The organism is Devosia sp., assembly GCF_039927955.1.
Lineage (GTDB): Bacteria > Pseudomonadota > Alphaproteobacteria > Rhizobiales > Devosiaceae > Devosia.
The window spans coordinates 1-55,897 of the sequence record NZ_JBDSUA010000075.1; the positions used below are offsets into that span (position 1 = coordinate 1).

The following is a 55,897-nucleotide window of genomic DNA, read 5'->3' on the forward strand; positions in this document are numbered from 1 at the left end:
TCGAGGCCAAGCGTCTGTTGCAGTTCACCATTCGCCCAGTTGAAGACATCGCCTTCGAAATTGGCTTCAAGGACCCGTCCTATTTTTCCCGCTTCTTCCGCCGCCGCTGCGGCACCGCACCCAAACATTGGCGCAGCCTCCACGGCGGCTAGGCCCCAATTGGGTCAGCGCGGACTGACGCAGCCAGGTCCGCGTGACTTCTGCGAAGTCCGACCCCATCACCGGCAGGATCGAGCCGCATAACTTCGCCTGGGCGCTCGGTGAGGTTGGCGGCATCTGGCCGGCGTCTGTGCTCGACGATCCTGAGCGTGGTGCTGAGCAAGATGCCGGATTCGCATTTCCAACCATCACATCGCTATAGGCGAAAATAGGGCACTTTCGCCTGATAGGAATACACCATGCCCAAGTGTTCACTGGTGATCACGAACCCCGTCGCAAGGGCGCTGGCGAGTATACAACCGCTGCTCAGCGGCAATGAAGACCAGCGGCAATTTGTGTTGCTACATGGAACCGCGTTCGTGCCAGCCGATCTGCCGCACGGTGTTAGAAAACGCAAGATTGGAACGTGCTTTGAAAGGGCGGCGAATCTGGCGTTGGATGACGAAAAACTCGGGTTGGATTTACGCTACGCCGAAGGCTTTGCCTTCGGTCCTGGAAGCCAGTTTCCAGTGCGACATGCTTGGTTGTCACTCGACGGCAGGGCGATAGACCCGACCTGGTGGCCTCACTCACCTCGATCAACATATTTCGGGGTCGAGTTTCCAACCGTCACCGTTGCACGGGCAATGGTCGAGCGAGGTTACTACGGCCTTCTAGACCCGATTGACGATCTAGTCAGATCGGGTTTGAAAGAGCGAACTGCCGCTTAGCAGGGGGGCAAGCATCAGCGCCGCCCGGCCTCTCTGGTTTCGCGGCGCTTCTAATTTTTCTGCCATTATGCCACGGGCAATTGGTGAGTGCCGCAGTTATTCGACGCCGGGAAGATTGGGCTCGTCCATGTCCAAAGGCGGCTGGAAAAATCCCAGCAAAAGTTCGCTATCAATAGCTTCAGGGTCATCTAGAAATCGGGGATGCTCCACCATCACATCCACGATGAACCTAAGCATATCGGTTGCTAACTTCCTCTGTTCTGCAAATTGGGAACTCTCGACGCCGTCCAGTTTTTTTCCTTTGCGCTTCTGTGAAGTATCGCCGTGAACCACCTTTGATCGGAAGTCGTAGATTGCCTTAACCTGCCGCAATACTGCGTTGGGATCACTGTTAGGTCGTAGCGAAGCAAGGGCAGCCGCGCGCATCCGTATCTTATGGGAGATTGCCTCCGCGCCCTTGCCCAGTAGAACCTCCAGTCCAATGCAAGCATCGAGGATGGCATCCACGGCATCTTCGCGGGTCATGCACGCGTTGAGACGTTTCAGGGCGATTGAGATTCGGTCGTTCTCCATTGGAACGATCAAGTTATAAATGCGCTTAACTTCCAACATATCAGCCAAACTGACCGTAGACAGGCCGATTTTATAGTAGTCTGCATCAAAAGCGCTAGGGTATTTTCTTATACTTGCGCCGAAGACCTGCGGTAAATCGGCGTAAAAGGCGGTGGCCCAGCGATAGGGCAACATTACTATTTGCGCATAGCCAGTGTCGGCTCCGGTCGCTGCTCTCAAGCTTGCGAAAAAAAGATCGATTGTGCTTAGAACGGCCGGTCCTGGATATAGAAGACCGTAGTGTAGCTCGCTGATGCCACCCGGTTCAATTGACCAATTGCATGAGACTAGAGCGTGCGTCGCGGCTTCCAGCACACCATCGGTAGCCCCCGAATGAACTCCCCTATTCATAGACCTGGCGAGCTGTATTCCTTGAGGAATGCGCGCGATATAAGTCGAGTCATTTACTCGAAAATGATCGAATTCAAAGGCCGTCAGCGCAATCGGGACCATCAGCCTCAATACGTAGGTTTCATACGTGATGGCATTGAAGATCGGCAAAAGAACCGTAGCTCTCTTAGACTTCACGCGCTCACTGAGCCCGTGCAACTGGATATAGCGCTCAACCGCCCCATCGATCATTCTAGCCAGTCGGTAGCCGTTGAAGTCGCCGCTCACTTTGAACTGATGAGCGAAAGGGCTTTCGCGGACGTATGACTCAAGAGCATCATTCTGGGGCAAGTCCAACTCGTCATCGCGCTTGAAAAGAAGTGCAGCGACTATACTACTCGGGCGGAGAGTGCCGACGTAATTTAGCCGTGCAGCCTGGAAGCTTCCTTGCTTAGTGAAGTAGGGGAAACCGTTGTCTCGAAAAGCCATGGTCGGGTAATCGCTCAACGGGGATATGTAGGTGCTCTCCGCGACCTTCCTCAGAACGGTGGAATGGAGTTCATCAAAAGCCTGGATCAGGTGGGCGATGAGCGTCGCGTAATGGTCCTGAGTCACCGTGTCAGACATTTGCTCGTCCCCTTCGTCAAATGTGACTGTGAGCCAGCTCTGCACAGGGAACAAAATAGAGCAAGTGATAACGAAAGGTGCTAACGAACCCTGCTAATGAGTTTCTCTAAGTTATTGATTTTGTTGAGAAAAAGGCTTGGCTGGGGAACCTGGATTCCCATGCCTATTTCAAGAACGCCGGAATTGCTGGGCTTTTCGCCCGCTCCCATCGGCCTCATAGCCAGACTGTGGACCACATTTGTGGACCAATGCAATGGCGCTGGCGGCACATTCCACAGGGTCAAGGCGGGCCTGCTCCGCAACCCTGACCAGCTCCGCTGGCCCGCCTTGACTTGGCGCTCCAATGTCGATTTGTCCGTACGCGCCTATTGCGGTATTATAATACCACATCCATTATAGGTCTATCGATGGAGGGAGAGCCAGCCATGCCGCCGGTCCGGCGGCAACTGGCAGGGGGCAAGCCCCCGTGCACCCCCAGAAAGACGAGGTGGACAATGCCTTCATGCGACAAGCGGTTCGAGATGCGCCTTCCCCATGGGGAAAAACATACTGCCGAGGCCATGGCCCAGCGCCAGGGCATCACGGTATCGGAACTCCTGCGCCGTGCCCTGCGAGCATATGCAGGCTTGCCCGAGCCATTGGGCGAGAACGATCGAATTTCCGTTGCGGCTCTTCGGCGGCGCATCAACGCGATCGAGGGCCGCTTGGGTTTCGCTGTTGACGCAGGTACTGCCGCCGATCTCGGTCAGGCCCGCGCCGACGCCCAGGCATTGTTGGGGCGATAGGGCATGCTCATCAAGGCTACCCGCATTCGGACGGCGACGGGAGCCACGGCGCTGGCCCGGCATCTCACGCAAGGCGAAGAGAACGAGGCAATCGTCGTGGTTCGTGGCACCGTAGCGGACCTTCATGACGCCGTTGCCGACGCAAGACAGTTCAACAGGGTCTACGCCCTGCGCCATTTCGTCATCGCGCCCGAAATCGCCATGGACCGCCAGCAGTTCGAGCGGGCGGCACGGGTGCTGGGCGACGAATTCGGCTTCGATCCGGACATGGCACTGGTAGTCGAACACCAGAAGCCCCGTGCTGTCGCCGGTGTGGCAGACCGCCACTGGCATCTCGTCGTCGCGGAAACCGACGCGGCCACCGGCAAGGTCCTGTCCAGCCGCTTCAGTCATCCGCGCCATGAGAAGGTCGCGAGGCTGCTCGAACTCGAATTCGGCCATCCCATCGTCGCGGGCGCTCACGATATCGCGGTCCTGGCGGCACTGCGTGGTGAAGGCCAAGGCGATCTAGCCGACCGCCTGGTCGGCGCGCTGGGCCATGGGCCGAAGCCGGTTTCGGCCTATACCACCGAGGCCCATCAGGCAGGAAAACGCCATGGCGTCGATCTGGCGCAGGCTCGCCAGCATATCCGGGCGGCGTGGTCGGCCAGCGCCACTGGCGACGACTTCCGTGACCGCCTTGCCGGTCATGGGCTCGCACTGGCGGCAGGCGACAAGGCGGGTGTTGTCGTTATTCGCGATACGGCTACCGGCAGTGTTCTCGGTGCCGCCAACCGCTTGGCCGGCGTTCGCCGGTCCGAACTCAACATTCTTCTCGAAAGGACAGACAATGACCACCAGCAGCCCGCCGACCGCACCGAACACCGCCCAGGTGATCTTGCAGGACACGGCCATCCTCAAGCGCGACCTGACCACCATCCTGCAATTGGCGAAGGCAACCGCCCTGCCGATGGAGGGCGAGAAGGCATCGGTATTGGAAACGATGATCGGGCTGCTTCAGATGATCGTGACGGGGGTGGAGCAGAACCGGCAGGCCATCCAGGTTCTGCACCAGCGCCTGGACGAGCCGGGAATCGCCCAGACGCTGCGGCGCATGATCGACGCGGACTGACCGCCGCCATTTCCAAGGCGGCTACCGCCCTCATGGCGTTATCGAAGACTGGGATCGGCCAGTCCGAACCGGAGCGCGTACGTCAGCATCTGGCGGTACTGGAAACGCAGGCACGGGCCGGGATCGCCGCTGCGGAGGGGAAGCCGGAAACGGCAGTATCGAGCAGATTGCATGCGGCCCGTCTCTATCGCGACGGCACCCATGCCCGTCATGCGGAAATGCTCAAGGTCTATCGTGCGGCTCAGGAACGGCTTGCCGTCCATCCCGAACCCCGCCGCACCGTTGCGGACCGGCTGCTGGGTCGGCAGCCGATCAATGCCGGCATGGAGGCCATGGAGCGGAGCGTGGCCGCTGCCCGTGCCGATCTCATCGCCGCCGAGAACGCAGCCGGGGGCGCTGATGGACACCTGGCGCGGGTGGAAAGGACCGAGAAGGCCGAACGTGCCCAGCATATGGCGCAGATGGAAACGCAGCACCGAGCGGCAATGGAAATGCTGGCCGAAGTCGTCATGGCCCAGAAGCTGGTGCGGGCTTTTCCGGCTTTCGCCTATAGCGGCCCTGTGTTCACGGCGTGGGCCGCAGGCAAGGTCGAGCGAAAGCGCAGACGCGGTCTACAGAACCCTTGGGCACGCAATATTTGGGGCCTGCCGATTGACTTTGGTTGAGCCGGTCAGGCCCCTTCGCCACTGGCGGCGATTGATGCCGCGATGTCGGCGATAGACCGGAACAGCACCAGTTCGTCATCACGGGAGGGGGTGAAGCCTCTAGGGGCCCAGAAGGCAGCTGCGTCCTGATCGATGGCATTGACGACGAGCGCACGTCCGCCAATCAGGCGAGAGGCTTCGACGCAGCGCGACAGGGCGTGCTTGACGAGGCCCGTGCCGATTCCACGCCCTGCCCATGCCGTGTCCGTCGCCAACTGCCCCAGCAGCAGGCAGGGCACAGGATCGGGCGGCTGCCCCGTCCGGATGGAGCGGGGCATCGCAGCCGGTACGATGGAAGTTGGCGCAAGGCCATAGAAACCAACGACGCGCCCCGCCTCATGCACCACCATCACGGCGGTGAAGCCCTTGTTCTGATTGGACAGAGCGCGGTTTTGCAGCCAGTGGTCGAGCACCGGCTTGCCGCAGGAAAACCCCGAAACGTCGTGGTATTCGGTGAGCGGCTCTGGAAATGACAGCGCCACGGATCAGTTGCCGCCGGTTTCAGTTTCCCACGGTGCTGGCCGCCGTATGACATCGACCATCTCGGGAACAGGACGGCCCGGCTGCGCCAGGGCGTCCAGGAAAACGCTGAACCCTTCCGCACTCATCCGGATCGGCATAGCCTCCATCACGACATTTTCGGCCTCCCGCACCGCCGCATCGCGGACGAAATCGGTCCGCGACCGGCCACGCAGGCTGGCAGCGCGGTCGATCATGGCAATATCGGCTTCAGGCAGCCGCATGGATAGCGGATGGTCCTTGCGTTCGGCAACGTTCGCCATGGCGACCTCCTGTGGTTCAAGGTTCATATAGGCGCGGTGTACTGCAAAATGCAATACACGAATCATTTTGCTGGTCCCTCGCCGTCGTCCGGACGACCATCGTACGGACACGATGGATTCGCGTAATGCGGTCCACCACTTTGGACCATGCTGCTCGATGGACGACACCGACTTCCCCGACGAAATCGCCATGCCGGAATGCACGTCACCACCGGACGGCGAGGCTCCGCGTCTGAACCGGCGGCGTATCGACCCGCCGGAGCGTCGGGCACTCGATCACCCACTCGCCCTGCGCCTTGACGGTCTCGGCGCAGACCCATGGACCGCCAAGATCACGGACATGGTGGACACAGAAACAGGTGAGACGTTCCACGATATTGGCCCGCTCATCGAGCACTGGATTTTCGCGGGACCGGCCAAGCGTCGAGCAGCCGCGTTTAATGCCATATTCAGTGCCTTCCATGCCCAGGCCGACACCTCCGGATTTCGCGGATATGTCCTGCGGCTGCCATTGCGGAAAGCTCCACAGGGGAAGCTGGCCGACGCTATCAAGGCCATCACGCAGCTCTATGGCCGCGTCATGGCCAACGCCAAGCGCGACGAGTTGGCCAAGCCCGTAGCCGTTTTCGTCCATCCGCGTTGGGACAACGGTCTTGGCGTCTGGGATCTACACCTGCATTGCATCGTTGATGTCATGCCTGAGAAGGACGAGCCATTCTTTCTGCGGCTTGCTCTTAAATTCTCCACGCCAAAAAGCATTGGCAAAATCAAGAACATGGCCTCCTGGGCGAACTACTGTGCCTCATGGGTGCTGGACCATCGTGATATTGTAAAATGGCCAGATGCTGCGCTTCTTGAGTTCTGGAACCTGAAAGCCCCGCAGTTCATCCGAAGAACGGGCGATCTCGCAGCCTTCGCTGCTGCCATCAAGGGGAAGGCCATCCGCTGGGAAGATGGCCGGGTGGTGATCGAGGACAAGGTGCCCCGTCAGACGCGCCAGGATGACCAAGGACGCCCCTTGCGTAGCAGTCAGCAGGTAGCGTTCGCCATTGTGCGACTTGGAGGCCGTGAGAGGCGCTGCGCCATCCTCAGATATGATCGACCCGAGAGGGATCGTCCGGAGGAGAATTACGACGCAGGCGAACCCCCACGCGCGTGGATGTATTCTACAACGAGTACAGGCCCGATTCCATCCACACCAATCCGAAATCATACCACCCGTCAGGAGGCCCGTAGCCTCCGTCGTCGGATAGCCTTGTGGGAGACCATATGGCCGTGGGGGACACCGGGTCGCCCGCCTGGTCCGATCCGGAGGCGTCTCGCTCGGTCTGGTGTCGTCATAGCCCCCAGGCGGCAAGGGCGGCTCTCGCGGCGGCAGGGGCCGTCTTGATCCGATAGACCGTCTGGCGTGACACGCCCGCTGCCTTGGCTGCCTCGGTCGCGCCACGGCCCTTCTCCAGTTCGGCCAGAACGGTATCCATGTCGGCGCTGGTGAACCCTGGCTTGCGACCCTTGTAGGCGTCCTCGCGTTCCTTCGCCGCCGCGATACCGGACTTCTGCGCTACCTTGGTGGCTTCGGCCTGCGCCTGCGCCGTGGCAGCCATGAAGCCGATCAGGGCATCCCTGACAGCCATGGCGATAGGGTCAGTCGTGGCACCGTCGAAGGTCATCCCGTTGATGATCGTCTTCACCACCACGCCCCGGTCCATGAAGGCCCTGATGTTCTGCGTCACGTCCCGGTAGTCGCGTCCGAGCCGGTCTACCCAGCGGACGACCAGCGTGTCACCATGGCGCAGCATGTCGAACAGGCGACGGCCCTCCTGCCGATCCTTGAGGGGAACCGAGACCCCCGAGACGCCGTGGTCGGCGATAACCTCATCGATCACGTATCCCGCCTGCTCGGCCTGTGTAACCTGAATCCCGATGTTCTGTTCGGCGGTAGAGACGCGGGCGTAGAGGAAGGTCTTCATGGTGTAGGATCGTCCGTATGGATATTGTCCATAGAGTCCTGTGTCCGTAAGCCTATGTCAACCTTTACGGACGCGAATTCGTTACCCGGCTGCCGTGTCCGCGAAGGCATACCCTAGTGGACGCGCTACGGCTTTTGCCTAGCCCCCACGAAGATGCCGGTCAGTACCATGCCGACAAGACCGATCACCGTCACTGCGGTGCTGCCAACCAGGAAATCGAGTACACTGTTGGGAAGAATAAAACCGCCCCAATGCCAGCCATGGGCGAGTATAGCGAGAGCCACGAAACCGCAGTAGGCGCACATGAACAAGAAAGTCCGGAAGGCATAAGGCTCGATCAGGTCATCGAGGATTTCGGTGGTACGCACTCGACGCTCCAGCTTGTCGTGCGAGGCCTGGAGCTGCGCCTTTTCCTCGGCGACCCGACGATGCTGCTCACGCCAGTAGGCGGCGTCCTGAACTTCATCACCATCGGTGCTGAGAGGGGCGGTGTCGATATCCTCGACTGTGATTTTAATGGGCGGCTTGGGCACGACCGGCCATCGCAAGCTTGATGTAGTGGTCGCGGATATCGTGTTCGTCAAGGCGAGCATTCTGACCCTGGCCTACGTACGCGCGAGTCCAGGGCGTGTCGGCTTCATGAGTCAATCGCGACAGATCGCGTCCTGACATCTGGCCATATCGCTTCCAGACATGGTTGATCACCGCCCTTTCAGAATCCGAAATGTCCGCAGCATAGACCTTGTTGGTGCCAGCGTAGCCTAGCAACCCTCCTGCGTTGTACCCCCAATCGCGGATGTGGTTCCAAATGGATCGAAAGACAGGACCATTGTCCCACGCCTCGGGCGGCTGGTTGACGAGCGGTTGTTCATTGACCGCCAAATTCCAGCCATTGGCGATATGAACCATTTTTTGCAGCCATGTCTGGTTCGGATTTATGCCTGGATGTTCCTGTTTCCAGAGCTTGATGAACTCGTTGGCGATTGCCTGCGCCTGATGTCCTGGCATTGAAGTCACCTACTGGTCTTTGACCATAGATTCTCTCCGGTCCTCCGGATGAAGTTACTCGCTATGAGCCGAACCCACAACATGGGGACCCTGGTGCGAGAATATAAGAGCTTTTCGATTATGCAGGGATAGATGACAACTTTCCACCTCAAGAGCCTGACGATGGTTGCGCTGCACCATGGAAGTGCCTCAAATCCCAAAAAAGCAAAACAAGATTCGAGGCGGCGATGACCGAGCTGACATTCAAGGGCAAGGAATTCGTCTACAACCACCACCTCGCCGTACCCTTTCGTCCGCTGGTTCCGGATGAGAGCAAGGGCATCGGGCCGGTGGCGTTCGATGGCAACTTAATCATCCAAGGCGACAACCTCCATGCCTTGAAAGCCCTACTGCCGCTTTACGCGGGCAAGGTGGACTGCATCTTCATCGATCCGCCCTACAATACCGGCAACAAAGAGTGGGCATACCGAGACGACGTCAATTCCCCGATGATCCAAGAGTGGTTCTCGGCGAACCCCATAGCGCTGGACGACGGCCTTCGACACGACAAATGGTGCGCCATGATGTGGCCGCGCCTGCGCCTCCTGAATGAGCTTCTCTCATCGGAGGGCCTTATCTTCATATCAATCAACTCCATCGAGTATGCTCGATTGAAATTGATGTGCGATGAGATATTCGGCGACGACCGGTACATCGGCGAGTTCATTTGGAAATCACGGAACAATAAAGACAATCGAAACGAAGATGGTCTCTCGAACGATCACGAATTCGTCCTGGTGTATGGCAGTGCTCTGGACGGCGAGCTGCGGTCGGCGAACGATTATTCCAATACGGATGGGGACAATCGGGGGCCGTGGGCTAGCGCCAACATGGTTGGGCTGGCGACGAAGGACAAGCGCCCCAACCTCCACTATGATCTGATCAATCCGGCCACCCAAACGAACTACGGTTGCCCAAGGAAAGGTTGGCGCTTCGAACCCTCAACGATGGCACGGTTGATCGAGGATCGCCGAATACTGTGGCCGGACAACAAGGACGGGCGCCCCCGCAGGAAGGCCTTTCTGTCAGAACTGGATGCAAGAACCAACGTTTCATCGGTCATTGCACAAGGCTACTACACCAGCAACGGAACGAAAATCTTCGGCGAAGTTATGCCTGACGCCGACTTCGCCTTTCCGAAACCAATCGAGCTGGTGAAGTTCATTTTTTCATGCTTCGAGAGGAAGGACATCCTTGTCCTGGACTCGTTCGCTGGCTCAGGTACGACCGCCCACGCGGTTCTGTCGGCCAACAGCGACGACGGAGGCAGTCGCCGTTTCATTGCTGTCGAGATGGAAACCTACGCGGACCATCTAACGGCTGAACGCGTCCGACGCGTGATCAAGGGCTACAGCTTCAAGGGCAAGCAGACCCAGCAGCTTCTGCGTGAGAACATCACATGGTCCAAGCTGCAGAAGGGAGACGCCCTGTCCATGTCTGTTGAGGCTCTTGAAAACCTCCATAGGCATGAATTTGACCGGATCACGAAGCAGGTAAAAGGCGGGGAACTCGTCGTCGTTGGTGAGAGAGCTGTGACCGAGCGAGCAAAGGGTCTGGGCGGCAGCTTCACCTATTGCACCCTGGGCGAGCCGGTGGAGCTAGACAAGGTTCTTACGGGCGAGGCCCTGCCGCCATTCGCTGGCATTGGCGCGGCCCTATACCATATGGCGACCAACCAGGCGCTCGACCCCGCCGCCATGCGGGAGAGTGATTTCTATCTGGGCGAGGCTGATGGGCGGCATGTCTGGCTGATCTACCGGCCCGACCTCGATTGGCTCAAGACACCCGACGCCGCCATGACACTTGCCCGCGCCAAGACCTTCGCGGCCAGCGATCCGGAGAAGCGTCATCTGGTGTTCGCCCCGGCCCGTTATGTGTCGCAGAAGATGCTGGCCGAACAAAACTTGCCAGTGGAATTCGTGCCATTGCCCTTCGCGCTCTACCGCATCGACCGGAGCTGATGCATGTTCCGTCAGCTCGATTATCAGGACCGCGTTCTCGAAACTCTTGACGGCTACCTCGACCTGCTCAAGGACAAGAAGGGCAAAGCCGATAAGGTGGCGGCGCTGGCCGCTGCCGACCCAGACCTCGGCCTTGCCGTGCCCGACTTCACCCGGCAGGCATGGGAGGCAATGAAGGGGGCAGGCAAGCTGCCGCCATCCCGCGCTGCCATCCCGTTTTCCGAGCGCACGGATGGCTGCGGTCGGCCCGTGCCGAATGCGGTGCTGAAAGTTCCCACAGGCGGCGGCAAGACCTGGCTGGCCGTTTCCGCAGTGTCGCGGATCATGGGGCGTTATCTCGACCGCAATACCGGATTCGTGCTCTGGATCGTGCCGAACGAGGCGATCTATGCCCAGACCCTGAAACACCTAAAGGATCGCCAGCACCCTTATCGGCAGGCACTCGACCGTTCGGCAGCGGGTAAGGTGCAGATCATGGAAAAGGGCGATCGGATTGACGCCCGCGATGTGGACGCCCAGCTTTGCGTCATGCTGCTGATGCTGCAATCGGCAGGTCGCGAGAACAAGGAAACCCTCAAGATATTCCGGGATCGGGGCGACGTGCACGGCTTCTTTCCTCCGGAAGGCGAGCAGCAGGCACACCAGGCAGCCATCAAGAAAACGCCCAACCTAGACGCCTATCAGGGTATGTTCCCGATGGTGAAAGATTCCCTAGGCAACGCGCTGCGCCTTATCCGGCCTGTCGTGGTGATGGACGAGGGTCACCGTGCTGTCTCCGAGCTCGCCTATTCGACCCTTTACGGCTTCAATCCCTGTTTCGTTCTAGAATTGTCGGCAACCCCAGTGGATGTGCAACCCAAGGGCGGCAAGAACCCGAAGGAAGGGCGATATGCCAACGTGCTGACCGAGGTGACGGGCCGCGAGTTAGACCGCGAGGGCATGATCAAGATGCCGCTCAACCTTGACCCCAAGCAGGGCACCGACTGGAAGGTGACGCTTAACGCCGCTCTCAACCAACTTCGCGCAATCGACGCCGATGCGGTGCAGCTTCGCGCCGACACCGACCGCTATATTCGCCCGATCATGCTGATTCAGGTGGAGCGCACCGGCAGGGACCAGCGAGACGCCGGCCATATCCATGCCAACGATGTGAGGGACTGGCTGCTGACCGCAGGGTTCGATGAGGCCGAAATCGCCATCAAGACCGCCGAGCAGAACGACCTCTCCGATCCGGAGAACCAGGACCTGCTTTCGCCGCTCAACCGCGTTCGCGCCATCATCACCAAAAGCGCCTTACAGGAAGGTTGGGACTGCCCCTTCGCCTATGTCCTGTGCTCGCTTGCGGCCAGCTCCAACCTCAACGCCATGACCCAGCTTGTCGGGCGCATCCTACGCCAGCCGGGGGCGCTCAAGACCGGGATTCCATCGCTGGATGAGTGCCACGTCATTACCCACCACGCTGGCACCGCAGACGTGGTCAACGCCATCAAGGGAGGTCTTGAACGCGACGGGCTGGGCGACCTGGTGATCGAGGTGGCACAGGGCGATGCCGGGGGCACCGGCAAGGTGGCTCGCTCGCTGCCGCGCCGTAACGATTTCGCTACGACCGAAATTTACCTGCCGCGCGTGATGATTGCCCAAGGCGGCGACGTGCGGGACCTCGATTATGAAACCGATGTCCTGGCCGGAATTGACTGGCGGGGGTTCGACCCCAAGGCCATCGCCGCCCGCGTCCCCGAAAACGCCCAGGCTGCCGAAAGCCAGTTGCAGCGCATCAGCCTTTCCGACAATGGCGACGACCTCATCGTCGGTGAGACAGTGGCGGTCAATCCGGAGCTGCTGGCGTTCGACCCCGCCTATGCGGTGCGGATGATATCCGACTTCGTGCCGAACCCCTTCGTCGGACGCGAGATCGTCGGGGCGCTGCTTGCCGCGCTGCGGCTGCGGGGCTTCGATGACGGCAAGCTAGGGAGCCTGTCCGGCCTGATCGTGGAAGAATTACGAAAGGGCCTGGACACCGAGCGCACCGCCCGCGCCGAAGCCCTGTTCAAGGCCGGGGTCGCGGCTGGCCGCATACAGTTCCGGCTCCGGATCGATGGCCGAAACTGGCAGATGCCGTTCACGGTGGAGACAACCGAACCGGTCAATGCCCGGCAGCTTGTCGGCAGGACAGGTGGGCCGCTCGAAAAGAGCCTGTTCGCCCCGGTCTATGAGAACGACCTCAACGGCGACGAGCAGGACGTGGCCGTCTATCTTGACGGTGAGAAGGTTCTCACGTGGTGGCATCGCAACGTGGCTCGCACCCAATACGGTATCCAAGGGTGGCGCCGGGCGCGAATTTATCCCGACTTCATCTTCGCCGTTCGCCATGAGGGCGAGGCGGCCAACATCACCGTGCTCGAAACCAAGGGCGACCAACTCGACAATCTCGACACAGCATACAAGCGTGACGTGCTGTCATTTCTGTCAGGCCACTTCGCATGGGACGGCACCGCCCCAATGGGCGAGCTGGAACTGGTCAGGAACGGCGGCGAGACAGTCAACGCCACACTAATCCTGATGAGCGACGTGCAGGCCAAGCTGCCCGATTATCTGTAACCGTTCGGAGGAATTGCCATGCCACGCCCACCCGCCATGGGGATATTGCAGAAGGCGCTTCGCAAGGCCGCCGAGGAAACCGGCAACCAGGAATTCGCCCGCCAGGCCGATGCAATCGAGGCCCGCATCGCCGCCGCGCCTGCCGATGATCGCACGGTTTTACAGCCGATGGACCATGTGGCAGTGACAGAGGCGCTGGACAATCCACCCCAGGCCAATGAACGCCTAAAAGCGGCATTCGTGCGCCATGGGAAGACTATCATTTCCGGCTGAAGTCATTCGGTCCCCTGACCGCTGCGCGTTAACCCTACTTGCCAGACAAGATTGCCGGATTGCTTCGCCCGTCGCCCACTGGTTGCCCAACAACTGGACCGATTCGCGCAGTGACCAGAGGCAGCTACTACAATGAAAATGACCCGTTCACGGCAGCGTGGCTCGAAGAACTTATCGCAGACGGAGCCATCCCCCCTGGAAGGGTTGATCAACGGAGCATTGCCGAGGTCGAACCCGCCGACCTCGATGGCTTCACCCAATGCCATTTCTTCTGTGGTATTGCCGGATGGCCGCTTGCACTCCGGATGGCAGGGTGGCCCGAAGACCGACAAGTCTGGACCGGCTCACCCCCTTGCCAACCCTATAGCGTCGCAGGACGACGAAAAGGGGACGCCGATCCCAGAAACCTCTGGCCCGAGTTCCGACGCCTCATCGAGGCACGACGCCCTACAGTCATCTTTGGAGAACAGTCTGCGAACGCGCCTGGTTGGCTTGTCACCGTTCGAGACGACCTGGGTGGCATGGGCTACGCCGTGGGGGCAATGCCGCTACAAGCCACGCTCGTCGGTGCCGACCACCGACGAGAACGCTTTTATTTTGTTGCCGACGCCGACCGCTTCGATGGCGACCGGGGCCGATCTGATCCAGTCGATGTTCGCATCAAGCGACCACAGGCGGCCACCATATCCGGAGGCGAGGGAGCAGGCAGCGAGCATTTCCGTGCAGGCGAGCGGATGGAAACCGACCTTGGCACCATCGCGATTGGACCCCACATGGACCTTGTGGCGCATGGGTTTCCCGGCAGCGTGGCACTCCTGCGGGGAGCGGGCAACGCGATCGTGCCCCCCCTCGCTGCGGAATTCATTTCGGCCTACGTCGAAGCTCGTCAGCATCCCAATGCTTGAGCTGGCGTGGTGGTGGATCAACAAGCAGAGTGGACAGAAGCCCTAGTAGCTAGACGACAGTTTTCTTTTCCTTTGGCTTCCCTTGCCGGACCCGGCGTGGTGGTGGGGCGTTCTCCGGCCCTGGCGTTGGAAAATGAAGGCCGTAGTCCAACCGGTCGATAGTTTCCTTCAATAGGGCGACAAGCGCAGGTTTGGCATATCGCCGAAGCTCGCTGCGCCGTTCGCCGCTTTCGTGACCGGTTATTTCCTCGATAAAGGGGACGTATGACTGAGCGTTCTTCAGCTCGGTGGAGACCGTATGTCGGAAGGAATGGAAGACGACCTCAGGCCGGTAAATGCCGAGGTCCATTCGCAGTGGCGTGAACCATTTCCCAAAGCGCGAACCGAACTTTCCGGTCTTTAGGTTCGGTTTGAGGTCAGGAAACAACCAGGCATCGGGTGCACGATTTTCAACGAGCTCGGCGACGAAGCCCCATTCGATCAGGTGCTTGTGAACGGGCACATATCGAGACGAACCGGGCGTCTTATAACGTTCTTTGGCCTTGCGGAGGTTGATGATCCAGATCCCATCCACCTTTTCGAAGTCCTGGATTTTCAGGGCACAGATTTCCTCGCGCCTCATGCCCGTGTAAGCCCCTAACAATGGCACCCAATAGCACCAGTCGCGCATAATGAACTTCCCAGGAAATTTTCGTCGTCCCCACGACTGACACCCTTGCCATACCGGGCTAGCAAACAAGACCTTGATTTCCTCAAGGGTGAATTGGTCGCGTTCCTCCTGGATATCTTCCGTTGCCTTGCTGACGTTGATGTGGAGCCCCTCAAACGGATTAGGCACAGTGGTAGGTAGGTACTTGAGCGTCTGGAAGGTTATCCAGGTGGTCTTGAGCGTCGATATGTGGCGGTTCACCGTCTTGGTGTCGATCCGGATGATCTCTTCCTCGTCAAGCGCGTCGGCGGCATTGGTTGCGGCAACAATATCGGCGACCGACATACCTTGCCATGTCTTGTCTCGATGATACCGAACGGGAAGTTGTGCTACCGTCTTTCGGAAAGCGACAGCCTTTTGGGGCGTCACCTCTGCCAGGTCAGAATCGCCATGCACCCGTATCCAGAGCTTGAGGGTACTGTTGATGTGATCGACCTTGTCCTTCTTCCATTTCTTCGCGGTCATGTTGTCGTCCATGGCCGCAAGCCAAGCCTGCTCGAAGGTGTAGCCGGTCATCACGATGAGCGGAGGCGAGGGTGTTTCAAGCGCTGGCGCAGCTTGAACTGCGGACCATCCGGCATCGTCGTCCGAAGTGCCTACCTCACCTAAGTCAGGAAACAGGTGCGGATAGACGGTATCCCGCAGGTGCTTGGCGGCGCGTTCCCCACTTGATGCGAGGACACCAAGGATGGCGCGGCCAAGAAGGTGCTCGTCCATCGTTGTCAGGGAGTGGCCGAAACCGGCTTTAACCCGCTCGATCTCTCCGCGAACGCCGGAGGTATCGTTGCGGGCCAAGGCGGCCTGATGGTCATAGGCCATGGTTTCCAGAACCAGCGCATCGGCGTCTGGTGGCGGATAGCCATGATGGTCGAACATGGCGCCCGATTGGGCCATCCGGACTTCATCGGCCCAGTCAATCTGCCTTGCGAAGCGTTCCATGGCTTCGTCAATCTGACCCTTAGTTAGCGTAATATCGTCGGCCACCCAGTCCAAAATCCCCTGCAGTCGCAGCCACACCAGCCGAGCCCTACGCCCGGCGATTTTATAGTCCGAAGTTTCGAGAGAGCGGACGACTTCATACCGTCCGACCCGGTTACGGAGCTTGTCTGGGATTCTCTTACGAAAGTGGTAGCAGACGCCCTTGAGGCGCAGATTCTGCGTATAGTTCATTATCCATCCCGGTTGGCAGTGGACCAACGCGGTGGACCAAGGGCGATCACCGCGACGTAGCGGAGGCCAAAGGGTAGAAAATTCCGTGGCTTATCTTGAAGTTGGCTGGGGAACCTGGATTCGAACCAAGATTGACGGAGTCAGAGTCCGTAGTTCTACCGTTGAACTATTCCCCAAAGTGCGCCCGGGGGCACCTGGTCAGCGTCGGTGCAAGGGCAATGCCCTCGTTGGCGAAGAAGTGGTTCGCCGTTCGCTTCGGCCCGGCTTGTAGCACATTCTTGTGGTCGATCAAGACCCAGCTTGCGCCTGTGGGCAAACATTGTTGCTGCCACATCCGCAGGCCGCGGCTCAATCGGAACGGCGCCAATTGCCGACTGCTTCAGATGCTGACAGGCCGGGCCCGTGAGGCCCTTGCAGCCCCGCGCCGTCACACAGTCGTTGCGCATCCGGCCCGCTTGCTCTACCGTTTGTCTCAACGCAATAGAACTGCGAAGGGCGCGCGCCGGAGATCTCGGCGGCTGTGACCGCGCAGATAGGAGACTTCGTGACCGATGAAGATCGGTCCGCAGCCGCACCATCGCCTTCGGGCGAGGCGGCGACCCGCAGTCAGGGTGGCGACGGCCACGCTGGCTCAGGGGCAGGGGAGGCACAGCTTCATTCCGGCCCGACGGATCAGCGGACCCACAACGCCCAAAATCCATCCCGCAGGCATCGAGGCCCGGTTTATGCGGCGCTGGATCTGGGCACCAACAATTGCCGCCTGTTGATCGCGCGCCCGCATGAGCATGGCTTTCGCGTGCTGGATGGGTTTACCCGCATCGTCCGGCTGGGCGAGGGCGTGTCAACGTCTGGTCGCCTGGGGGAGGCCGCCATGGAACGCACTATGGAAGCGCTGCGCCAGTGCCGCAACAAGCTCAAGGAACACCAGCCCGCCCATGCGCGGCTGATCGCCACCGAAGCCTGCCGCACCGCCGAGAATGGGCCGAGCTTTCTCGCCCGCGTCAAGGAAGAGCTGGGGCTCGATCTCGAAATCATCGATCGCCGTACCGAGGCGGCCCTTGCCGTCACCGGCTGTGCCGATCTGATCGACGAGACCGCCCAGGGTGCGCTGATGTTTGACATTGGCGGCGGCTCGTCAGAGCTGGCCTGGCTGGATTTTCGCGGCGGCCGGCCGAAAAGCCAGGGCCGCATGCCCGCCGCTATCCGCTCGTGGCAATCGCTGCCGGTGGGGGTAGTGTCGATCGCTGAAAAATTCGGCGGCATCGATGTGACGCCCGCCACCTTCGAGGCCATGGTCAGCTTTGTCTCCGAACATCTGCGCCAGTTCCGTGGTCGCGAAAAGCTGCGCCAGATGATCGCCACCCATCCGGTCCACCTGATCGGCACCTCCGGTACGGTCACGACCCTGGCTGGCCTGCATCTCGGGCTTGAGCGCTATGAGCGCCAGAAGGTCGACGGGCTGTGGATGAACAAGCTGCAGGTCGACGAGACGATGAAGGCGCTGCTTTCCATGCCGTTCGACCGGCGCGTCAGCCACCCCTGTATCGGCCGCGACCGCGCCGATCTGGTCCTGCCCGGCTGTGCCATTTTCGAGGCGATCCGCCGCGAATGGCCCACCGATCGCGTTCGCGTTGCCGATCGTGGCCTGCGCGAAGGTATTTTGATTTCACTGATGGACGCGGATCGGGCCTACAATCGCCCCGCCCGGTCTTACCCACGGAGCCGCACCAATGGTTGATAAAGCGCTCGGCACCGGCGGACGCAAGTCCGACAAGGACCTCAAGATCCGCGTCAAATCGGCCAAGGGCCGCAAGGTCAGTTCGACCATCTGGCTCGAACGCCAGTTGAACGACCCCTATGTGGCCCGCGCCCGCGCCGAAGGCCTGCGCTCGCGCGCCGCGTTCAAGATTCGCGAGATGGACGAAAAGCACAAGCTGTTCCGCAAGGGCATGCGCGTCGTCGATCTGGGCGCTGCCCCCGGCGGCTGGAGCCAGATCGCGGCGACAGCCACTGGCTCCACCGATGCCAATCCGCTGATCGTGGGCATTGATTATCTGGAAATGGACAAGATCCCCGGCGTCATCCTGCTGCAAAAGGATTTCACCGACGAGGACGCGCCAGCCCAGCTGATCGCTGCCATGGGCGGCAAGAAGGCCGATCTGGTGATGTCCGACATGGCCTGGCCCACCACCGGCCACCGCCCGACCGACCATTTGCGCATCGTCCACCTGATCGAAATCGCCGCCGCCTTTGCGCTCGACGTGCTGGCCCCCAACGGCGCTTTCGTCGCCAAGGTGTTCCAGGGCGGCACCGAGCATCAGCTGCTGGCCATGCTGAAGCGCCATTTCCGCACCACCTTCCATGCCAAGCCGCCCTCAAGCCGCGCCGACAGCGCCGAAGCCTACCTGATCGCCAAGGGCTTCAAGGGCAAGAATGAAACGGTTCCGGGCGAAGAGGAATATGACCGCTAGGTTTCGTACCAATCAACGATCATAACGCTGAACCTGCCCAACACTCGATTGTCACCCCGGCATGCGCCGGGGTGACACCGCGTTTTTGGGTGAAAAAGCGTGTTCAATGCGCCTGCAATTGATGCCCGGCGTTTTTCGGCAGCCGCAAAAACAGCACCGTTGAAATCAGGCACATCCCGGACAGGATGTAGAAGGCCAAGTGGAAATCTTCGAGGGCCAGGCCGCCACCGCGCACCGCGTTGCTCGCTTCAAGAATGCCACCGCCCAGCGCCACGCCCAAGGCAATCGAGAGCTGGGTGGACACCTGGCTCATCACATTGGCCTGTCCGGCATCCTTGTCGTCGATATCGGCGAACACGAAGGCGTTGCTGCCGGTCCAGAAGATCGACTGCCAGAACCCGACAAACACCAGCACGCACACGATCAGCGCCACGGCCGTCTGCGGCGTATACAGCCCCATAGCGAGCAGCCCGCAGGCGGAAATGCCGGTGGACAGCGCCAGTGCGGTGCGAAAGCCCATGCGCTTGAACACGCCATTGGCCAAAAACTTGGCGATGATCGCGCCAACCGCGCCGGCAAAGGTAATCATGCCCGACTGGAACGGGGTATAGCCAAAGCTCAGCTGCAGCATCAGCGGAAACAGGAACGGGATCGCCCCTTGCCCGAGCCGGAAGAACGTCCCGGCCACCACGGCGCTGCGAAAGAACGGAAAGCGCAGCAGTCGCAGATCAAACAGCGGAAATTCGGTGGACAGCGCATGGCGGGCATAAAGGAACGCCAGGGCAATCCCCATTATGGTCGCCATAACGCCGATCAACGGAGGCAGGGCCGGCAGGCTGATCACCGAGGTTCCGAACGCGAACAGCGCAAACGCCGGCCCGGCAAGGGCAAAACCCTTGAAGTCGATCCGGCGCGGCGCATTGCGCATGGTCTCCGGCAGGAACCGGCTGACCAGCGCCACGCCCAGCACCCCGATTGGCACGTTGATCAGGAAAATCCAGTGCCAGCTTAAATAGGTGGTCAGGAAACCACCAAACGGGGGCCCGACAATCGGCCCGATCAGTCCGGGAATGGTCAACCAGGCCATGGCATTGACCAGGTCATGCCGGGGCGTCGAGCGCACCAGCACCAGCCGCGCCACTGGCGTCATCAGCGCCCCGCCCATGCCCTGCAGAAACCGCGCGCCGACAAAGGCGAACAGCGAGTTGGAAAACGCACAGGCAATCGAGCCAAGTACGAACACGATCATCGCCACGCGAAACACATTGCGTGCGCCGAAGCGGTCCGCCATCCAGCTGCTGATCGGGATGAAGATCGCCAGTGCCACCAGATAGGCCGTCAGCGCCAGTTTCAACGAAATCGGATCGGTGCCGATGTCACGGGCGATCGCGGCCAGCGAAGTGGCGATCACCGTGGAGTCCATGTTTTCCATGAACAGGGCGGTGGCAAGAATGAGGGGGGTAATACGCGACACTATGATAGCCGGGCGGAACAGGCCGCGCGGTCACTCCTTTGCAATAACGATTGGCCGATGGCCCGAAACATCCGCACCGGCATTGGCCGGCAACCAAAGATACAGCAGGCCACCGACCGCGCTCAACCCGCCGACCACAAAGAATGCCGTCTGAAAATCGATCAGCGACAGCGTGCCGCCATGCATATTGCTGCTCAGCTCCAGAATGGCGCCGGCCACGGCCACGCCCGAGGCGATGCTGAGCTGCTGGCTCACCGCAACGATCGCCGTGGCCTGGCTGGCCTCTTCATTGTCGATATCGGCATAGCCCAGCGCATTGGAACCGGTGAAGAAAAACGAGCGCAATACGCCGCCGACCAGCAGCACCAGCATCAACAGGAATTGCGGGCTATCCGCATGAAACAGGCCTTGCGTCGCAATCAGCACCCCGCCCATGAAGCCACAAATCACCAGCACCGGCTTGAACCCGAACCGCGCAAACATCCGCTCGGTCAAAAACTTCGACAGGATGGCGCCAACCGCGCTGATAAAGGTGATCAGGCCTGATTGAAACGGCGACAGGCCAAACCCCAGCTGCAGCATCAGCGGCAGCAGGAACGGCACGGCACCAACGCCGATGCGAAACCATGAACCGCCCAGAATCGCCGAGCGAAACAGCCGATGCCGGAACAGCGTCGGATCGAGCAGCGGAAACTTGGTGCGCTTCGCGTGCCACAGGTAAAGGATCGCCGCCACCACGCCGACCGAGATGGTCAGATAGCCATAAACGATCGGCAGCGCCGGCAGGCTGACTACCGACAGGCCGAAGATAATCCCGGCAAACGCCACACTCAGCAGCGCAAAGCCGACGAAATCGATCGGTCGCGGATTGCGTGCATCCACCACATCCAGAAACCGCGTCGCCAGCACAATGCCCGCCGCGCCAATCGGGATATTGACCCAGAAAATCCAGTGCCAGCTCAGATAGGTGGTCAAAAACCCGCCGACCACCGGCCCGGTGATCGGTCCGATCAGCGCCGGGATGGTCAACCACGCCATTGCCGAAACCAATTCGTTCCGCGGCGTCGATCGCACCAGCAGCAAGCGCCCCACCGGCGTCATCATCGAGGCGCCAACGCCCTGGAAAAACCGTGAAATAACAAAGGATTCCAGCGAAAACGAAAACGAGCACGCCAGCGAGCCGAGCATGAACACAAAGATCGCCAGCCGGAAGATGTTCTTGGCGCCAAACCGGTCGGCCATCCAGCCGCTGATCGGGATGAAAATCGCCAGCGCCACGAAATACGAGGTCAGCGCCAGCTTCAACGCCACCGGCTCCGAGCCGATATCGGTCGCAATCGCTGGCAGCGATGTGGCAATCACCGTCGAGTCCATCTGTTCCATGAACAGGGCAACGGCCAATATGAGTGGGGTGACGCGGATCACGAGGTCTGCCGGGAGGACTAAAGGAATGCGCTGGCGCGCCAGCGCTTTATGAACCCTCATCCAGCCGCTGAATAGATAGCATACGAACAATTTTTCCGGACGGAACGTTCTTCGGCTGTCGATGCGCCAGCCAATCACATAAGGCCGGCAGGGATAGCCGAGCCTTTTCCCCTCCGATGCGATAGCCTCGCGGCGAATGGGATGAAGCAATGACCGACGACAAGGCCGCGCACTGGGAAAATGTCTACAACAACAAGGGGGACCAGGAGGTCAGTTGGTTCGAAGACAGCCCGCACCTGTCGCTGCGCCTGATCAACCAGGCGGGGGCAACGTCCGACGACGCCGTTGTTGATGTTGGCGGCGGCGCATCGCGCCTGGTTGATGCCCTGGTTGCCAACGGGCAGGCGCACATCACTGTTCTGGATCTTTCGGCCGCCGCGCTGGATCGCGCCAGGTCGCGACTGTCCGGGGCCAGGCAGGTCGATTGGGTCGTTTCTGATATCACCACATGGTCGCCGCCCAGGCAGTTCAATATCTGGCATGATCGGGCGGCATTTCACTTTCTGACCACCCCCGCCGACCAGCAGGCCTATAGTGCCGTTCTTCGGGCGGCGCTACCGCCCGGTGGCGTCGCCATTATCGGCACCTTCGCTCTCGATGGCCCGGAAAAGTGCAGCGGTCTGCCTGTTGCGCGCTATGACGCGCCGTCCTTGTCGGCGGTGCTGGGGGAGGATTTCTCACTGCTTTCAAGCCTGCTTCACCAACACTCAACACCGTGGGGCGCCATCCAGCGGTTCCATTTTGCCACCTTTCGCCGGCGCTAGCCGACATCCGCGCCATGCGTTCGGCCCCCTATGCAAAGGACCGGGGCGGTGCTATTGACCCACGCCAACCTGAACCCGGCGAGTCATCGTTCACCCGGTTCAAACTCCAACATTTCTGATCGATATCAGAAGGCAGGAAGGGTCTGGCCTTGGCGAAAATCATTACCACCATCACCGGCGATACGGCGCTGACCTTTGACGACGTGCTGCTGCAGCCGGCGCGCTCCGATGTGCTGCCCGGCGAGACCGATATCGGCACCTATGTCACCAAGGACATCGCGCTAAACCTGCCGATCCTGTCCTCGGCGATGGATACCGTCACCGAAAGTGCCATGGCCATTGCCATGGCCCAGGCCGGCGGCATGGGCGTCATCCACAAGAACCTCACCGCGACCGAGCAGGCCGAACAGGTTCGCGCCGTGAAGTCATTCGAAAGCGGCATGGTGGTCAACCCGATCACCATTGGCCCCGATGCCACGCTGGCCGATGCTCTGTCGCTGATGCAGGTCAATCGCATTTCCGGTATTCCAGTTGTCGAGAACGGCGGCACCGGCGGCCGCATGATCGGCAAGCTGGTCGGCATTCTCACCAACCGCGACGTGCGCTTTGCCTCCCATCCTGCCCAGCGCATCGCCGAACTGATGACCCACGAGGGTCTGATCACCGTCCGCGACGGTGTCTCCAAGGATGAAGCCAAGGTGCTGCTGCACAAGCACCGCATCGAAAAGCTGCTGGTCGTCGACAATGACTATCGCTGCGTCGGCCTGATCACCGTCAAGGACATCGAAAAGGCCCAGCTCAATCCCAACGCCGTCAAGGACGATCAGGGCCGCCTGCGCGTCGCTGCCGCTTCCACCGTCGGCGATCAGGGCTTCGAGCGTTCGCTGGCGCTGATCGATGCCGGCGTTGACCTCTTGGTCATCGATACGGCGCACGGCCATTCGGTGCGCGTCGCCGAAGCCGTTGAACGCATCAAGCGCGAAAGCAATTCCACCCGCATCGTTGCCGGCAATGTCGCCACCGCCGAGGCCGTCAAGGCGCTCATCGATGCTGGCGCCGACTCGATCAAGGTCGGCATCGGCCCGGGCTCGATCTGCACGACGCGCATTGTCGCTGGTGTCGGCGTTCCCCAGCTTGCCGCCGTCATGGCCTGTGCCGAAGAAGGCGCCAAACAGGGCATTCCGGTCATCGCCGATGGCGGCATCAAGTTCTCCGGCGATATGGCCAAGGCCCTCGCCGGTGGCGCTGCCTGCGTCATGGTCGGCTCGCTGCTGGCCGGCACAGATGAAAGCCCCGGCGAAGTTTATCTCTACCAGGGCCGCTCCTATAAATCGTATCGCGGCATGGGCTCCGTTGGCGCCATGGGCTCAGGCTCGGCCGATCGCTATTTCCAGCAAGACGTGCGCGACCAGATGAAACTGGTTCCGGAGGGCATTGAAGGCCAGGTACCCTATAAGGGCTCGGCCGGCGCCGTACTCCACCAGCTTGCCGGTGGCCTGCGCGCCTCGATGGGCTATACCGGCGCCCACAACCTGCAGGACTTCCGCGACAATTCCGTCTTCGTCAAAATCTCCGGCGCCGCCCTCAGCGAAAGCCACGTCCACGACGTCTCCATCACCCGCGAAGCCCCCAACTATCGCGGCGGGCGCTAGACTCGGTCTGTCCCTCGCCCCTTGAGGGAGAGGGACAGAAATTCTGCGTTCAGCAGAATTTCAGGGTGAGGGGTTCACTCCGCTGGTAACCAGATCGCGAAAGTACCGCCACCCTCACCCCTTGGGCACCCTCTCCCCACAGCGGGTGCCACCGATCTGTCCCCTTTGTCCATCTTCTCCCCGCCTGCAAAACCTCCGGCATAATCCATCCATTCCCAGGCAAGACTGCGCGCTCGCGACGAACGGACGGCTTGGGAACGACCGGCGGAGATTGGGGTCGCCTGATCTCGGCGGGAGGAAAGTCGGCGCGTGGGTCTGCGATAATGGCCCACACGAACCGGACCCGTCCAAAATCCCGGTGCGTGCGGGGAGGCGTGCCTCGTTTTCTAAACTACCCATGAGGCAAGCCTCGCCGCATGCTCTGCAGTCCAGCCAACCGCCCGGTGATCCCGCGCGGCAAATTTGCATGCCCATCGGAACCGATTCCGTTACAAGCCCTTAGCCTCAGACCCCCAATCTCTCCCGGAGCTTGATCGTGACGCTCACCGCCAAGCTGCTCATTCTCGCTATCGCCGCCCAGGTCCTGCTGACCGTCGTCGTGCTCGTGCTCATGGGCCTTCAGCGTGTGCCGATGGTGATGAGCGGGGAGATTGCGATCAAGGACATCGCCGTCGACCGCGATGCCTACCCCCTCAAGGCCAAACTGCTGTCCAACAATTTCGACAATCAGTTCCAGCTCCCGGTATTGTTCTACGTCGGCGCGCTGCTCAGCCTTGTTGCTGGCGGTACCGGCTGGGTCGAAATCGTCCTCGCCTGGCTGTTTGTCCTCCTGCGTTATGTCCATGCGGCGATTCATATTTCCACCAATCGGGTGCATCGGCGCTTCGCCGCCTACACCGCCGGGCTTGCGGTTCTGGGCCTGCTGTGGCTATGGCTGGTCCTGCGTCTCGTCTTTTTTGCCCCGAGTATCTGATCCATGCGCCTTCCCGGTCGCCTGTCTGCCGCCATCGATGTGCTGACCGATGTCGAAACCCGCAAGCGCCCGGTCTCCGAAGCGCTCAAGACCTGGGGCCTCGCCAACCGCTTCGCCGGGGCCGGGGATCGCGCCGCCATCGGCAATCTGGTCTATGACGCGCTGCGCCGCCGTGCCTCGCATGGCTTCATCATGGGCGATGACAGCCCGCGCGCCCTGGTCCTCGCCGTCGCCGTCCGCGATTGGGCCGAAACCCCCGAAGCGCTGAACGCCAGTTTTGTGGGCGATGCTCACGCCCCCGCGCCGTTGACCGACGACGAAATCGCCCGCCTGACATCCGATGTGCTGGCGTCCGCGCCCGACCACATCCGCGCCGATATGCCGGAATGGCTGATGCCATCGCTCGAACAGACTTTCGGCCCCTCTTGGGTCGCCGAGGGCGAAGCCATGGCCGGCCGCCCGGCGCTCGACCTGCGCGTCAACACCCTCAAATCTACCCGCGAACGGGCGCTGAAAAGCCTGTCCCGCTTCACCCCCGAACAATCGGCCATCGCCCCCAACGGCATCCGCATGGATGCCGGCAGCCGCGATAGCCGTACCCCCAATGTCACCACCGACGAGGGCTACCTCAAAGGCTGGTTCGAAGTGCAGGATCAGGGCAGCCAGATGGTGGCCACTTTGGTAGGCGCCAGGCCCGGCGAACAGGTGCTGGACCTCTGCGCCGGCGCCGGCGGCAAAACCCTGGCGCTCGCCGCCGCCATGCAGAACAAGGGCCAGATTTTCGCCTTCGACAGCGATCGCAGCCGGCTGGCGCCGATCTATGATCGCCTCAAGCGCAATGGTGCCCGCAACGTGCAGGTCCGCGCCCCGCAGGATGGTGCGCTGGATGATCTGCTCGGCAAGATGGATCGCGTCGTCGTCGATGCGCCCTGCACCGGCACCGGCACCTGGCGTCGCCGCCCCGATACCAAATGGAAACTCTCGCCCGAACTGCTGGCACAGCGGGTCGCCGAGCAGGCGGCAATTCTGGATGACGCAGCACGCTACGCGAAAGTCGGCGGCACGCTGATCTACATTACCTGCTCTATCCTGCCCGAGGAGAACGACCAGCAGCAGGTGGCATTCTTGGCGCGCCACGCAGGCTTCGCCGCGCTCGCACCCACCGACATCTGGACCGCCAATTTGTCGGTCCCAATGCCCGATGGCGTCGTCTCCAAAGCTGGTGGCATCATGCTGACCCCGCACCTGACCCAGACCGACGGATTTTATTTCGCGGCCTTCACGCGCACAGCGTGAACCGCCAGCACCCGACGCGCGTTTAAGCGCCAGAAACACCGATCTGGATGGCTGAAATGAGCATCGCGTCACTCGCCGACTACAAGACCCCGCAACCTTGGCTGATCCTCGCGGCCTTCATCGTTGTGGTGGTGGCGGTCGGCGGCCTGATCGGCACGCAATCGATCCCCGGCACCTGGTATGAGGGCCTGACCAAACCCCCGTTTAATCCGCCCAACTGGATTTTCGGACCTGTCTGGTTCACGCTCTACGTGATGATCGCCGTTGCCGGCTGGCGCATTTTCATGATCGACCGCAACAGCACCGCGATGAAAATCTGGTACGGCCAGATGGCGCTGAACTGGGCCTGGTCGCCGATCTGGTTCAAGCTGCAACTGATCTGGCCGGCTTTCGTCGTCATCGTCGCCATCTGGCTGCTGCTCATCGCCTTCATCGTCACCGCCCGCAGGCTCGACAAGACCTCGGCCTGGCTCTTCGTGCCGTACCTGGCATGGGTCAGCTTCGCCAGCCTGTTGAATCTATCAATCGGAATTTTGAACTAAGTCGTTGATAAGTCTAATTTATCACGCGGTGAAAAGAGCATGTTCGGATCAAGCCGACGTGGCCTTCGGCCCATATCCGCTCTCGCGCATCCGCGCCCAGCGAATAATCGGCTCCTCCAGATACTTGAACGACAACGACCCCGCCACGATCGAAATCGCCACCACCAGAGCCACGCCCAGCGCGAAATACCCCTGATCCGGGGCATTGGAGACTGGCGGCAGCCACAGGCGCTGGACCAACTCGATCGCCAGGACATGCCAGACATAGATGCCGAACGAAATGCTCGCCAGATAACGCACTAGCCGATTATCGAGCATTACTCCAACGAACCGCGTCGATGGCGTCACCGCGAGAAACGCACCCAACGCCAGCGGCAGAAGCGGGAACGAGTAGGGCACCCCGAACAGCCCATAATCCTCGACACTGCCCCGCATCCACGTCTGCAGGATCAGGTAGATCGCCACGGCTCCGCTCAACAGGCTCAGCGCATCGAACGCCAGATGGCGGAGCCGCGCCAGCTTCACCTGCAGGCCCGCGGCCAGTGCGCCAACGGCGAAAATCACAAACATGCTGAACGGGTTAAACCGCGGCATCCAGGTCTTGGCGCCGCCCTGCAGGCCATAATCCCAGCCGGAATTGGCCTTGTCGACATGCACGAAATTGACGAACAGCCAGTGCAGCCCGAGCGTAGCCGCTATCACCACGAGCCAAGTAATCCACACCAGCCAGTACTGGCGTATGATGCGGCTGGCCCAGAACATCAGCGCAAAGCCAAGCGGCAGGAACACATAGGACGACACTTCAAAGCCGATCGACCACAGCGGCCCATTGACCTCCACCGGAAACAGCGTGGTCCAGTGCCAGTCGCTGATCAGCAACATGCCGGACAGGTAGCGTAGCGCCAGCCAGCCATCGAGCCGATAGTGAAATACCGTGACTGTCAAAATGAAGGTGACCGTCATCGCCAGCCAGAACCCCGGCAGAATGCGCGCCGCCCGGCGCTGCACGTAAATCCGCAGCGAAGGCATCGCGGCGCCCTGATCAAGGCTCTTCCAGAACGGCCGTGCGAGCAGATAGCCGGACAGCACGAAAAACATCGCCACGCCCAGCCCGCCGATAATGCCGAACACCCCGGTCCAACCCAGGAGGTCAAAATTCCGCGAATATCCCATATGCTGCAAGCAGTGGTGCAGCATCACCACGAAACAGGCGGTGCAGCGCAGGAAATCAGCGCCCAGCAAGCGGTTCTCGGAATCCAAGTCGACGTCCCCCTCGGTCGAATTTGGCGCACGCTATGCGAAGGGCAGCGCGTGGGGAAGGGCGCAACCCAACAATGCACACCACCATCTTGCGCAATCCGGGGCCTTTCGCTAAAGCCTCGCCATGAGCGAGCAACCCGGCACACCCCCAGATTCCATCCTGATCGTCGACTTCGGATCGCAGGTCACGCAACTGATCGCGCGACGCATTCGCGAGACCGGCGTCTACTGCGAAGTTCACCCGTTCAACAAGTCAGCTGCAGCATTCAAGGCGATGCAGCCCAAGGGCATCATCCTCTCTGGTGGCCCCGCCTCGGTCACCGAAGAAGGCAGCCCGCGCGTCCCGCAGGACATCATCGATGCCGATCTGCCGATCATGGCCATCTGCTACGGGCAACAGACCTTCTGCCTCCAGCTTGGCGGCAAGGTCGAGGGCGGCCACCACCGCGAGTTCGGCCGCGCCGATGTCGAAATCCTCGAACCCAGCGCGCTCTATGAGGGCGTCTGGTCCGTCGGCGGCCATTACCCCGTCTGGATGAGCCATGGCGACCGCGTCACCGAACTGCCCGAGGGCTTCAAGGTGATGGCGACGTCGCCCAATGCGCCCTTCGCCATTGCCGGCGACGAAAGCCGCAAGCGCTACACCACTATGTTCCACCCCGAAGTGGTCCACACGCCCGATGGCGGCAAGCTGCTGGCCAATTTCGTCCACAACATCGTCGGCCTGAAATCCGATTGGAACATGGCCGCCTACCGCTCCAAGATGATCGAAAAGATCCGCACCCAGGTCGGCAAGGGCAGGGTGATCTGTGGCCTCTCCGGCGGCGTTGATTCCTCCGTCGCTGCCGTGCTGATCCATGAGGCCATCGGCGATCAGCTGACCTGCATTTATGTCGACCATGGCCTGATGCGCCTCAATGAGAGCGAACAGGTCGTCACCATGTTCCGCGATCAATACAATATCCCGCTGGTCCACGTGGATGCGTCCGAAGTGTTCCTGCGCGAGCTGACCGGGCAGGTTGACCCCGAAACCAAGCGCAAGATCATCGGTCGCCTGTTTATCGAGACCTTCGAGGCCGAAGCCAAAAAGCTCGGCGGCGCGCAATTCCTCGCGCCGGGACCGCTCTATCCCGACGTCATCGAATCCGTCTCGTTCACCGGCGGCCCCTCGGTCACCATCAAGTCCCACCACAATGTCGGCGGCCTGCCCGAACGCATGAACATGCAACTGGTCGAGCCGCTGCGCGAACTGTTCAAGGACGAAGTGCGCGTCCTCGGCCGCGAACTTGGGCTGCCGGAAAGCTTCATCGGTCGCCACCCGTTCCCCGGCCCGGGTCTGGCCATCCGTTGCCCGGGCGGCATCACCCCGGAAAAGCTCGATATCCTGCGCCAGGCCGATGCCATCTATCTTGATGAAATCCGCAAGTCGGGCCAGTACGACAAGATCTGGCAGGCCTTCGCCGTGCTGCTGCCGGTGCAAACCGTCGGCGTCATGGGCGATGGCCGCACCTACGAATTCGTCTGCGCCCTGCGCGCCGTGACCTCCGTCGATGGCATGACCGCCGATTTCTACCAGTTCGACATGAACTTCCTCGGCAAAACCGCTACCCGCATCATCAACGAAGTGCGCGGCATCAACCGCGTGGTCTATGACGTAACATCAAAGCCACCCGGCACGATCGAATGGGAATGAGAACCGGCGCCAGCTTTGGCCGACGCAAATCTGGTCCACAGGACCAGATTTAGTATCGAACGCCTGACACCTGGGCTCGAAAGTCCGGCGCTGCTGCTGCCTCCGCACAAGCCGCCCTCACACAGGTGCGGAGCCAGCGATGCGCCGGATCGGCATCCACGCGTGGATGCCAGAGCAGCGATACGGTAATTTCCGGCGCGGCAAACGGCAGGGCAAAGCTGTGCAAGTCCGCCCGCAGATTGCCGGTGTGGCGCTCCGGCACGCTGGCAATCAGGTTCGAACCGCGGATCAGCGCCAGCGCTGCCGCAAATCCATCGACAATGCTCACGATCTCCCGCTCCAACCCAAGCGGCGCCAGCGCTTGATCGATCAGCCCGGTATCCAATCCCCGCCGCGACACCAGTACATGCCGTCCAGCGGCAAACCGGGCCGCCGTCATCGTGTTCTCGGCCAGCGGATGCCCGATCCGCACGACGCCGATGAACCGGTCGTGGAACAAGGCCTGCGTCCGGAGTTCCGGCCCGCTGCTATCGGTGATTACGCCAGTCTCCAGATCGACCGATCCGTCGCGCAGCGAGGCGCTTTCCTGTTGCGGCTTCTGTACAAAACGCAGCCGCACGCCCGGCGCCTCCCGGCCGATCTGCTCGATCAATGCAGCCCCAAAATTTTCCACAAATCCATCACTGGTCCGCAGCGTGAACGTGCGAACCAGCTGCTTCAGGTTCAGCCTCGCAGCGGGCCGCAACACCGCTTCGGCGTCTTGCACCAGTTGCGCCACCCGCTCGCGCAGCTCCGTGGCACGCGGTGTTGGCACCAGCCCACGTCCAGCCCGCACCAGCAATGGGTCGCCCGTGGTCTCGCGCAGTCGGGCCAGAGCCCTGCTCATCGCCGAGGGGCTGAGTCGCAGCCGTTGCGCGGCCCGGGCCACGCTGCCTTCGGCCAGCAGCACGTCCAGGGTGATCAGCAGATTGAGGTCAGGCATCGACATGGGCCACATCATAGCAGGCGTTTGATGCACGAATAGAGTGCAAATGCTGCGCCTTCCGCCATGCAATGCCCAACGCTAATTTCCAGGCAACGCCTTTGCCATTGGAACAATCATGGAACAGCTCAGCAAAAATCCCGACAAAACCGCTTCTGCGACAGGGGCGCTGACGGCACTCTCGTTATCGATGTTGCTCGCGTCTCTGGGTACCAGCATTGCCAATGTCGCATTGCCGACTCTCGCCCAGACCTTCGACGCCGCGTTTCAAGACGTGCAATGGGTGGTGCTGGCCTATCTGCTGGCCATCACCACGCTGATCGTCAGCATCGGCCGTCTTGGCGATCTCATCGGTCGGCAGCGGCTTCTGCTGGTTGGCATCGCCATTTTTACACTGGCCTCCACGCTATGCGGCATAGCGCCGTCGCTCTGGCTTCTGTTGATTGCGCGGGCCGGGCAGGGGGTGGGCGCCGCTATCATGCTGGCGCTGACCATGGCATTTGTCGGCGAGACCGTACCAACAGCACGTATCGGCAGCGCCATGGGCCTGCTCGGCACCATGTCGGCCGTCGGCACCGCGCTTGGACCGTCGCTGGGCGGCGTCCTGATCGCCACCATCGGCTGGCGATTCATCTTCTTGATCAATCTGCCGCTGGGCGCGGTGGCTCTGCTGCTGGCCTGGCGTTACCTGCCCGCCGGCCGCGGCGTCCTAAAAGCCGATCGCCAGCGCTTCGACGGTCTCGGCACCGTAGTTCTCGGGGTGTCGCTGGCCGCCTACGCACTCGCCATGACCCTCGGTCGTGGCACGTTTGGCGCGCTCAACCTCGTCCTGCTGCTCGCCTTTGTCGCGGGCGGCTGCCTGTTCGGTCTGGTCGAGGCCAAGGCAAAGTCACCACTGCTGCCCCTGGACCTGTTCCGCGACGCCAGGCTTTCGGCAGGCCTCGCCGTCAGCCTGCTGGTTTCGACGGTGATGATGGCAACGCTGGTGGTCGGTCCATTCTACCTCTCCCGCGCCGTGGGCCTTGCCGCCGCCATGGTCGGTCTGGTGATGTCGATCGGTCCGATCATTTCGGCTTTCACCGGCCTTCCGGCTGGCCGCCTCGTCGACTATCTCGGCCCAGCGTCCACAGTTATTGTCGGTCTGGTGGTCATGCTGATTGGCGCCGCCGCATTGGCCACGCTGCCGATCATCATGGGCATGCTTGGCTACGTCATCGCCGTCGCCATACTCACGCCCGGCTACCAGCTGTTCCAGGCCGCCAACAACACCGCAGTGATGAAAGGCGTGCCGTCCGACCAGCGTGGCGTAATTTCCGGCATGCTCAATCTGTCACGCAATCTCGGGCTGGTCACCGGCGCTTCGGTAATGGGTGCAGTGTTCGCCGCCGCCTCGTCCACCACCGATATCACCACTGCACCACCGGCCGCCATTGCCACCGGCCAGCAGCTTACCTTCGCTCTCGCGGCGGCGCTGATCGCCGCCGCCATCGCCCTTGCACTGGGCGGCGGCGCCTTGGCCCGACGCCGCCCGACGTGATCGCTCCTTCAGCATCTGCCCAAAATATCGGTCGACAGATTGGATCAACCAGCCATCGACCGTCCGCATATAGGCCAGTGCCGCGTTCTGATACATTTGGTGGGTCATGCGGCTCGGTGGTCTGATCGAGGCGTTGACCGACCGGGCCGGCAAACGGCCCGCAGCGGAGTAGGGATCATGTCAGGTAAACCAGTACTCGAACGGTTGCAGGTCAAGGCCGCGCGGACCATTGCCGTGCTCGCCGCCGATGGGGAACTGGACACAGCCATAGGCGGCGCTGACCGGCGGGGGTCTGCGGGCCAGGCTGATGTGGTGCTGGTGTTCCTGCGTAGCCGGGCCGACCTTCGCCGTCAGCTTGGCGTGCTGCCAGCCACGCTCCGGGCCGATGTCATCCTCTGGATCGCCTATCCGAAGCTGACGTCAAAACTGGCTGGCGATCTCAATCGCGATGCCATTCACGGCCTGGTCGAGCAATTCGGCCTCTCCACCGTCACCCAGATAGCCATCGACGCCGATTGGTCGGCAATGCGCCTCAGGCGCCACGGCTGATGGCAATCGCCGCTGAGCTGTGCATGGGTCATACTCACCCTTGACCACGCCGTATCCTGGCTCTAAAACGGAACAAATAGGGAACGTATGGGTTCGTCATGGATATGCAGCTCGACTTTTTCGGCCGCCCGTCGGTCCGCGACAGCAACTCTGCGGTAGATGCTGAACACCGCTATTATTTCACGCTCCTGCCGCCGCCCGCGCTGGCCCAGGACATCGAGCGCGGCGCGCGGATACTGGCTCGGCGGCACAATAGCCGGCAACCAACCCGGGCCGATCGCCTGCATGTGTCGCTCAATGGCGTTCATATGGGCGAACCGATGGATACAGGCGACATCGAGGATGCCATGGCGGTCGGTGCCGCCATTCGCCGCCCGTCCTTCGATCTGGCCTTTGATCGCGTCCAGACTTTTGGCCGCGCCAGGGGCGCCGCGCAATTCCCAGTGGTGCTGTCGTCATCGCAGCCAGATCGGGAGCTGGACCGGCTGTACGGGGATATCTTCCGCGCCATGCAATCTCACGGCATGCGCGTCGGTCCGCGGTCCATCGAACCGCACATGACGATTTTCTACGCGAGCGAGCGTGTGCCGGACATTGTCATGCGTCGTCCGTTTCGCTGGCGGGTCAGCCACTTCTGGCTGCTCCATACGGTGCGCGGCCATCGCAACCCGGAGATACTCGGCGAATGGGCGCTTGGCGGGCTGTAAAGCCGTTTCTGACTGGACGCGGCCAAACACTGTCACAGTCTTCGTGCGAGATGCTCGAACTATGACCGGATCTGGATTGCGGTATTGTCGGGTCCATATTCGCGCACTAGCTCATAGAGCACTGCTGCGTTTTCGGGGTCTAGCCGCACGCAGCCATGCGAAGCCGGTGTGCCCAGCGCGCGCAGATGCGTGGTGCCATGGATCGCGTAGCCGCCATGGAAGAAGATGGAGTAGGGCATTGGCGCATTGTCATACTTCTTGGAGTAGTAACGGCGCGCCATGCGGATCGGCTCGTAATTGCCGGTCGGTGTATGATAACCGCGCTTGCCGGTTGAAACGTCCCACCGATACTGCACATCACCATCAACGCTGACGGCCATCGACTGGTCGGAGATGTCGACGACAATTGAAACCGTCCTGGCAAAGGCAGGGACGGCGCCAAACATCAAGGCCAGCGCCACAAAAAGTACACGCACCATAATAACGCCCCGTCAAAAACTGGCGACATTGTGGCGTAGTTTTGTAAGACGTCAATTAAACCCGAAAAAATCCGGATGTTAGTATTAATCGGGCCCTGAATTCGGCCAAAAATGCGCCTCTGCGATGCATTTTGCAACGAAACCGCCTAGCTGCGGCCGTCAGCACCAATAGTCTGCACGTCTTCCAGCCGCACAAACCTGAACCCTTTCGCCTTCAACGCCAGGATGCCAGCGGCAATTCCCTGGCCAGAGGGGCGCTTGGGCTGGTTCATATGGGCAATGATCACGTCGCCATCATGGGCGCTGATCATCTGCGATTGCGCCTTGGGCGCGAACACCGAGGCTCCATAGTCGGCATTGAGCGAAAATCCCGCCACGCCCAGACCCATGCTGGAAATCAGCGGCAAAGCGGCAGGGCTGTATTCGGCGGTTGCATCGCGATACCAGTGCGGCGCCGGTGCGGCGCTCGCTACCAGGGCATCGGCGCCCCCCTTGATCTCGGCGGCGATCGCTTCGAGCGTTCCGGCCGGCTTGATCCCGTAAACCGTTTCACTGCCCAGCACCGCCGGTACATGTTCGGCGCCATGGTCTTCCAGCTCAAACAATTGCGGATACGCCACGAGCGTGCGCACCACATCGGGATTGGCGAGCATCCATTTGCGCGTCAAAAACAGCGTTGCCGGAATTTCATTGTCGATCAGCGTGTCGATGATCCGCAGATCGGTGGCCCCGCCACAGGCGTCCAGTGTCAATGCCACTTGCGGATGGCCGGAGCCACCCTTGGCGATATGCAACACCGGTTCCAGCAGATCATTGGCCGAGGCGGGCAGGGTGGAGGCCAGCAAGAGCAGCAGCAAAGGTACGAGCCGCATCGTTGGCTCCGAAGGGGTTGACGCCGTTTTTCTATACGCCTTCGCTTGCCTGGCCGCGATGGCATTTTTTTCACAGCGATGGTCGGTTTTGGGCCGTCTTTCGCCGCAATCGGCGTAAATCCCCATCAGTGTTTGCATTCCGGGGTGCGCGTGATAATTGTGCGCCCGAATTCAGACCGATCCCGTTCAGGCGTTGCATGTCCCAAGATAACATTTTCCGCGAAGTTGATGAAGAACTCCGCTCCGATCGCATGCGCTCCGCCTGGAGACGCTTTGGGCCATTCGTCATTGGTGCCGCGGTTTTGGTCGTGGTGCTGGTCGGCGTCAATGAAGGCTGGTCGTGGTATCAGTCGTCAAAGTCCGCCGCGTCTTCGGATAAGCTCTACACCGCCTTTACCGCAGCCGATGGCGGCGATGTAGCTGCCGCCAAGACCGCGCTGGACGATCTGATCGCCACCGGTGCTGGGGGTTATCCGACGCTGGCCAAATTCCGCGAAGCCGGGCTGCTGGTCAAGGCAGGCAAGGCCGCCGACGCCATCACCGCGTACGACCAGTTGGCCAACGACGAAACCAATCCGCGCCTGCGCGAACTGGCGCTGGTGCTGTCCGGCACGTTGCAGGTCGATAACGGCACGCTGGCCGATGTCGAAGCCCGCGTGCAGAGTCTTGCCAACGATACCAGCCCGATGCGCAATGCCGCCCGTGAAGCCATGGGCCTGGCCCAGTACGAGGCGCAGAAATATACTGATGCGCAGGCCAGCTTCGAAGCAGCGCTTAACGATCCTTCGGCCCCCGATACTGTGCGCAACCGCATGAATTTCTATCTGGCGCAGATGCTGTCCGAAGGCTTGGTCAAGGCCAAGAGCGAGGCCGATGTGGCCGCTGACGCCATCGACAAGCTGGTCAACAGCGTCAAGGCGGATCCGGCCAATGCTACCGATACTCCTGCGGGTGCCAATGCACCTGCAGCGACCCCTGCCACTGATGCGGCTCCGGTCGTCGAGAAATAGCGGCCGCTTTGCCGTCTGAAGGACTGCGCATATATGACTGTCACCGTCGCTATCGTCGGCCGCCCAAACGTCGGCAAATCCACCCTGTTCAATCGGTTGGTGGGCCGCAAGATTGCGCTGGTCGATGACACGCCGGGCGTCACCCGCGATCGTCGTGAAGCCGAAGGCCGCATTGCCGACCTGACCTTCCGCGTGCTCGACACCGCCGGCTACGAAGACGTTACCGATGGCTCGCTCGAAGACCGCATGCGTCAGCAGACCGAGTTGGCGATCAAGGAAGCCGACGTCATCCTGTTCATGATCGACGCCCGCGCCGGCGTCGTCCCGCTCGATCAGCGCTTCGCCCAGGTGCTGCGCAAGGCCGGTAAAGCCGTGCATCTGGTCGGCAACAAGGCTGAAAGCACAGCCGCCGAAGCAGGGCTTGTCGAGGCCTTCAAGCTGGGTTTTGGTGAACCTATCGCGCTCTCGGCGGAACACGGTCTGGGCCTGAGCGAACTCTATTCCATCGTCTCGCAGGCCATCGACGTCGCCGCGGCCAATCTGGAAGCGGCGCAGATCGGCGATCTCGACGCGCTGCCCGAAGTCGACGTCGATATCACCGATGACATGCTCGAAGGCGAGGGCGACGAAGCCACGCTGCGCTGGAATCCCAAGCGTTACCTCAACGTCGCCATTGTCGGCCGTCCGAACGCCGGCAAGTCCACGCTGGTCAATCGCCTGGTCGGCGAAGACCGCGTCCTCGTCGGCCCCGAAGCCGGCATTACCCGCGACAGCATTCTGGTACCGTGGGAATGGGAAGGTCGGGTGATCAACCTGGTCGATACCGCCGGCATTCGCCGCCGCTCGCGCGTCACCGAAAAGCTGGAAAAGCTGGCAGTGGGCGATAGCCTGCGCTCCATCCAGTACGCTGAAGTCGTCGTGCTGTTGCTCGACGCCACAATGCCATTTGAAAAGCAGGATTTGCAGCTCGCCGATCTGGTCGAGCGCGAAGGCCGCGCCATGGTCATCGCCATCAACAAGTGGGACCTGGTCGAGGACAAGAACGCCGCTTTGGCCCATCTCAAGGAAGCCTGCGAACGCCTGCTGCCACAGGTGCGCGGCATTCCGATGGTCACGCTGTCGGGTCTGCAGGGCCGCAATATCGACAAGCTGATGGCCGCGATCTTCAAGATCGAGCGCAGCTGGAACTCGCACGTCTCCACCGCCCGGCTCAATCGCTGGCTGGCCGGCATGGTCGAGGGGCATCCGCCTCCGGCCGTCTCGGGTCGCCGCCTCAAGATCCGCTACATGACTCAGGCCAAGACCAGGCCGCCCAGCTTCATCCTCTTCGCCTCGCGTCCAGAGGCATTGCCGGCGGCCTATCTGCGCTATCTCACCAATGGCCTGCGTGAAGCCTTCGACATCCAGGGCGCCCCGATCCGCCTGTGGGTGCGTTCGGGCAGCACCAACCCCTACGATGATAAGGGTAAGCGGAAGATGGGTTGAGGGAACGTCGGGGTGTTGAGTTTTTCAACACCCGCAATCCCTCATTTTCTTCCATGGCCATAGCGACAGCGCCCAAATTGCCGGTATAACTGTCTGGCCACAAGCGACCCGATGCTGAGTGCGGGGCCGCCAACCAAGTGACGCCCTTGTTCGCCGAAATCCTGATTGTCGTCGTGCTGACCATCATCAACGGTCTCCTGTCCATGTCCGAACTGGCGGTGGTTTCCGCGCGCCCGGCCCGCCTGCGGGTGATGGCCGATCAGGGCAACAAGGGTGCCGAGGTCGCTCTGAAACTGGCAGAACACCCCGGACGGTTCCTGTCCTCGGTGCAGATTGGCATCACGCTGGTCGGCGTGCTCTCGGGTGCCTTTTCCGGCGCTACGCTGGGCCTGCGGCTCAATGCCGGCCTGCGCGAACTCGGCGTCGCCGCCAATGTTGCCGACGTGCTCGGTGTCGGCCTGGTTGTCGTCAGCATCACCTACCTGTCGCTGATTCTGGGTGAACTGGTGCCCAAGCAGATCGCGCTGCGCGATCCCGAAGGCGTCGCTGCGCGCGTTGCCCCGGCCATGAAGCTGCTCGCCGCTATCGGCTCGCCGGTTGTCTGGTTGCTCGATATTTCCGGTCGCCTGGTGCTGCGCCTGCTCGGACAGAGCGGGGAAAGCGAAGAGACGGTGACCGAAGAAGAGGTCAAGACCATCATCGCCGAGGCCACCACTGCCGGGGTGTTTGAAAGCGATGAACATTCCATGATTTCGGGCGTCATGCGCCTCGCCGATCGCTCGGCGCGCGGGCTGATGACGCCTCGTCTCGATGTCGAACTGATCGACCTCTCTGACGAGCCCGATGAAATTCGCAAGACCATCCTGTCGACCCATCGCTCGCGCCTGCTGGTGCAGGATGGGGACGCCGATTCAATCATCGGCGTGGTGGCGATCACCGACCTGCTCAGCGTCTTCGCCAATGGCCAGCCGCTCGATATCCGCAAATTCGTCCGTCCGGTGCCGGTGGTAATGGATCATGCTGACGCCCTCGACGTCGTCCGCGCCATCCGCAATTCAACGGTGCATATGGCGCTGGTCGTGGATGAATACGGCCATTTCGAAGGCATCGTCACCTCAGGCGATATTCTCGAAGTCATCACCGGCGTGTTCCAGGAAGAAACCGGCGACGACCCCGCACTGGTGCGGCGCGAGGACGGCTCCTATCTGGTGGCTGGCTGGATGCCGGTGGACGAATTCGGCGACAAGCTGGGCATTTCCATCCCCCGTGACGCCCGCTACGAAACGGTCGCCGGCTTCGTGCTGTCGATCATCAACCGTTTGCCCAAGGTCGGCGAAACTTTTGTCAGTGGCGGTTGGAAATTCGAGATCGTCGATCTGGATGGCCGCCGCATCGACAAGATTCTGATGACCAGCATGTCGTAGCGTTTGTCGCGCCGGCACCGCGCTAAAGCGCCATGCCAAACCAGGCTGACCGTGCATTGTGCTGCAGCGGCACAAAGCCGCCTTTCTGCCAGAAGGCAATACCGCCGCCATTGCTGGCGCTCACCCCAAGATGGATGCCGCGCACCCCGGCGCCGCGGGCATCGGCAATCCAGCGGTTTAGCAAACCCATGCCAACACCCTGGCCGCGTAGTCGGGCCCGCAGGTTCATGTGAATGTGTGCCGGGTAAGTCGCCACGATATTGGCAGGATCGGCCGGTGGCGCCATGATGGTCGCCACGCGCTGCCGGTCAGTCTCAGTCAGATCCAATGCCGGGTCGGCATAGCGCTGCCGCAGCGCCGGCCACCACTCACGCTCAAGCCGCGCAGCGAACGCATCCGTGTCGAACGTGCCCACGATATAGCCGGCTACGCCCTCATCGTCCTCGGCCACCATGGCGTGCTCTGGCTCGAGCACGCCATAGGGCGCCGCATAGACATGGCCAACAAGCTGACGATCATTGTGCAGTGCCGACGCATCATGCCCGCCAGCGCCTGTGACGAGGCAGATGTCGTAAAGCGCATCGAGATCGGCCGGCGTGTAGCTGCGCAGCGTCACCATGGTTCAGATTTCTTCGAACGCACCGGTGCGTATATCGAACAGCTTGCCGTTCACGCTCAGGGCGGGCGAAATCAGATCGACCAGCTTGGGCGCGATCTCGGCAGGGCGCGTCAGCGTATCCGGATCTTCGCCGGGAACCGCCTTGGCGCGCATCGCGGTGCGCATGGCGCCGGGATAGAACAGGTTGGTGCGCACGCTGGTCTGGTCCATTTCCCCGGCATAGGACTTGACCATGGCATCGACCGCCGCCTTGCTGGCAGCATAAAGCCCCCAATAAGGTCGGGCCGAACGGGCCGACGAAGACGAGACGAACACCGCGCGCCCGGCATCGGCCTGGCGCAGCAGCAGGTCCATGGACCGCAGCAGCCGGTAATTGGCGGTGACGTTGATCGCCATTACCTTGTCGAACTCTTCGGGCGTAATATGGGGCAGGGGGCTCAGCGTCCCCAGCATCGCCGCATTGGCGATCAACCCGTCAAGCGCACCCCAGCGCTCAAAGATTGCAGCGCCAAGCCGGTCGATCGCTGCCCCGTCCTTGAGGTCAAGCGGCACCAGCGTCGCGGACGATCCAAGATCCTGGATTTCATCATCCAGTTCTTCCAGCCCGCCCACCGTACGCGCCACCGCAACGACATGGGCGCCGCGGGCTGCCGCCTCGCGCGCCGCCGCATAGCCCAGCCCGCGCGATGCGCCGGTGACCAATACGACTTTACCAGCAAGATCCTTGTTCGACAGTGGGGCCTTCGTCTTCGCCATTAACCGGCCTCGCGCAGCAGGGAAATCTGTTTGGGCTCGTTCTTGGTGCGCCCATTGAGATCAGTCAACTGCGTCGGATAGTCGCCCGTGAAATAGTGGTCGGTGAACTGCGGCGCCTTGTTATTGCGCTTTTCCCCGCCCACCGCGTCGTAAAGCCCGTCGATCGACAGGAAAGCCAGCGAGTCGGCGCCGATGAATTTGCACATCGAGGCCAGATCCTTATGCTGGTTGGCCAGCAGCTTTTCCGGATCGGGCGTGTCGATACCGTAATAGTCCGAATAGAAAATCATCGGGCTGGCGACACGGATATGCACTTCCTTGGCGCCCGCTTCGCGGATCATTTGCACAATCTTGAGCGAGGTTGTACCGCGCACGATCGAGTCATCGATCAGCACCACGCGCTTGCCGGCTATTTCCGCGCGGTTGGCCGAATGCTTGAGCTTGACGCCAAAGGCACGGATCGACTGAGTCGGTTCGATGAAAGTGCGGCCCACATAATGGTTGCGGATAATGCCCAGCTCAAACGGAATGCCGCTGGCCTGGGCAAAACCAATCGCCGCCGGCGTGCCACCATCGGGCACCGGCACCACGACGTCCGCTTCGACCGGACATTCCTTGGCCAGGTTGATGCCCATGCGCTTGCGCGCGGTATAAACGCTGCGGCCGGCCACCATAGAGTCGGGACGGGCAAAATACACATATTCGAACAGGCACATCCGCTCGCGGCGTGGCTGGAACGGCTTCAGCGATTCGATGGTGATCGAACCGTCGGGCTGGATTTCACAGACCACCACTTCGCCGTTTTCGACATCGCGCACAAACTTGGCGCCAATGATGTCGAGCGCACAGGTTTCCGAGGCGAAGATCGGCTTGCCGTCCAGATCGCCCAGCACCAGCGGGCGGATGCCGTTGGGGTCACGCGCGCCGATCAGCTTGGTGCGGGTCATGGCGACCATCGCATAAGCGCCTTCCACGGCCCCAATCGCATCGACAAACCGGTCGGACGACGAGGTCCGCTGCGAGCGGGCGATGAGATGCAGGATCACTTCGGTGTCGGATGTGGATTGGCAGATGGCGCCTTGCGCGATCAGCTTGCGGCGCAGCGTCAAGCCATTGGTCAGGTTACCGTTATGGGCAATGGCGATACCGCCCACTTCCAACTCGGCAAACAGCGGTTGCACATTGCGCAGAATGGTTTCGCCAGTAGTCGAATAGCGCACATGGCCCATCGCCATGGTGCCCGGAATGCGTTTGAGCGTCGCCGGATCGGTGAAATGATCGCCGACCAGGCCAAGCTGGCGTTCGGAATGGAACTGCCGACCGTCGAAGGTGACGATGCCCGCCGCTTCCTGGCCGCGGTGCTGCAGCGCATGCAGCCCCAGCGCTGTCAGCGTTGGAGCATCGGGGTGCCCCAAAATGCCGAACACCCCGCACTCTTCGCGCAGGGTGTCGCCATACATATCGAAAGTACCGTCGTCGGGATGGCTCAAGGGGCTCTCCATACCGTGACTGCCAAACGGCAGAACTGGTTTATGCACCAAAGGCTAAGGTGCCCTTGTGGGGCACCTGAGGACAAGCACGAGGCCTGTCGGGATCGGTCAGACCGGCTTTGCCGGTGTCGCTGCGGCAGGCGCAGCCGGAGCAGCGCCAGGGGCCGCCGGAACCGTGCTGTCTTCGGTTGAATCGGTCTGATTGTCTTCGGTCGGCGCGACAGCATCGGCGGGGCCGGTGCTGTCATCAGGCTTGGTGGCCTTGCCCTTGAGAATATCATTGACCTGATCCTGCAGATTTTGCGGCAGCATAGAAATCAGGGTTTTGCCGGCAGCGTCCAGATGCGGCAGCGACTGCGAATCCTTGGCCCATGGCGGCAGCTTTTCGCCCAGCAGCCAGGTGCCAAAAATCACCACCACCACAGCGATCAACAGGCCACGCAGCACGCCAAAGATAAAGCCCAGGGTGCGATCCAGTGGCCCGATCTTGCTGTCGACGACAAAGTCGGCAATGCGCATCGTCAAAAGATGCAGCACGATCAGTGCGACAATGAAGGTCACGACGACGGTCGCAATATTGGCGACGACCTCTTCAGCGATGTATTTGTGCGCAATATCAGGATGATAGAGCAACATATAAATGGCGATGGCGGCAGAGCCGGCCCAGGTCGCCAGCGACAGCACTTCGCGGGTCAAGCCGCGCGCCGTGGCCAGGATTGCCGAGATCAGAACAAGCACCCCGACGCCAACGTCAAATGCAGTTAACATGTCTTACTCGCCTGCCCCAGTAGTTGCCTGAGCCCTTAATGGGCCTCGTTTAGCGGCTTTCCCCGGCCCTGCCAAGGGATTCGGGGCCTCGCACAAGCGATGTTCCCAGAAAGCATGACATTGCTGCAACAGATCGGCTCATTCAGCAGCTGCCGCGCGCTTGCCGCCAGCTGCAATCCGCCCCACCAGATCGGCCAGATTGGTGAATTCGGAAATCTCCATCCCCGAATTGCGATCCGCCGCGTTGAGGCGCCCGGTCGATACCGAGCCAAAGCCCAGCTTTTGTGCCTCACGCAGGCGCTGCGATCCATGCACCACCGGCCGGATACCGCCGGCCAGCGAGATTTCGCCGAAATACACCGCGTCAGAGGGCAGTGGCGAGCCGGTCAACGACGAGATCAGCGCCGCCGCCACGGCCAGATCCGCCGCCGGTTCGTTGATCTTCAAGCCACCCGCGACATTGAGATAGATGTCATTGGCCCCGATCCGTACCCCGCATCGGGTTTCCAGCACCGCCAGTACCATCGACAATCGGGATGAATCCCAGCCGATCACCGCCCGGCGCGGCGTGCCCAGTGGCGATGGCGCTACCAGCGCCTGAATCTCCACCAGCAGCGGTCGCGTGCCCTCCATGCCGGCAAACACCGCCGAACCAGCCGCTCCTTCATCGCGCTGATCCAGGAACAGCGCCGAGGGATTGGCAACCTGGCTCAGCCCCAGCGTGGTCATTTCGAACACGCCGATTTCGTCGGTGGCGCCATAGCGGTTCTTCACGCCACGCAGAATACGGAAGGTATGGCTGGTGTCGCCCTCAAAATATAGCACCGCATCGACCATGTGCTCCACCACGCGTGGACCGGCAATCTGCCCGTCCTTGGTCACGTGGCCAACCAGCACCACCGCCGCACCGCTCTTTTTGGCGAACCGCGTCAGCGCCTGCGCCGAGGTGCGCACCTGGGTCACGGTGCCTGGCGCGCTGTCGACCCGGTCGGTCCACAGTGTCTGGATCGAGTCAATGATCACCAGATCCGGCGCAGGGCCGTTCTGCAGTGTCGCCAGGATGATTTCGACATTGGTCTCGGCCGCCAGTAGTACATCGGCCTCGCCCAGGCCAAGCCGCTGCGCCCGCAACCGCACCTGCGCCACCGCTTCTTCGCCCGACACGTAGATGACGCGCTTGCCGCGATTGGCCAAAGCCGCCGCCGCCTGTAACAACAGCGTCGATTTACCAATGCCCGGATCGCCGCCGACCAGCAGCGCCGACCCCATCACGAAACCGCCACCGGTCACCCGGTCCAGTTCGGCAATGCCGGTGACGACACGCGCAGCGCTTTCGGTTTCCCCCGATAGCGGCACCAGTTGCGCCGGCTTGCCGCCGGCCTTGGCCGTCTTGGGCCCGGCTCCGACACCGCTGTCTTCGATTTCCTCGACAATGGTATTCCAATCGCCGCAGGCATCGCACCGCCCCTGCCAACGCGAATAAACCGCCCCACAGGCCTGGCAGATGAAGCTGGATTTGGATTTGGCCAAAGGGGGTCCTGTCTTGATCTGAGATGAAAGGACATTGTTCCTCCCGCCGTGCCGTTTCAGCGGGAAAAGACACTTTGAGACAATTACAGAAAATCAGGTTGACGACAAGAACAAAAAGCGAACACTACTCTGCCTCGCCGCCAACATAGCTACGCGTATAGCGGCCCTTCAGCGAGGTGAGTATTTCGTAGCCGATGGTGCCGCCGGCATCGGCCTGGTCATCGACACCAATAGTCGGCCCCAGCACTTCCACTCCTTCCCCGGGCAGCGGAATGTCGGAGCCAAGTTCAGTGATGTCCACCGCGATCAGATCCATCGACACCTTGCCGACCACCGGGCAGATATGCCCGCGCACCGCCACCTTGCCACCGGGGCGGTTATAGCTGCCCGACAATGAGCGGAAAAAGCCGTCGGCATAGCCCAGCCCGACAATTGCCAGCCGGGTCTCGCGCGCTAGTGTCACCGAAGCGCCATAGCCCACGGTCTCGCCGGTCCGCGCTTCCTTCACTTGCAGGATCGGGGCATGCAGGGTCACCACCGGCGCCATCGGGTTTTTGCGCCCGATCACGGCGCGACCGCCATATAGTGCCACCCCGGGGCGCACCATCTGGAAGTGATAATCACGCCCCGCCATCACGCCCGCCGAATTGGCGATCGAGGCCGGAATGCCGGGAAACTGTGAAATCACCGACTGGAACAGGGCCAACTGGGTACGGTTCTTTTCGTGATTGGGTTGATCGGCGCAGGCCAGATGGCTCATCACCATTTGCGGGGCATAGCCCAGATGCTCGATCTGCTTGCGCACTGTTACCGCTTCATTGAGCCGGAACCCCAACCGGTTCATCCCGGTATCGAAATGCAGCGCCGCCGGGTAGGCCTCGTTGCGCTCCAGGCACTTGGTCAGCCACTCTTCCAGCATCGGGATCGAGGACAGCACCGGCATCAGGTTCTGCCGCACATAGAGATTGGCCGCGCCGGGATACAGCCCGTTGAGCACGAAAATGTAGGCATCCTGAAGCGCGGCGCGCACCTGGATGGCCTCATCGACTGTCGCGGTAAAAAAGAACCGCGCGCCAGCGGCGTACAGCGCCTTGGCCGATGCAACGATACCGGTGCCATAGGCATCGCCCTTGACCACCGCAGCGGTCAGCGATCCGGCGCTGACTTTATCCAGTGCCCGCCAATTGCGGACCAGTGCCCCCAGATCGACAGTCAGGTGCCCCCCAAGGCCCGATTGCAATGCCATGCTTATTCCATGCGCTCCGGCAGGTAGTCGGCGCGTGCAAGATTGCCGAAGCGGGTGAACTGCGCCTCGAACGACAACTGCACCGTGCCCGTCGGGCCGTGGCGCTGCTTGCCGATGATCACTTCGGCCTTGCCGTGAACCTTTTCCATTTCCCCCTGCCAGGCCAGATGCTCAGGCGAGCCCTCTTTGGGCTCCTTGTTCTTGAGATAATACTCTTCCCGGTAAACAAACAGCACCACGTCGGCGTCCTGCTCGATAGAGCCCGATTCGCGCAAATCCGCCAGTTGCGGGTGCTTGTCGTCGCGGTTCTCGACCTGGCGGGAAAGCTGGCTCAGCGCAATGATCGGCACTTCCAGTTCCTTGGCCAGCGCCTTGAGCGTGGTGGTGATCTCGGTCAATTCCTGCACGCGGTTCTGGCTCGATGCCTTAGTCGAACCCGACAGCAGTTGCAGGTAGTCCACCACCAGCAGATCCAGCCCTTTCTGACGCTTGAGCCTTCGGGCGCGGGCGGCGAGTTGGGCCACGCTGATGCCGCCGGTATCGTCGATGTAAAGCGGCATCTGCGCCATCTGCGCGGATACATCTACCAGTTTGGAGAACTGGCTTTCGTGGATATTGCCGCGGCGAATGTCGGATGACGAAATGCCCGCCTGTTCCGCCAGAATACGGGTGGCCAACTGTTCGGAACTCATTTCGAGGCTGAAAAAGCCAACAATTCCGCCGTTGACCGTCTTGCGATGCCCGTCCGGAGTCACGTCAGCCTTGAACTCCTTGGCGACGTGGAAGGCGATATTGGTCACCAGAGCCGTCTTGCCCATCGCCGGACGCGCCGCAAGGATGATCAAGTCCGAACGCTGCAATCCGCCCATCAGCCGATCCAGATCGCTGAGGCCAGTGGCAGTGCCCGACAAACTCCCGTCGCGGCTATAGGCGTCGCCCGCCATGCGGATGGCGTCCTTGAGCGAGGCATTGAAAGGCTGGAAACCGCCATCGTAGCGGCCCTTTTCGGCCAGTTGAAACAGCGCGCCTTCGACTTCCTCGATCTGCTTGTCCGGCGTTGTCTCCACCTCGGATTCATAGGCGGTCGACACCATCTCTTCGCCGATCAGAATCAGCGCCCGGCGCAACGCCAGATCATGCACGGCACGCCCATAGTCAGCAGCGTTCAGCACCGTGGTCGCTTCGGCGGCGAGCCGCGCCAGATATTGCGGCATGGTCATATCGGCCAGCAGCGCTTCGGGCAGGTGGGTCTTGATGGTGATCGGATCGGCCGACTTACCGGCGCGGATGAACTTACCGATCACCTCATAGATTTCGCGGTGAATCGGCTCGTAGAAATGGTCCGGATCAAGGAAATCCGAGACCCGATAAAACGCTTCGTTGTTGACCAGAATTGCACCCAGCAACGCCTGTTCGGCCTCCACGTTGTGGGGCGCCAGGCGGAATGATTTATCTTCGGCGGCTGGGTGGAGCCGCGTGATCTCTGCCATGGATTGCCTCAAAGGTTAATGGTTCTTAACCACGGGCGGCGGTCGAGAGTCTTGACCTAACTTTTTGATAGTTAACGCCGTCCAAAGAGCGGCTGTTAAGATCGGGGATAACGGGACTAGCCGATTCATTTCCTTGCACAACTCGGTGCCTGAATAATGACCGAGTCGGCACTCGTTTGGCCAATCACGCTGTGACAAACAAAAAGGCCGGGTCTGCACCCGGCCTTTTCACAATTTTTGTCGGACGGATTTTACAGTTCGTCGTCGAAACGATCGTCCTGCTTGGCGTCTTTCTGGCCGGCGGCGAAGTCGCTGTTGACGTCTTCGTCATAGACGGTGACGGTCAGGTCTTCGCCCTGGTCCTGGCGGGCCGCTTCGTCACCCGAGCGAGCAACGTTGACGTTGATCGAAACGGCGACTTCGGCGTGCAGGTTCAGGGATACGGTGTGCATGCCAACCGACTTGATCGGTTCGGCAAGGTCAACCTGGGCGCGCTGGACCACAAAGCCTTCGGCTGCCAGTGCTTCCACGATATCGCGCGAAGCGACCGAACCGTAGAGTTGGCCGGTTTCACCAGCCTGGCGGATGATGATGACGGTCTTGCCATTGAGGCCAGTGGCGATGCCGGCAGCCTGATCGCGGCGTTCGTCATTGCGCTTTTCGATATTGACGCGTTCGACCTTGAACTTTTCACGGTTCGCGGCGGTGGCGCGCAGAGCCTTGCCCTGGGGCAGGAGGAAGTTACGGGCGAAGCCGTCCTTGACGGTGACTTCGTCGCCGATATTGCCGGTGCGCGCGATGCGCTCGAGCATGATAACTTTCATTGCAAAATTCCTTTGAGCTGTCCCGCCTTGTTGGCGGTTAGAAGCCCCGGACCATCCGAAGCCTCAACGTGGTGCCCTTGTGGGGGCACGCTTACGCGGACAAGAAGCCGCTGGGGCGGAACAGACAGTGGTGATCTGCGAGAACCGGAGCGGAGCGTACTTAAGTACGTGAGCACCGGAAGCGCAGCAGATCGCCACTAGATGGCCGTCCCAGTGAGCTTATTGGACAGCGTAAGGCATGATGCCGATAAAGCGGGCGCGCTTGATGGCCTTGGCCAGTTCGCGCTGCTTCAGGGCCGAAACGGCAGTGATGCGGCTTGGAACGATTTTGCCGCGCTCGGAAACGTAGCGCGACAGCAGGCGCACGTCCTTGTAGTCGATCTTTGGTGCGCCTTCGCCCGAGAACGGGCAGGTCTTGCGCCGACGCTGGAACGGACGGCGGGCCTGGGCGGTGGTTAGGTCACGAATTGCCATAGCTTGATGTCCTTATCTTAGAAACGGCGCGGACGGCGTTCGCCGCCGCCAAAGCCACCGCGGTCATTGCCACGGTCGGGACGGCCGCCAGGGCCACCGTCGCGCTCGCCACGATCATCGCGGTCGCGCTTCTGCATCATTGCCGAAGGGCCTTCTTCAAGTTCGTCCACGCGGACAGTCATGAAGCGCAGGATGTCTTCGTTGATGCGCATCTGGCGTTCCATTTCGGCAACGGCAACGGCCGGTGCTTCGATGTTCAGCAGCGAGTAGTGCGCCTTGCGATTCTTGCGGATGCGGTAGGAGAGACCCTTGAGGCCCCAATATTCGTTCTTGGTAACCTTGCCGCCATTGGCGGTCAGGATTTCGGTCAGCGCAGCGGTCAGTTCTTCGACCTGGGTCGGAGAAACGTCCTGGCGGGCCAGATAGATATGCTCATAGAGGGCCATATAGGGCGCCTTTCTAAGTGGGTTTCACTCAACATCCATTGGCGCGGAGCCTCCTTGAAGCCGGAAAGGCATCAAAGCAGTCTTGCAAAGAGCGGGAACACGGGAGGCCGGGATATTTCACCCTATCTGCATCGGCTTTCACCAATAACAAACCCTCCGTTCAGCCCCCGGCCAAACGAACGTTGGCGGTGCAATAGGGGAAAGAGCCGCCAAAGGCAAGGGAATATGCGGAAAAGCTGGCGTTACGGGGCGACTAGGGCCTGCATCGCCTGAACGACTGCGGCAACGGCGGCGGTGTCGGTCTGATAAAGCCAGCTTCGGCCGCGCTTCTCCAGCACCAGCAAGCCGGTCTTGCGCAAAACCTTGAGATGCTCCGAGATCGCCGCCGGAGATAGCGACGACAGCGCCGCAAGCTCTCCCGCGGAACGCGCCTGTCCGCGGCAGGCCACGATAAACGCCCGCCGTTCATTGTGCGACAATGCGCGCATTAACTCGTCCAGTTGCTGCGGTTCGATCACGCTCAACCTTGGATCAGTGTGAGCAGGTTACCGGCCGGATCACGCAATTGTGCCTTTTGGACCCAACCATTGTCCACCGCCGGCATGGCAATCGTGCCGCCCTGCAACAGCCCGGCCGCCAGGGCTGCGCTCAGGTCCGGCACGACAATGCCAATGGTCAGGCTGGCATCGGCCGCTTCGACCAAGGCGCCGTTGATCCCGCCCGGCGCTGTTTCAATCAGTGAATATCCCGGTCCCCGCTCGTTTGTCTTCCAGCCAAACGTGGCTTCGTAAAACGCCTGCAGCGTCGCGGTGTCGGGTCCGGCGATGTCAAAGTGGCCGATGCTGTTGGCGATGCGGCTTGGTTGTTTGCTCATCTGAGTCTCCCTCTGCTCATAAATTAGTTCGGGATATCCCGAAATGTCAATGCTGAGTGGACTGCCCGCTTGGCCTTGACTCTGCCACACAGTCCGGCCAAACGCCGCGCAACTGGACATCGGTCCGCCCACGGGCCAAGTTGATGGAAAACGGAGGGGTTACATGGTCAAGCGTGCATTCACATTTCCCGGGCAGGGCAGCCAGGCTGTCGGCATGGGCAAGGAGCTGGCCTCGACCTATCCCGAAGCCCGCGCAGTGTTTCAGGAAGTCGACGAAGCTCTTGGCCAGCGGTTGTCGGCCATTATGTTCGAAGGCTCAGATGACGAACTGCGGCTGACCGAAAATGCCCAGCCGGCGCTGATGGCGGTTAGCCTGGCCGTAATCCGCGTGCTCGAATCCAAGGGCGTCCGCCTTGCCGACCATGCGGCCTATGTCGCCGGTCATTCGCTCGGCGAATACTCCGCGCTGTGCGCGGCCGGCACCTTCTCCGTCGCCGACACCGCCCGCCTGCTCAAAATCCGCGGCCAAGCCATGCAGAAGGCCGTTCCCGTCGGCCACGGCGCCATGGCGGCGCTGCTGGGGCTGGACGTTGCCACCGCCCGCGAAGTGGCCGCTGAAGCGGCGCAGGGCGAAGTCTGCGAAATGGCCAACGATAACGCACCCGGCCAGGCAGTTATTTCCGGCGCTGTCGGGGCCATCGAACGTGCTGTCGATATTGCCAAGGCCAAGGGCGCCAAGCGCGCGCTATTATTGCCGGTCAGCGCGCCATTCCACTGCTCGCTGATGCAGCCCGCTGCCGATGCCATGGCCGCCGCCCTTGCCGAAGTACAGATGCAGGCTCCGGTGGTTCCATTGGTCGCCAACGTTCTGGCCGCGCCGATTCAGACCCCTGCCGATATCCGTCAGCGTCTGGTGGAGCAGGTCACCGGCGTGGTCCGCTGGACCGAGAGCGTGGCCTGGCTGGCCGGCGCTGGCGGCGTGACGCATCTGGTTGAGCTTGGCACCGGTAAAGTGTTGACCGGACTCGCAAAACGTATCGATGCGAACCTGGTCGCCAATGCCATCGGCACGCCTGCCGACATCGACGCCTTCGTTGCTGAACTTAACGCATGAACTGCGTGAATCACCGCATCAACCACTTGAATCAGCTTTTGACTGGGGACGCCTAAATGTTTGATCTGACTGGAAAACGCGCCCTCGTGACTGGCGCCAGCGGCGGCATTGGCCGCGAAATCGCCAAGGCGCTGGCTGCTGCCGGCGCCCGTGTTGCGCTCAGCGGCACCCGCGTCGGTGCGCTCGAAGACACTGCCAGGGAAATCGCTGGCGATAGCCCGATCCTGCCCTGCAATCTTTCCAAGCTCGACGAAGTCGACAAGTTGGTCCCTGCTGCCGAGGCGGCGCTCGGCGGCCTCGATATCCTGATCAACAATGCCGGCATGACCCGCGACAACCTGTTCATGCGCATGAAGGATGAGGAATGGGACGAGGTGATTGCGGTCAACCTGACTGCCGCCTTCCACCTTACGCGCTCCTGCCTGCGCGGCATGATGAAACAGCGCCATGGGCGCATCATCGGTATTTCCTCGGTCGTCGGCGTCACCGGCAATCCGGGGCAGGGCAACTATGCCGCCTCCAAGGCCGGCCTGATCGGCATGAACAAGGCGCTGGCCCACGAGGTGGCCTCGCGCGGCATCACCGTCAATTCGATTGCGCCCGGTTTTATCGCCTCGGCGATGACCGATGAACTCAATGACAAGCAGCGCGATGCGATCCTGGCAACGATTCCATCGGGTCGCTTGGGGACCGCGCAGGAAATCGCGGGTTGTGCCGTATTCCTTGCCAGCGACGCCGCGGCCTACATCACTGGGCAGACGCTGAACGTAAACGGCGGCATGGCGATGGTTTGATCGGGCCAAAGTGCCGTCAATGCTTGGCTTTGCCTTATGGCAAAGGCCATGGAAGTATGTTAATCCGCCCCGCTGCTGAACAAAGCGGGCCATCTTGCGAGTGCCGGGCAGCCCGCCTACACTTGATGTGTGCAAGCCAACACAGCGCTTGAATACTTGGCTTTGCGCCAATAAGAAGCCAACGAAACGTCGATTTCAAAAAGGGAAGTCAAACATGAGCGATGTCGCTGATCGGGTCCGCAAAATCGTTGTGGAACACCTCAATGTGGATGGCGAGAAAGTCGTCGAAAAGGCGAGCTTCATTGACGATCTGGGCGCCGACTCGCTCGATCAGGTCGAGCTGGTGATGGCGTTCGAGGAAGAATTCTCGGTCGAAATTCCGGACGACGCTGCCGAATCCATCCAGACCTTTGGGGATGCTGTCTCCTTTCTGACCAAGGCCGTCGGCTGATCCTGCCCTAGTCTTGATCCGGTAGGATGGCTTTATGGAATTGCGCCGCGTTGTCGTCACCGGTTTGGGTATCGTCAGTCCTTTGGGGTGCGGCGTAGAAACGACGTGGTCCAATATCCTCGCCGGAAAGAGCGGTGCCAGACGCATCGACGATTTTCAGGTCGATGATATCGCCTGCCAGATCGCGCATCGCATTCCGCTCGGCGACTATGCGGACGGCAAATACAATCCCGACGAATGGATGGACGTGAAGGATCAGCGCAAGGTTGATCCCTTCATCGTCTATGCCATGGCCGCCGCCGCTCAGGCGATTGCCGACGCCGGGGTCGAACCCAGGACCCAGGAAGAGCAGGAACGCACTGGCGTCCTGATCGGCTCGGGCATCGGCGGGGTCGGGGGCATCTATGAAGCCTCCATTACCCTGCATGAAAAGGGTCCGCGCCGCATCAGCCCGTTCTTCATTCCGGGCCGGCTGATCAACCTGGCGTCCGGTTATGTCTCCATCCGCTTCGGCCTCAAGGGTCCGAACCACTCGGTGGTGACGGCCTGCTCGACCGGTGCCCATGCCATAGGCGACGCATCTCGCCTCATCGCCCTGGGCGATGCTGACGTCATGGTCGCTGGCGGCAGCGAAAGCTGCGTTAACCGGCTGGCACTGGCAGGTTTTGCGGCCTGCCGCGCGCTCTCCACCGGTTTCAACGATAATCCGCAGGCCGCCTCCCGCCCCTATGACAAGGACCGTGATGGTTTTGTCATGGGAGAAGGCGCCGGCATCGTTGTGCTTGAAGATTACGAACGGGCAAAGGCCCGTGGCGCCAAGATCTATGGCGAAATCATCGGCTATGGTCTGTCCGGCGATGCACACCACATCACCGCGCCCTCGGAAGACGGCGATGGCGGATTCCGCTGCATGAAAGCGGCGATCAAGCGCGCCGGGATTTCCCCGTCCGAGATCGACTATATCAATGCCCACGGCACGTCGACGCCGCTGGGTGATGAGATCGAGCTTGGCTCAGTCACCCGCATGCTGGGCGATGCCGCGCCAAACGTTGCCATGTCGTCCACCAAGTCTGCCATTGGGCATCTGCTTGGCGCCGCCGGCTCGGTCGAAGCCATTTTCTCATTGCTGGCGATGCGCGATAACATCGCGCCACCCACGCTGAACCTCGACAATCCGTCGGTCGAAACGGTCATCAACCTGGTGCCGAAGAAGGCGTTCAAGAAGGAAATCAACGTCGCGCTGTCCAACTCCTTTGGTTTTGGCGGCACCAATGCGACGCTGGTGATGCGCCGCGTCTGACCGGCGTCCTGTCCACCTTAAATAAGTTCACATTCTTGGCTTTCTGGCCGTTTGCTCTTGTCATTGCAGGGCTGGGTAGGAAGAATGCGCACGCTTTGCTGCGTCTCGATGAGGCGCCAAGATCAACAAATCCGGCTGCGCACCGCGCGGTAACGGCAGCGCAAGGATTAGAGCCAGATGATTGATAGCAAGGCCAGGCGCAAACCCCGCCGTCGCAATGGCTTCATCGACCTGCTCAACGGCTTCCTGTCGTTGTTCGTCATCGCCATGCTCGTTGCCTGCGGTCTCGTCGTTTACGCCGCATCGCAATATTACGGCAGTGGCCCGACCAAGGAAGAAAAGCTGTTCCGCGTTGAATCCGGCAACGGCCTCGGCGCCACCGCGTCGCGCCTCGAAGAGCAGGGTCTGATCAGCAATCGCTTCATTTTCCAGGCCGGCGGCAAAGTGCTGGAATCTCAGGTCAATCTGAAACAGGGCGACTTCAAGATTCCCGCCGGTGCCAGCATGGCCGAAATCCTGCGCGAACTGACCACTGGCACGCCGATCCGCTATGCTGTCACCATTCCCGAAGGCTGGACCGCCTGGGAAGTGGTACAAAAACTCAATGACGTCAGTGACTTGACCTCCACAGTCGCCAGCTTGCCCGCCGAAGGCTCCATCTTGCCCGGCTCTTACGACTACACCCCCGGTGATTCCCGCCAGGTCGTGCTCGAAAAGATGCAGGCGGCGATGACGACGGAACTGGCCAAGGTCTGGGCCGCTCGCAATCTGGATTTGCCGTTGAAGACGTCCGCCGAACTCGTCGTGCTGGCGTCCATTGTAGAGAAGGAAACCGGTGTCGCCACCGAGCGGCCGGAAGTGGCAGCGGTATTCGTCAACCGGCTCAAGAAGAGCATGCGGCTGCAGTCTGACCCGACCATCATCTACGGCATCACCAAGGGTCAGTCGACGCTGGGTCGCGGCCTGAAGCGCTCCGAAATCGAGCAGAAGACTGCTTACAATACCTACCAGATCGATGGCCTGCCGCCGACACCGATCGCCAATCCTGGCATCGATGCGCTCAAGGCCGTCGCCAATCCGGATACCCACGGCTACCTCTATTTCGTCGCCGCCACCGCCAATCCGGCTGATGGCCATGTGTTTGCCTCGACCTACAAGGAACATCAGGCCAACGTCGCCAAGTTCCGCCAGATCGAGCGGGCCGCCGCCGAAAATTCCGACGCCGATGCCAATGCGGCCAAGGATGCGCTCGAAGCCGGACAGGCCAACGATACCGCCCCGCAATAGCCCAATATCGACTCACTTGACCGGGCCACGCCGCTCGATCAACTACGCAAACCACAAGCAGCAGCGGGCAGGGCAGGACGATGGAATTCACGCGACGCGGGGTCATGCTAGTTATCGCATCGCCGTCGGGCGCGGGAAAATCCTCGATTTCGCGCTCATTGTTCGGGCAGGACCCCAATATCAAGCTGTCGGTTTCGGTGACCACGCGCGCGCGCCGCACTGATGAGGTCGAAGGCACCCACTATTACTTCGTCGATGTCCCCACCTTCGAGCGCATGCGCGCCAATGGCGAACTGCTCGAATGGGCCAAGGTGCACGATAATTTCTACGGGACGCCCCGCGCCAAGGTCGAAGAACAACTGGCTGCCGGCAACGATATCCTGTTCGACATCGACTATCAGGGCACGCTGCAGCTCTACGAAAAGAGCCGCGCCGATATGGTCACAGTGTTCATCCTGCCCCCTTCGATCAAGGAATTGCGGGCCCGGCTCGAACGTCGCGCACAGGACAGCTCGGGCACTATCGAAAAGCGCCTGCGCAACGCCAAGATCGAAATGCAGCACTACAATGAGTACGATTACATCGTCATCAACAAAGACCTGGAAGCCTCGACCCAAAAAATCCGCTCGATCCTCGCCGCCGCCCGCCTGGTTCGCCAGCGCCTGATCCAGCTCGACTCCTTCGTCAAGGATCTGCAGAACCAGATCGACACGCTGTAATTCCCTGTCTTCCTTTTCCCCTTGAGGGAGAAGGTGCCCGAAGGGCGGATGAGGGGTGTTTTCCAAACGTCGTGCATGGACAGCGCAGTACCCCTCCCTGCAATTCTGCTGAACGCAGAATTCCTGTCCCTCTCCCTCAAGGGGCGAGGGCCGGACGTGGCTTACCGTAGCCCCGGCAACACCCTTGCCATCGCCAAAAACGCCTCCACCGGCAATTCCTCGGCCCGCTCGTCGCCCTTGAGGTCCGCTGCCGCCAGCAGGCCTTCCACCGGCACGCCGAGCGATTTCAGGCTCTGCCGCACCATCTTGCGCCGCTGCCCGAACGCCGCCTTGGTGACGTTCTCCAGATCGCGCACCGCCACCGTGTCATCGACTGCCTTCGGCTTCAGATGCACAACTGCCGAGGTCACGTTCGGCTGCGGCGTGAACGCCTCGCGGCTGACATTAAAGGCAATCCGTGCCTCGGTTCGCCAGCCTGCCAGCACACCCAGCCGGCCATACGGGTCTTCACCCGGCCGGGCACAGATGCGCTCGGCCACTTCGCGCTGGAACATCAGCGTCAGGCTTTCGAAATATGGTGGCCAGGGCTGGCTGGTCAGCCAGCCGG

General features: G+C 61.2%; 57 protein-coding genes, 1 tRNA gene and 2 pseudogenes (1 of these 60 cut by a window edge). 31 read left to right on the top strand and 29 right to left on the bottom strand.

Translation table 11 applies throughout. The annotated features are described in order from the left end of the window. Nucleotides 1-152 (top strand): helix-turn-helix domain-containing protein (locus tag ABIT12_RS17350; protein WP_348040570.1); only part of this gene is annotated, 152 nt, incomplete at its 5' end. Between the two features lie 246 nt (nt 153-398). Then, on the top strand, nt 399-869 hold the full coding sequence (locus tag ABIT12_RS17355) for a hypothetical protein (RefSeq protein ID WP_348040429.1): 471 nt from the start codon (nt 399-401) through the stop codon (nt 867-869). Nucleotides 870-965: 96 nt separating this feature from the next. Here the strand turns inward: ABIT12_RS17355 and ABIT12_RS17360 are convergent, their stop codons facing one another. Next, nucleotides 966-2,438, bottom strand: coding sequence for a hypothetical protein (locus ABIT12_RS17360; protein ID WP_348040431.1), 1,473 nt, complete (start codon nt 2,436-2,438; stop codon nt 966-968). Between the two features lie 494 nt (nt 2,439-2,932). Here ABIT12_RS17360 and ABIT12_RS18365 point away from each other — a divergent pair, with 494 nt between their 5' ends. Both ABIT12_RS18365 and ABIT12_RS18370 read left to right on the top strand, forming a co-directional pair. Further along, nucleotides 2,933-3,223, top strand: coding sequence for a ribbon-helix-helix protein, CopG family (locus ABIT12_RS18365; RefSeq protein ID WP_407065647.1), 291 nt, complete (start codon nt 2,933-2,935; stop codon nt 3,221-3,223). A 201-nt stretch (nt 3,224-3,424) separates the two neighbouring features. Continuing rightward, nucleotides 3,425-3,601 (top strand): annotated as a pseudogene (locus ABIT12_RS18370) (hypothetical protein); the annotation flags it as partial. 129 nt (nt 3,602-3,730) lie between these two features. Here ABIT12_RS18370 and ABIT12_RS17370 read toward each other — a convergent pair. Continuing rightward, nucleotides 3,731-4,060: a hypothetical protein gene (locus ABIT12_RS17370; RefSeq protein ID WP_348040435.1), complete on the bottom strand. Its 330-nt coding sequence runs from the start codon at nt 4,058-4,060 to the stop codon at nt 3,731-3,733. On the opposite strand from ABIT12_RS17370, the gene ABIT12_RS17375 reads away from it, so the two are divergent. Further along, complete coding sequence (locus ABIT12_RS17375; protein ID WP_348040437.1) at nt 4,053-4,334, top strand: hypothetical protein; 282 nt, start codon at nt 4,053-4,055, stop codon at nt 4,332-4,334. The genes ABIT12_RS17370 and ABIT12_RS17375 overlap by 8 nt on opposite strands. A gap of 32 nt (nt 4,335-4,366) precedes the next feature. Then, a complete protein-coding gene (locus ABIT12_RS17380) occupies nt 4,367-4,999 on the top strand; it encodes a hypothetical protein (protein WP_348040439.1) in 633 nt (210 codons plus the stop codon). Between the two features lie 5 nt (nt 5,000-5,004). Here the strand turns inward: ABIT12_RS17380 and ABIT12_RS17385 are convergent, their stop codons facing one another. Both ABIT12_RS17385 and ABIT12_RS17390 read right to left on the bottom strand, forming a co-directional pair. Next, entirely contained in the window at nt 5,005-5,520 is a 516-nt protein-coding gene (locus tag ABIT12_RS17385; protein ID WP_348040441.1) for a GNAT family N-acetyltransferase, read from the bottom strand. Nucleotides 5,521-5,523: 3 nt separating this feature from the next. After that, nucleotides 5,524-5,820 carry a DUF1778 domain-containing protein gene (locus ABIT12_RS17390; RefSeq protein ID WP_348040572.1) on the bottom strand — a complete coding sequence of 99 codons (297 nt, stop codon included), beginning with the start codon at nt 5,818-5,820 and terminating at the stop codon, nt 5,524-5,526. Between the two features lie 157 nt (nt 5,821-5,977). Between ABIT12_RS17390 and ABIT12_RS17395 the strand changes: the two genes are divergently transcribed. Then, on the top strand, nt 5,978-7,210 hold the full coding sequence (locus tag ABIT12_RS17395; protein ID WP_348040443.1) for a hypothetical protein: 1,233 nt from the start codon (nt 5,978-5,980) through the stop codon (nt 7,208-7,210). Here ABIT12_RS17395 and ABIT12_RS17400 read toward each other — a convergent pair. The 3 genes from ABIT12_RS17400 to ABIT12_RS17410 all read right to left on the bottom strand — a co-directional run bounded on the left by ABIT12_RS17400 (nt 7,158) and on the right by ABIT12_RS17410 (nt 8,798). After that, nucleotides 7,158-7,790 carry a recombinase family protein gene (locus tag ABIT12_RS17400; protein WP_348040445.1) on the bottom strand — a complete coding sequence of 211 codons (633 nt, stop codon included), beginning with the start codon at nt 7,788-7,790 and terminating at the stop codon, nt 7,158-7,160. The genes ABIT12_RS17395 and ABIT12_RS17400 overlap by 53 nt on opposite strands. 125 nt (nt 7,791-7,915) lie before the next feature. Continuing rightward, nucleotides 7,916-8,323, bottom strand: coding sequence for a hypothetical protein (locus tag ABIT12_RS17405; RefSeq protein WP_348040447.1), 408 nt, complete (start codon nt 8,321-8,323; stop codon nt 7,916-7,918). Further along, nucleotides 8,304-8,798, bottom strand: coding sequence for a Panacea domain-containing protein (locus ABIT12_RS17410; RefSeq protein ID WP_348040449.1), 495 nt, complete (start codon nt 8,796-8,798; stop codon nt 8,304-8,306). Before ABIT12_RS17410 ends, ABIT12_RS17405 begins: the two co-directional genes overlap by 20 nt. Nucleotides 8,799-9,025: 227 nt before the next feature. On the opposite strand from ABIT12_RS17410, the gene ABIT12_RS17415 reads away from it, so the two are divergent. From ABIT12_RS17415 to ABIT12_RS17430, 4 genes and pseudogenes are all read left to right on the top strand, one after another. Beyond that, complete coding sequence (locus ABIT12_RS17415; RefSeq protein ID WP_348040451.1) at nt 9,026-10,798, top strand: site-specific DNA-methyltransferase; 1,773 nt, start codon at nt 9,026-9,028, stop codon at nt 10,796-10,798. Nucleotides 10,799-10,894: 96 nt separating this feature from the next. Further along, entirely contained in the window at nt 10,895-13,396 is a 2,502-nt protein-coding gene (locus ABIT12_RS17420) for a DEAD/DEAH box helicase family protein (RefSeq protein WP_348040453.1), read from the top strand. 18 nt (nt 13,397-13,414) lie between these two features. After that, nucleotides 13,415-13,669 (top strand): DUF1778 domain-containing protein, encoded by a 255-nt coding sequence (locus ABIT12_RS17425; RefSeq protein ID WP_348040455.1) that lies wholly within the window; start codon nt 13,415-13,417, stop codon nt 13,667-13,669. Nucleotides 13,670-13,974: 305 nt separating this feature from the next. Then, nucleotides 13,975-14,214: pseudogene (locus ABIT12_RS17430) on the top strand (DNA cytosine methyltransferase); the annotation flags it as partial. A 3-nt stretch (nt 14,215-14,217) separates the two neighbouring features. Here ABIT12_RS17430 and ABIT12_RS17435 read toward each other — a convergent pair. From ABIT12_RS17435 to ABIT12_RS17445, 3 genes are all read right to left on the bottom strand, one after another. After that, complete coding sequence (locus tag ABIT12_RS17435) at nt 14,218-14,460, bottom strand: hypothetical protein (protein WP_348040582.1); 243 nt, start codon at nt 14,458-14,460, stop codon at nt 14,218-14,220. Between the two features lie 163 nt (nt 14,461-14,623). Then, nucleotides 14,624-16,453 carry a site-specific integrase gene (locus ABIT12_RS17440; protein ID WP_348040457.1) on the bottom strand — a complete coding sequence of 610 codons (1,830 nt, stop codon included), beginning with the start codon at nt 16,451-16,453 and terminating at the stop codon, nt 14,624-14,626. Between the two features lie 102 nt (nt 16,454-16,555). Continuing rightward, a tRNA-Gln gene (locus ABIT12_RS17445) sits at nt 16,556-16,629 on the bottom strand. 368 nt (nt 16,630-16,997) lie between these two features. Between ABIT12_RS17445 and ABIT12_RS17450 the strand changes: the two genes are divergently transcribed. Continuing rightward, nucleotides 16,998-18,191: a Ppx/GppA phosphatase family protein gene (locus tag ABIT12_RS17450; protein WP_348040459.1), complete on the top strand. Its 1,194-nt coding sequence runs from the start codon at nt 16,998-17,000 to the stop codon at nt 18,189-18,191. Next, on the top strand, nt 18,184-18,924 hold the full coding sequence (locus ABIT12_RS17455) for an RlmE family RNA methyltransferase (RefSeq protein ID WP_348040461.1): 741 nt from the start codon (nt 18,184-18,186) through the stop codon (nt 18,922-18,924). The genes ABIT12_RS17450 and ABIT12_RS17455 overlap by 8 nt, the downstream gene beginning before the upstream one ends. Before the next feature lie 103 nt (nt 18,925-19,027). On the opposite strand, the gene ABIT12_RS17460 is transcribed toward ABIT12_RS17455, so the two are convergent. Both ABIT12_RS17460 and ABIT12_RS17465 read right to left on the bottom strand, forming a co-directional pair. Beyond that, a complete protein-coding gene (locus ABIT12_RS17460) occupies nt 19,028-20,398 on the bottom strand; it encodes an MFS transporter (RefSeq protein ID WP_348040463.1) in 1,371 nt (456 codons plus the stop codon). A gap of 30 nt (nt 20,399-20,428) precedes the next feature. Continuing rightward, on the bottom strand, nt 20,429-21,883 hold the full coding sequence (locus ABIT12_RS17465; RefSeq protein ID WP_348040465.1) for a DHA2 family efflux MFS transporter permease subunit: 1,455 nt from the start codon (nt 21,881-21,883) through the stop codon (nt 20,429-20,431). A 149-nt stretch (nt 21,884-22,032) separates the two neighbouring features. On the opposite strand from ABIT12_RS17465, the gene ABIT12_RS17470 reads away from it, so the two are divergent. The 5 genes from ABIT12_RS17470 to ABIT12_RS17490 all read left to right on the top strand — a co-directional run bounded on the left by ABIT12_RS17470 (nt 22,033) and on the right by ABIT12_RS17490 (nt 27,110). After that, the gene (locus ABIT12_RS17470; RefSeq protein WP_348040470.1) at nt 22,033-22,647 is read left to right on the top strand and encodes a class I SAM-dependent methyltransferase; all 615 of its coding nucleotides are present in this window, start codon (nt 22,033-22,035) and stop codon (nt 22,645-22,647) included. A 149-nt stretch (nt 22,648-22,796) separates the two neighbouring features. Further along, complete coding sequence (gene guaB / locus ABIT12_RS17475) at nt 22,797-24,299, top strand: IMP dehydrogenase (RefSeq protein WP_348040472.1); 1,503 nt, start codon at nt 22,797-22,799, stop codon at nt 24,297-24,299. Nucleotides 24,300-24,834: 535 nt separating this feature from the next. After that, nucleotides 24,835-25,272 carry an MAPEG family protein gene (locus ABIT12_RS17480; RefSeq protein ID WP_348040474.1) on the top strand — a complete coding sequence of 146 codons (438 nt, stop codon included), beginning with the start codon at nt 24,835-24,837 and terminating at the stop codon, nt 25,270-25,272. Nucleotides 25,273-25,275: 3 nt separating this feature from the next. Further along, nucleotides 25,276-26,568, top strand: coding sequence for an RsmB/NOP family class I SAM-dependent RNA methyltransferase (locus tag ABIT12_RS17485; RefSeq protein ID WP_348040476.1), 1,293 nt, complete (start codon nt 25,276-25,278; stop codon nt 26,566-26,568). A gap of 56 nt (nt 26,569-26,624) precedes the next feature. Next, entirely contained in the window at nt 26,625-27,110 is a 486-nt protein-coding gene (locus tag ABIT12_RS17490; RefSeq protein ID WP_348040478.1) for a TspO/MBR family protein, read from the top strand. Nucleotides 27,111-27,158: 48 nt separating this feature from the next. Here ABIT12_RS17490 and ABIT12_RS17495 read toward each other — a convergent pair whose 3' ends face one another. Beyond that, nucleotides 27,159-28,370, bottom strand: a complete 1,212-nt coding sequence (locus ABIT12_RS17495) for an acyltransferase (protein ID WP_348040480.1) — start codon at nt 28,368-28,370, stop codon at nt 27,159-27,161. A 124-nt stretch (nt 28,371-28,494) separates the two neighbouring features. On the opposite strand from ABIT12_RS17495, the gene guaA reads away from it, so the two are divergent. After that, entirely contained in the window at nt 28,495-30,063 is a 1,569-nt protein-coding gene (gene guaA, locus ABIT12_RS17500; protein ID WP_348040482.1) for a glutamine-hydrolyzing GMP synthase, read from the top strand. Nucleotides 30,064-30,112: 49 nt separating this feature from the next. Here the strand turns inward: guaA and ABIT12_RS17505 are convergent, their stop codons facing one another. Next, entirely contained in the window at nt 30,113-31,051 is a 939-nt protein-coding gene (locus tag ABIT12_RS17505) for a LysR family transcriptional regulator (RefSeq protein ID WP_348040484.1), read from the bottom strand. Nucleotides 31,052-31,163: 112 nt separating this feature from the next. On the opposite strand from ABIT12_RS17505, the gene ABIT12_RS17510 reads away from it, so the two are divergent. From ABIT12_RS17510 to ABIT12_RS17520, 3 genes are all read left to right on the top strand, one after another. Then, on the top strand, nt 31,164-32,582 hold the full coding sequence (locus ABIT12_RS17510; protein WP_348040486.1) for an MFS transporter: 1,419 nt from the start codon (nt 31,164-31,166) through the stop codon (nt 32,580-32,582). Nucleotides 32,583-32,759: 177 nt separating this feature from the next. After that, nucleotides 32,760-33,131, top strand: a complete 372-nt coding sequence (locus tag ABIT12_RS17515; RefSeq protein WP_348040488.1) for a DUF3052 family protein — start codon at nt 32,760-32,762, stop codon at nt 33,129-33,131. Nucleotides 33,132-33,229: 98 nt separating this feature from the next. After that, nucleotides 33,230-33,838: a 2'-5' RNA ligase family protein gene (locus tag ABIT12_RS17520; protein WP_348040490.1), complete on the top strand. Its 609-nt coding sequence runs from the start codon at nt 33,230-33,232 to the stop codon at nt 33,836-33,838. Nucleotides 33,839-33,897: 59 nt separating this feature from the next. Here ABIT12_RS17520 and ABIT12_RS17525 read toward each other — a convergent pair whose 3' ends face one another. Continuing rightward, nucleotides 33,898-34,317 (bottom strand): L,D-transpeptidase, encoded by a 420-nt coding sequence (locus ABIT12_RS17525; protein ID WP_348040492.1) that lies wholly within the window; start codon nt 34,315-34,317, stop codon nt 33,898-33,900. A 146-nt stretch (nt 34,318-34,463) separates the two neighbouring features. Further along, nucleotides 34,464-35,189 (bottom strand): polysaccharide deacetylase family protein, encoded by a 726-nt coding sequence (locus ABIT12_RS17530; RefSeq protein ID WP_348040494.1) that lies wholly within the window; start codon nt 35,187-35,189, stop codon nt 34,464-34,466. A gap of 197 nt (nt 35,190-35,386) precedes the next feature. On the opposite strand from ABIT12_RS17530, the gene ABIT12_RS17535 reads away from it, so the two are divergent. From ABIT12_RS17535 to ABIT12_RS17545, 3 genes are all read left to right on the top strand, one after another. Next, on the top strand, nt 35,387-36,199 hold the full coding sequence (locus ABIT12_RS17535) for a tetratricopeptide repeat protein (RefSeq protein WP_348040496.1): 813 nt from the start codon (nt 35,387-35,389) through the stop codon (nt 36,197-36,199). Nucleotides 36,200-36,232: 33 nt separating this feature from the next. Then, the gene (gene der / locus ABIT12_RS17540; RefSeq protein WP_348040498.1) at nt 36,233-37,684 is read left to right on the top strand and encodes a ribosome biogenesis GTPase Der; all 1,452 of its coding nucleotides are present in this window, start codon (nt 36,233-36,235) and stop codon (nt 37,682-37,684) included. A 161-nt stretch (nt 37,685-37,845) separates the two neighbouring features. Further along, on the top strand, nt 37,846-39,108 hold the full coding sequence (locus ABIT12_RS17545; protein ID WP_348040574.1) for a hemolysin family protein: 1,263 nt from the start codon (nt 37,846-37,848) through the stop codon (nt 39,106-39,108). 22 nt (nt 39,109-39,130) lie between these two features. Here ABIT12_RS17545 and ABIT12_RS17550 read toward each other — a convergent pair whose 3' ends face one another. The 12 genes from ABIT12_RS17550 to ABIT12_RS17605 all read right to left on the bottom strand — a co-directional run bounded on the left by ABIT12_RS17550 (nt 39,131) and on the right by ABIT12_RS17605 (nt 49,625). After that, nucleotides 39,131-39,727 (bottom strand): GNAT family N-acetyltransferase, encoded by a 597-nt coding sequence (locus tag ABIT12_RS17550; protein ID WP_348040500.1) that lies wholly within the window; start codon nt 39,725-39,727, stop codon nt 39,131-39,133. A gap of 3 nt (nt 39,728-39,730) precedes the next feature. Then, nucleotides 39,731-40,483 (bottom strand): SDR family NAD(P)-dependent oxidoreductase, encoded by a 753-nt coding sequence (locus ABIT12_RS17555; RefSeq protein ID WP_348040502.1) that lies wholly within the window; start codon nt 40,481-40,483, stop codon nt 39,731-39,733. Further along, nucleotides 40,483-41,985: an amidophosphoribosyltransferase gene (purF, locus tag ABIT12_RS17560; RefSeq protein ID WP_348040504.1), complete on the bottom strand. Its 1,503-nt coding sequence runs from the start codon at nt 41,983-41,985 to the stop codon at nt 40,483-40,485. The genes ABIT12_RS17555 and purF overlap by 1 nt, the downstream gene beginning before the upstream one ends. A gap of 96 nt (nt 41,986-42,081) precedes the next feature. Further along, entirely contained in the window at nt 42,082-42,741 is a 660-nt protein-coding gene (locus ABIT12_RS17565; RefSeq protein WP_348040506.1) for a CvpA family protein, read from the bottom strand. A 138-nt stretch (nt 42,742-42,879) separates the two neighbouring features. After that, nucleotides 42,880-44,271 (bottom strand): DNA repair protein RadA, encoded by a 1,392-nt coding sequence (gene radA, locus ABIT12_RS17570; RefSeq protein ID WP_348040508.1) that lies wholly within the window; start codon nt 44,269-44,271, stop codon nt 42,880-42,882. Nucleotides 44,272-44,395: 124 nt separating this feature from the next. Then, on the bottom strand, nt 44,396-45,517 hold the full coding sequence (gene alr / locus ABIT12_RS17575) for an alanine racemase (RefSeq protein WP_348040510.1): 1,122 nt from the start codon (nt 45,515-45,517) through the stop codon (nt 44,396-44,398). Nucleotides 45,518-45,519: 2 nt separating this feature from the next. After that, nucleotides 45,520-47,007, bottom strand: coding sequence for a replicative DNA helicase (locus ABIT12_RS17580; RefSeq protein WP_348040512.1), 1,488 nt, complete (start codon nt 47,005-47,007; stop codon nt 45,520-45,522). Between the two features lie 251 nt (nt 47,008-47,258). Next, nucleotides 47,259-47,831 (bottom strand): 50S ribosomal protein L9, encoded by a 573-nt coding sequence (rplI, locus tag ABIT12_RS17585; RefSeq protein WP_348040514.1) that lies wholly within the window; start codon nt 47,829-47,831, stop codon nt 47,259-47,261. Between the two features lie 219 nt (nt 47,832-48,050). Beyond that, nucleotides 48,051-48,305 (bottom strand): 30S ribosomal protein S18, encoded by a 255-nt coding sequence (rpsR, locus tag ABIT12_RS17590; RefSeq protein ID WP_348040516.1) that lies wholly within the window; start codon nt 48,303-48,305, stop codon nt 48,051-48,053. A 17-nt stretch (nt 48,306-48,322) separates the two neighbouring features. Beyond that, a complete protein-coding gene (rpsF, locus tag ABIT12_RS17595; protein ID WP_348040518.1) occupies nt 48,323-48,751 on the bottom strand; it encodes a 30S ribosomal protein S6 in 429 nt (142 codons plus the stop codon). Between the two features lie 242 nt (nt 48,752-48,993). Continuing rightward, nucleotides 48,994-49,269: a metalloregulator ArsR/SmtB family transcription factor gene (locus ABIT12_RS17600; RefSeq protein WP_348040576.1), complete on the bottom strand. Its 276-nt coding sequence runs from the start codon at nt 49,267-49,269 to the stop codon at nt 48,994-48,996. A gap of 2 nt (nt 49,270-49,271) precedes the next feature. Beyond that, the gene (locus tag ABIT12_RS17605) at nt 49,272-49,625 is read right to left on the bottom strand and encodes a VOC family protein (RefSeq protein WP_348040520.1); all 354 of its coding nucleotides are present in this window, start codon (nt 49,623-49,625) and stop codon (nt 49,272-49,274) included. A 163-nt stretch (nt 49,626-49,788) separates the two neighbouring features. On the opposite strand from ABIT12_RS17605, the gene fabD reads away from it, so the two are divergent. The 6 genes from fabD to gmk all read left to right on the top strand — a co-directional run bounded on the left by fabD (nt 49,789) and on the right by gmk (nt 55,290). Beyond that, nucleotides 49,789-50,739 carry an ACP S-malonyltransferase gene (gene fabD, locus ABIT12_RS17610; protein ID WP_348040522.1) on the top strand — a complete coding sequence of 317 codons (951 nt, stop codon included), beginning with the start codon at nt 49,789-49,791 and terminating at the stop codon, nt 50,737-50,739. Between the two features lie 56 nt (nt 50,740-50,795). After that, nucleotides 50,796-51,533 (top strand): 3-oxoacyl-[acyl-carrier-protein] reductase, encoded by a 738-nt coding sequence (gene fabG / locus ABIT12_RS17615; RefSeq protein ID WP_348040524.1) that lies wholly within the window; start codon nt 50,796-50,798, stop codon nt 51,531-51,533. Nucleotides 51,534-51,747: 214 nt separating this feature from the next. After that, complete coding sequence (locus ABIT12_RS17620) at nt 51,748-51,984, top strand: acyl carrier protein (RefSeq protein WP_046169329.1); 237 nt, start codon at nt 51,748-51,750, stop codon at nt 51,982-51,984. A gap of 40 nt (nt 51,985-52,024) precedes the next feature. Then, complete coding sequence (fabF, locus tag ABIT12_RS17625; protein ID WP_348040578.1) at nt 52,025-53,284, top strand: beta-ketoacyl-ACP synthase II; 1,260 nt, start codon at nt 52,025-52,027, stop codon at nt 53,282-53,284. 177 nt (nt 53,285-53,461) lie between these two features. Next, a complete protein-coding gene (gene mltG, locus ABIT12_RS17630; RefSeq protein ID WP_348040526.1) occupies nt 53,462-54,571 on the top strand; it encodes an endolytic transglycosylase MltG in 1,110 nt (369 codons plus the stop codon). Between the two features lie 104 nt (nt 54,572-54,675). Then, nucleotides 54,676-55,290 carry a guanylate kinase gene (gene gmk, locus ABIT12_RS17635; RefSeq protein WP_348040528.1) on the top strand — a complete coding sequence of 205 codons (615 nt, stop codon included), beginning with the start codon at nt 54,676-54,678 and terminating at the stop codon, nt 55,288-55,290. Nucleotides 55,291-55,451: 161 nt separating this feature from the next. On the opposite strand, the gene rsmA is transcribed toward gmk, so the two are convergent. Next, nucleotides 55,452-55,897 carry the 3' portion of a 16S rRNA (adenine(1518)-N(6)/adenine(1519)-N(6))-dimethyltransferase RsmA gene (rsmA, locus tag ABIT12_RS17640; RefSeq protein WP_348040530.1) on the bottom strand. It continues 397 nt past the right edge of the window, so only the last 446 of its 843 coding nucleotides appear in the window; the start codon falls outside the window, past its right edge; the stop codon is at nt 55,452-55,454.

Excerpts from the sequence above, each read along its gene's own strand:
- ABIT12_RS17355 (WP_348040429.1), top strand. The coding sequence starts at position 399 with ATGCCCAAGTGTTCACTGGTGATCACGAACCCCGTCGCAAGGGCGCTG.
- ABIT12_RS17360 (WP_348040431.1), bottom strand. The coding sequence starts at position 2,438 with ATGTCTGACACGGTGACTCAGGACCATTACGCGACGCTCATCGCCCAC.
- ABIT12_RS18365 (WP_407065647.1), top strand. The coding sequence starts at position 2,933 with ATGCCTTCATGCGACAAGCGGTTCGAGATGCGCCTTCCCCATGGGGAA.
- ABIT12_RS17375 (WP_348040437.1), top strand. The coding sequence starts at position 4,053 with ATGACCACCAGCAGCCCGCCGACCGCACCGAACACCGCCCAGGTGATC.
- ABIT12_RS17380 (WP_348040439.1), top strand. The coding sequence starts at position 4,367 with ATGGCGTTATCGAAGACTGGGATCGGCCAGTCCGAACCGGAGCGCGTA.
- ABIT12_RS17390 (WP_348040572.1), bottom strand. The coding sequence starts at position 5,820 with ATGGCGAACGTTGCCGAACGCAAGGACCATCCGCTATCCATGCGGCTG.
- ABIT12_RS17395 (WP_348040443.1), top strand. The coding sequence starts at position 5,978 with ATGGACGACACCGACTTCCCCGACGAAATCGCCATGCCGGAATGCACG.
- ABIT12_RS17400 (WP_348040445.1), bottom strand. The coding sequence starts at position 7,790 with ATGAAGACCTTCCTCTACGCCCGCGTCTCTACCGCCGAACAGAACATC.
- ABIT12_RS17410 (WP_348040449.1), bottom strand. The coding sequence starts at position 8,798 with ATGCCAGGACATCAGGCGCAGGCAATCGCCAACGAGTTCATCAAGCTC.
- ABIT12_RS17415 (WP_348040451.1), top strand. The coding sequence starts at position 9,026 with ATGACCGAGCTGACATTCAAGGGCAAGGAATTCGTCTACAACCACCAC.
- ABIT12_RS17425 (WP_348040455.1), top strand. The coding sequence starts at position 13,415 with ATGCCACGCCCACCCGCCATGGGGATATTGCAGAAGGCGCTTCGCAAG.
- ABIT12_RS17435 (WP_348040582.1), bottom strand. The coding sequence starts at position 14,460 with ATGCGCCACAAGGTCCATGTGGGGTCCAATCGCGATGGTGCCAAGGTC.
- ABIT12_RS17440 (WP_348040457.1), bottom strand. The coding sequence starts at position 16,453 with ATGAACTATACGCAGAATCTGCGCCTCAAGGGCGTCTGCTACCACTTT.
- ABIT12_RS17455 (WP_348040461.1), top strand. The coding sequence starts at position 18,184 with ATGGTTGATAAAGCGCTCGGCACCGGCGGACGCAAGTCCGACAAGGAC.
- ABIT12_RS17465 (WP_348040465.1), bottom strand. The coding sequence starts at position 21,883 with ATGAGGGTTCATAAAGCGCTGGCGCGCCAGCGCATTCCTTTAGTCCTC.
- ABIT12_RS17470 (WP_348040470.1), top strand. The coding sequence starts at position 22,033 with ATGACCGACGACAAGGCCGCGCACTGGGAAAATGTCTACAACAACAAG.
- ABIT12_RS17485 (WP_348040476.1), top strand. The coding sequence starts at position 25,276 with ATGCGCCTTCCCGGTCGCCTGTCTGCCGCCATCGATGTGCTGACCGAT.
- ABIT12_RS17490 (WP_348040478.1), top strand. The coding sequence starts at position 26,625 with ATGAGCATCGCGTCACTCGCCGACTACAAGACCCCGCAACCTTGGCTG.
- guaA (WP_348040482.1), top strand. The coding sequence starts at position 28,495 with ATGAGCGAGCAACCCGGCACACCCCCAGATTCCATCCTGATCGTCGAC.
- ABIT12_RS17505 (WP_348040484.1), bottom strand. The coding sequence starts at position 31,051 with ATGTCGATGCCTGACCTCAATCTGCTGATCACCCTGGACGTGCTGCTG.
- ABIT12_RS17510 (WP_348040486.1), top strand. The coding sequence starts at position 31,164 with ATGGAACAGCTCAGCAAAAATCCCGACAAAACCGCTTCTGCGACAGGG.
- ABIT12_RS17515 (WP_348040488.1), top strand. The coding sequence starts at position 32,760 with ATGTCAGGTAAACCAGTACTCGAACGGTTGCAGGTCAAGGCCGCGCGG.
- ABIT12_RS17520 (WP_348040490.1), top strand. The coding sequence starts at position 33,230 with ATGGATATGCAGCTCGACTTTTTCGGCCGCCCGTCGGTCCGCGACAGC.
- ABIT12_RS17525 (WP_348040492.1), bottom strand. The coding sequence starts at position 34,317 with ATGGTGCGTGTACTTTTTGTGGCGCTGGCCTTGATGTTTGGCGCCGTC.
- ABIT12_RS17530 (WP_348040494.1), bottom strand. The coding sequence starts at position 35,189 with ATGCGGCTCGTACCTTTGCTGCTGCTCTTGCTGGCCTCCACCCTGCCC.
- ABIT12_RS17535 (WP_348040496.1), top strand. The coding sequence starts at position 35,387 with ATGTCCCAAGATAACATTTTCCGCGAAGTTGATGAAGAACTCCGCTCC.
- der (WP_348040498.1), top strand. The coding sequence starts at position 36,233 with ATGACTGTCACCGTCGCTATCGTCGGCCGCCCAAACGTCGGCAAATCC.
- ABIT12_RS17550 (WP_348040500.1), bottom strand. The coding sequence starts at position 39,727 with ATGGTGACGCTGCGCAGCTACACGCCGGCCGATCTCGATGCGCTTTAC.
- ABIT12_RS17555 (WP_348040502.1), bottom strand. The coding sequence starts at position 40,483 with ATGGCGAAGACGAAGGCCCCACTGTCGAACAAGGATCTTGCTGGTAAA.
- purF (WP_348040504.1), bottom strand. The coding sequence starts at position 41,985 with ATGGAGAGCCCCTTGAGCCATCCCGACGACGGTACTTTCGATATGTAT.
- ABIT12_RS17565 (WP_348040506.1), bottom strand. The coding sequence starts at position 42,741 with ATGTTAACTGCATTTGACGTTGGCGTCGGGGTGCTTGTTCTGATCTCG.
- alr (WP_348040510.1), bottom strand. The coding sequence starts at position 45,517 with ATGGCATTGCAATCGGGCCTTGGGGGGCACCTGACTGTCGATCTGGGG.
- ABIT12_RS17580 (WP_348040512.1), bottom strand. The coding sequence starts at position 47,007 with ATGGCAGAGATCACGCGGCTCCACCCAGCCGCCGAAGATAAATCATTC.
- rplI (WP_348040514.1), bottom strand. The coding sequence starts at position 47,831 with ATGAAAGTTATCATGCTCGAGCGCATCGCGCGCACCGGCAATATCGGC.
- rpsR (WP_348040516.1), bottom strand. The coding sequence starts at position 48,305 with ATGGCAATTCGTGACCTAACCACCGCCCAGGCCCGCCGTCCGTTCCAG.
- rpsF (WP_348040518.1), bottom strand. The coding sequence starts at position 48,751 with ATGGCCCTCTATGAGCATATCTATCTGGCCCGCCAGGACGTTTCTCCG.
- ABIT12_RS17605 (WP_348040520.1), bottom strand. The coding sequence starts at position 49,625 with ATGAGCAAACAACCAAGCCGCATCGCCAACAGCATCGGCCACTTTGAC.
- fabD (WP_348040522.1), top strand. The coding sequence starts at position 49,789 with ATGGTCAAGCGTGCATTCACATTTCCCGGGCAGGGCAGCCAGGCTGTC.
- fabG (WP_348040524.1), top strand. The coding sequence starts at position 50,796 with ATGTTTGATCTGACTGGAAAACGCGCCCTCGTGACTGGCGCCAGCGGC.
- ABIT12_RS17620 (WP_046169329.1), top strand. The coding sequence starts at position 51,748 with ATGAGCGATGTCGCTGATCGGGTCCGCAAAATCGTTGTGGAACACCTC.
- mltG (WP_348040526.1), top strand. The coding sequence starts at position 53,462 with ATGATTGATAGCAAGGCCAGGCGCAAACCCCGCCGTCGCAATGGCTTC.
- gmk (WP_348040528.1), top strand. The coding sequence starts at position 54,676 with ATGCTAGTTATCGCATCGCCGTCGGGCGCGGGAAAATCCTCGATTTCG.